The following is a 41,397-nucleotide window of genomic DNA, read 5'->3' on the forward strand; positions in this document are numbered from 1 at the left end:
AGCAGGGCCTGGACCTGCCGATGATCACGGGCGTCAAGCGCTGAGGAAACACGCCATGAATATGCAAAACCCTGCATCAAAGCCGCTCAAAGGCATTCGTGTGCTGGACCTGAGCCGTGTACTGGCCGGCCCTCATTGCACAGCAATGCTGGCTGACCTTGGCGCTGAAGTGATCAAATTCGAAGTCCCAGGGCATGGCGATGACAGCCGTCACCTGGGACCTTTCGACAAAAATGGCGAGAGCGTCTATTTCGGCCTGATCAACCGCGGCAAGCGTAGCGTCGAGCTTGATTTCAAGGCTCCGGCCGATCTTCAGCGCTTCCATGCACTGGTCGCCGACGCTGATGTCGTGGTGGAAAATTTTCGCCCTGGCGTGACCCAGCGCCTGGGCATCGACTTCGACAGCCTCAAGGCACTCAACCCTCGGCTGATATACGCCAGTATTTCCGGATTCGGTCAAAGCGGGCCATTGTCCTCCCGCCCGGCCTACGACATCGTCGCCCAGGCCATGTCTGGCCTGATGAGCGTGACCGGCTTTCCCCAGACCGGCCCAACCCGGAGCGGTGAGGCCCTTGGAGACCTCTGTGCAGGCGTCTACGCCGCCTGGGCAATCAGCTCGGCACTGTTCGCCCGTGAGTTCCAGGGTGCAGGTGCACAGTACCTGGATGTGGCGATGTTCGACGTGTTGGTCAGTCTTCAAATGACTGGACTGTCCAATCTTTTTGCCCAGGGCCGCGCGCCCGGACTGGTGGGCAACCGGCATCCGGTCTCGACCCCTTTCGACACCTACCGCGCCGCCGATGGATTGGTCGTGATCGCAGTCGCCAGCGACAAGCTGTTCCGCCGCTTGTGCCAGAGCATGGAATGCCAGGCCTTGGCGGATGACCCACGTTTCGTCGACGACAGCTCACGCACCGCGAACGAGGCGTCATTGAAGGCACAGATCGAGGCCTGGACCTGTACCCGAGGCGTTGAACAGATCTGCTCCTTGCTGCTGGACGCAGGCGTACCCGCCTCCCCCGTATGGAATCTCGCCCAGGCCACAGGCAGCGAACAAGCCCATGTGCGCCAATTGCTGGTAGAGGGCTGCGCGCAGTCACCTTTGGTACCGCAGCCAGTGTTTTTCAATGGAAGCAAGCCCCACACCGCCTCACCCGCCCCCCGCCTGGGCGAAGCCAATGCCTTGTACGGTCTGTCCCACACAGGAGAATAAAAATGAATTTCGAACTGGACGCCGCAGAACTTGCGATCATCGAATCGGCCGAACGCGTCGCTCACGACGTGCTCAAACCAAATGCCCAAGGCTTTGACGAGGCCGAAGCATTCTGTGCCGACAGCCTCAAAGCCTTGGGCGAGCTGGGGTTCATGGGGATCAATCTGCCAGAGGCCTATGGCGGGTTTGGCATCACAAGCCTGGCAATGAGCCGCGTGGTTGAGGCCGTCGCAGCCGCCTGCGCCTCCACCGCATCGGCGATGACTGCGCACTTCCTGGCCACCGACTCCATCCTCATTGGCGGGACAGAGGCGCAGCGCCAGCAATGGTTGCCTCGTGCCGCCACGGGCGAACTGCTGGGCGCCTTCGGCCTGACCGAACCGGCCGCCGGCTCCAATCCGGCTGACATGCGCACACGGGCAAGCCAGGAGAACAATGGATGGCGAATCCGTGGCAGTAAGCACTACATCACCAATGCGCGCGAAGCCGATTTCATCGTGCTGTACGCCAAGACCGACGCGGACGCGGGTCATCACGGCATCAGCGCATTCCTCATTCCCAAAGGCACAGAGGGCATCACCTTTTCCAGCCCGGAGAAGACCATGGGCCTGCGCGGCAGCACGATCTATGAGCTGTCCCTGGACTGCTGGCTTCCCGCGAGCGCCCTGCTGGGCCAGCCTGGTCAGGGCTTCAAGACCGCCATGGAAGTACTGGATCGCGGTCGGGTGGAAGTGGCGGCGATGGCCTTGGGCATCGCCCGCACGGCTATGGAATACAGCCTCAGCTGGGCCCAGCAGCGCCAGATCGGGCCCAAGCCCTTGGCGGCCTACCAGGGCACACAGTGGCGTCTTGCAGACATGCACACCCAATTGCAGGCAGCACGGCTGCTGACCCTGCAGGCTGCGGCCGCGCGCGACGCGGGTGGGCGCTTCAGCCTGGAGTCGGCCACCGCCAAGCTGTTCGCCGCCGAAGCGGCGGGCTTCATTACCGATGCCGCACTCCAACTGCATGGCGGCTATGGCTACATCCGCGACCTGCCGCTGGAGCGCCTGGTGCGCGATGCACGCATCCTGCGCATTTTTGAAGGCACTTCGGAGGTGCAGAAAATCATCATCTCGCGCGCCGTACTAGACGCCGACCGCACTTGAGGTGTCAGCCTGGAAGGCACCAGCCGACCAGGCTCACAGGGCATCCGCTACATAACAACAATAGAGGCGCCATGGGCAATGGCGCCACGGGAGAAACCCTCATGTCTGGCAAGCCCCTCATCGAAACGCGCTCCATCGACTTCATTCCTGAAAGCGAACGACACGGTCGGCTCTTCAGCCAGTTCACCTTGTGGTTCGGTGCCAACTTGCAGATCACGGCCATTGTCACCGGCGCCTTGGCAGTGGTGCTGGGTGGCGATGTGTTCTGGTCATTGATCGGCCTGTTGATCGGCCAGGTGTTCGGCGGCATCGTGATGGCATTGCACGGCGCCCAAGGTCCGCGTCTTGGCCTGCCGCAGATGATTTCCAGCCGCGTGCAGTTCGGCGTATTCGGCGCGGTGATACCGCTGGTACTCGTCTGCATCATGTACATCGGCTTCAATGCCACCGGCACGGTACTGGCCGGCCAGGCGATTGGCCGAATGGCGAACATCAGCGATACGAGCGGCATCCTGGTTTTCGCCACCGTGATCGTGGTGTTGACAGTGTGCGGCTACCGGGTGATCCATCTGCTCGGGCGGGTCGCCAGCGTGCTTGGCGTGGTGGCGTTCGCTTACCTGTTCGTACGCCTGCTGTCGATCAATGACATCGCCACCCTGCTCGAAAATCGACACTTCAGCTGGAACACCTTTCTTCTGGCCGTTTCGCTGTCGGCGTCGTGGCAGATTGCGTTCGGCCCTTATGTAGCCGACTACTCGCGCTACCTCCCCAGCGCAACTTCCCCGCTGCGCACCTTCCTCGCCGTGGGTCTGGGCTCGGTACTGGGCTCGCAAACCTCCATGGTGCTCGGCGTGTTCGCAGCGGCGCTGGCAGGCGGCGCCTTCTCCGGAAACGAGGTGAACTACATTGTTAGCCTGGGCGCCAGCGGAATGATTGCCGGCCTGCTGTTCTTCAGCATCGGCTTTGGCAAGGTGACCATCGCTACCTTGAACGCCTATGGCAGCTTCATGTGCATCGCCACCATTGTCAGTGCGTTCCAAAAACGCTTCACCGTCTCTTCCGGCCAGCGCCTGGTGTTCGTGCTCTGCATAGTCGGTATCTCCACTACCCTGGCGCTGATCGGCCAGCACTCCTTCCTCAGCGCATTCAAATCCTTCCTTCTGTTCCTGTTGGCGTTCTTCACACCCTGGAGCGCCATCAACCTGGTGGATTACTACTTCATCACTCAAGAGCGTTACGACATCGCCGCCCTGGATGACCCGGATGGCCGGTATGGCCGCTGGAACTGGGTAGGCATCGGCACCTATGGGTTCGGGGTCTTGGTGCAGATGCCCTTCATCGCCACCGGCTTCTACACAGGCCCCTTGGTGCAACACCTGGGCGATACGGACATTTCCTGGTTGGTTGGGCTGATCGTGCCAGCGCTCGTCTACTACCCGCTTGCCAAGCACGGGGCGCGACGTCAGCAGCCTCTGCCTGCGCAGGGCTATGCCCAGAAACAGTGCTAGCCCCTGAGCCGCTTGCCGCCCGATGAGGGCGGCAGGCCACCTGCCCCACCCGCCCTTACAACCCCCGAGCCCCCATGGACACCAACACACAACCTACCCAGCCGACCAGGACACAGGAACGCCTGTACCTCACGGCGGTGGACTTGTTCGCTGAACAGGGCTACCAGAATACGAGCTTGCGCGACCTGGCCGCCCGCTTGGGTATCGGCGCAGGGTCCCTCTACAACCACATTGAAAGTAAACAGGCGCTGCTCTTCGACCTCATCGAGGAATGCATGAGCGACCTGCTAAGCCTCACTCGGGTAAAGCTCAAAGCCGCCCAAGGCACGCGCGCCCGTCTGCATGCATTCGTGAGTGCCTTCATCGAACTTCAGCAGAGCGAGCAAAAAAAAGTGCAGCTCATGTTGCGGGAGGCTCGCAACCTGACGGCGGAACACGCTCGGCTGCATGCCGCGATGCGTGATGAATACACTCAGCAGCTAATGGCTATCATTGCCTCCACCTTCCCTCGAGGCATTGATCGCTCAAGGACAAAGTTCTTCACTGACAGGGTCATCGGCATGCTTGAAAGCCTTTGCCAATCATCGGATATCGACTCGGCCCTGTCACAACGGCAAATCATCGAACAACTGACCGAGATGATTCTGGGCGCGGCGTCCCGCCTGGAACTGGAACCCTCCACGGCGCAGACAGCCCGTGCTTCGTCGAGTGCCGTGTGAGCAAGGCTCGTGCTCTGCCACTCGATGGGTAACATGCCGGCCGAATCTGCAAGTGGTCAGCACGCTCAATAAAGCCCCACGGATAGTGCAAACGCAAAAAGGGCGATCCTTTCGGATCGCCCTTTTCGGTGCCCGGAAACCCGGGGCTTTATTTGGTAGGCACAATTGGACTCGAACCAACGACCCCCACCATGTCAAGGTGGTGCTCTAACCAACTGAGCTATGTGCCTGTCGATGAGGGCGCATTCTACGCGCTCCAAAATCGCTGTCAACTGTTTTTTTCACGCTAACTCACTGAATCTTAAAAATATTTACCTGACCCGAAGCGACGGGGGGAGTAAAGGATTTTCAACGGACGACTAGCGGGTGTTTATTATTATTGATAGCATCGGTACATTCGTTAAAAATATAAAACACGAGGTTCCCCGAGCATGGCCAATACCCCCTACCCCCAGTCCTACTACGCCGCCTCGGCCAACCCGGTGCCGCCACGTCCGGCGCTGCAGGGTGAGGTGGAGACTGACATCTGCATCATCGGCGCCGGTTACACCGGCCTGTCCAGCGCCCTGTTCCTGCTGGAAAACGGCTTCAAAGTGAGCATCGTCGAGGCGGCCAAAGTGGGCTTCGGCGCATCGGGCCGCAACGGCGGCCAGATCGTCAACAGCTACAGCCGTGACATCGACGTGATCGAGCGCACCGTCGGCCCCAAGCAGGCGCAACTGCTGGGTCAGATGGCCTTCGAAGGCGGACGCATCATCCGTGAGCGCGTGGCCAAGTACAACATCCAGTGCGACCTGAAGGACGGCGGCGTATTCGCTGCACTGAGCGCCAAGCAGATGGGCCACCTGGAGTCGCAAAAGCGTCTGTGGGAACGTTTCGGCCACACCCAGCTGGAGCTGATGGACCAGAAGCGCATCCGCGAAGTGGTCGCCTGCGATAACTATGTCGGCGGCATGCTGGACATGAGCGGTGGCCACATTCACCCGCTTAACCTGGCCTTGGGCGAAGCTGCCGCGGTCGAGTCGCTGGGTGGCGTGATTTATGAACAGACCCCGGCCGTGCGCATCGAGCGCGGTGCCAACCCGGTCGTGCACACCCCACAAGGCAAGGTGCGCGCCAAGTTCATCATCGTTGCCGGTAACGCCTACCTGGGTAACCTGGTACCGGAGCTGGCGGCCAAGTCCATGCCATGCGGCACCCAGGTGATCACCACCGAGCCACTGGGCGAGGAACTGGCCCGCACCCTGCTGCCGCAGGACTACTGCGTCGAGGACTGCAACTACCTGCTCGACTACTACCGCCTGACCAGCGACAAGCGCCTGATCTTCGGTGGTGGCGTGGTCTACGGTGCTCGCGACCCGGCCAACATCGAGGCAATCATCCGTCCGAAGATGCTCAAGGCCTTCCCGCAGCTCAAGGACGTGAAGATCGACTTCGCCTGGACCGGCAACTTCCTGCTGACCCTGTCGCGCCTGCCACAGGTGGGTCGTATCGGCGACAACATCTACTACTCCCAGGGCTGCTCCGGTCACGGCGTGACCTACACCCACCTGGCGGGCAAGGTACTGGCCGAAGCCCTGCGTGGCCAGGCCGAGCGCTTCGACGCCTTTGCCGGTCTGCCGCACTACCCGTTCCCGGGTGGTCAGCTGCTGCGCGTACCGTTCAGCGCCCTGGGCGCCTGGTACTACAGTCTGCGCGACCGTCTGGGCATCTAAGACGAGCCGGGGCGACGAAAGCGTCGCCCCAGGTATTGTCGGCCCTATCGCGGGCCAAGCCCGCTCCTGGCTGCAGGAGCGGGTTTGGCCCGCGATTGCATTACTGGCCCAGGCTGCGGACCGCCTGCTTCGCCGCGATTTCCTGGCCTGCCCGGGCCAGCTCGTCGGCGGCCTGCAGCCAACGCTGACGGTCCACCTGAGCCGGCAGCTGTTTCGGTGGCTGCACCAGCACAGCCCAACTTCCCGTCTTCGCCCACGCAGCCTCGAAATCATCGAACGCCATCAACAGACGACGCTGCATCCCCGAACGCAACAGTACCCGCCCTTTGTAGCTGTCATAGCCAATCAGCACCGCATAGCGTGGCTCACTCCAAAAGGCCGAGCCTTCTTCGTAACGCACTAGCACTGGGTTGCCTGCCGCCACTTGGGTCAGCAAGGCCTCAAGGCGCTTGTCCAGCGGGTAGACGACCATGCCGTATTCACGCGCTACCTTGGGAATGCCGGTGCCCAGCGCATCGGCGCCTTGTGGCAGGTTAAGGGGTTTATCAAGCAAACCCGGCGTGATGACCACGCCCTGTTGCGACAGCAGTGCCGCCAGTGCCATGGCCCCGCTGTGATTGGCCTTGCCGCGATAGAACGGCACGCTGCTGATCTCGACCCGCTGCGCCTGGCCCTTCGCCACAGGCGATGGACCACTGGCGCAACCGGCCAGGCTGGCCGCGACCAGGCACGCGGCCAGCAGCCGGCGCGATGAAGTGAAGGTTTCTTGCAACATGGGCACTCGCTTGTTCCGTCGCCAGGCAGGCAGCGCCCGGCCCTGGGCTCCGATCATAGGCTGGGTGCGTGTTTGGGTATAGCCCGTCACCGGCTTGGAACGAAACGGCCCAAGGGAATAGACCTTCGGTCAATGGAACGCACCGCCCGGCGGGCTAGACTAAAGCAGTGTCTGGAAGGCGAGCCCCGTGCGCGCCTGAGAGAAGGAGGCACACATGAGCCTGACAATGGCGATTCTGATGCTGGTGGGGATGTGGTTGAGCGTCGCCGCCGCCATGCTGTGGGGGGTGTTGCGCATCGTGCGCAGGCATTCCCACCATCACCTGCCACCGCAAACGTTGCCCAAACCACAGCCGGCGCGTCGTGCGCGGCGGCATGCAGGGGCGCACTGAGCATTCAACCCAGCCTGCCGACGCGGCCCACACACGACAGACCGCTCCCCTACCCGCCAGCCCGGGATCCTGAAAAAGCAAAGGGGGCGCAGTTCGCCCCCTCCTTTTTGCTTCGAGCGATCAGCCCTCGGCAGCTTCGCGCTTGAGCCGAGCCCGGCGCGCCATGATGTTGAGCACCTCGATCGCGGTCGAGAAGGCCATAGCGGCGTACACGTAGCCTTTCGGCACATGGGCACCGAAGCCCTCGGCGATCAGGGTCATGCCGATCATGATCAGGAAGCCCAGTGCCAGCATCACCACGGTCGGGTTGTCGTTGATGAACTTGGCCAGCGGGTCGGCAGCTACCAGCATCACGACCACGGCGCTGATCACGGCGATGATCATGATCGGCAAGTGCTCGGTCATGCCTACAGCGGTAATGATGCTATCGATCGAGAAGACGATGTCGAGCATCAGGATCTGGCCGATCGCAGCGGCAAAGCCCAGGGTTACAGTGGATCCAGCCTTGGCTTCTTCCTTGGCGCCATGGGGATCGACGTTCTCGTGGATCTCTTTGGTGGCTTTCCATAGCAGGAACAGACCACCGGCGATGAGGATCATATCCTTCCAAGAGAAGCTATGGCCGAACACATCGATCACAGGTTCGGTCAACTGGACGATCCAAGCCACGGTCGAGAGCAACGCCAAGCGCATGATCAGCGCCATGCTGATACCGATACGCCGCGCCTTGGAGCGGTAGGCCTCAGGCAGCTTGTTGGTCAGGATCGAAATGAAGATCAGGTTGTCGATGCCCAGCACGATTTCCATGGCCACCAGCGTGGCCAGGGCGACCCAGGCAGCGGGGCTTGCAGCGAGTTCCAGCAAATATTCCATGATTTAGTCCTGCATCGGGTCCGGATCAGATGTCTTGGGTGTCGCTTTTTTCTTCAGCGGCCTTGGGCTTGGCACCCTCCGAGCCGATGGCCTCGCTCAGGGCCTGTTGGGCAGCTTCGTTGGTCTTGTCGATCGCCTGCTTGGCCGACTCGGCGGCCTGGTCGAGCATCTGCTGGGCGGACTTCTCGGCCTGGTCGCAGCCAGCAAGGCTGAACAGGGCCAAGGCCAGCACCAAGGGCGTACCGATGGATTTGAGTTGCAACATGGGAATCCTCGCTTTTCCAATTTCCGGCGCTGCATGCAGCGCCTTATGGGTGGGCATTCTAGAGAACGCCATACATCAGGAAAATTCGTATTTTCAGCGGTTATACTTCGGTTTTTACGAATCGGGAAAGTGCCGGATGCTCAATTATCGCCAGCTTCACTACTTCTGGGTGGTGGCCAAGACCGGCAGCATCGCCCGCGCAAGCGAGCAACTGAACCTGACGCCTCAGACCATCAGCGGGCAGATCAGCCTGTTCGAACAAGCCTACGGCCTGGAGCTGTTCCAGCGTGTCGGGAGGCAGTTGGAGCTGACCGAGACCGGCCGCCAGACGCTGGGCTATGCCGAACAGATGTTCCAGATCGGCGGTGAACTGGAAGCCCTGCTGCGCGCAGGGCCTCAGGAGCAGATCCTGTTTCGCGTGGGTGTCGCCGACGTCGTCCCCAAATCCATCGTCTATCGCCTGCTGGCCCCGACCATGGAGTTGGACAACGTCCTACGCATCAACTGCCGCGAAGACAAACTCGAACGCCTGCTGGCCGACCTGGCTATCCAGCGCCTTGATGTAGTGATCTCCGACAGCCCGATGCCCAGCCACCTGGACATCAAGGGCTACAGCCAGAAACTGGGCGAGTGCGGCCTGAGTTTCTTCGCCACCCCGGCGCTGGCGCGCCAGCATGCCCGGCCCTTCCCGACCTGCCTGGACGACGCACCGCTGTTGATCCCGGGCCAGGAGACCGTGGTCCGCAGCCGGTTGCTGCGATGGCTGGCCGAACAGCAGCTGCATCCACGGATCATCGGCGAATTCGATGACAGCGCCCTGATGCAGGCCTTCGGGCAGTCCGGTAGCGGGATTTTCGTGGCGCCCAGCGTGATCGCCGAGGAAGTGTGCCGCCAGTATGGCGTCGAGCTGATCGGGCAGACCGAGGCGGTGAACGAGTCGTTCTATGCCATCTCGGTGGAGCGCAAGGTGACCCATCCAGGGATCGTGGCGATTACCGAGGGGGCGCGGCGAGATCTGTTTCATTGGTGATCCCACACACGGGAAATACGGATTAGCCGATAGAACGTGGAGCTCGCGGCAGTATGCGAAGCGGCCCGAACGTCCGAGCTCAGACCAGGCCTATAAAGCTCTGTGTTAAAGTTGCCGGTTTTACAAAAACGAGATTCCGCTGCACATGACCCCCGTCCTTCGTCTCATCAACCGCACCGGTCTGGTGACGCAGATCTGCATCGGCCTGGTGGCCGGCATCGCCCTGGCCCTGCTCGCCCCGACCGTGGCCCGTGACCTGGCCTTTCTAGGCAAAGTGTTCGTCAGCGCGCTGAAAGCGGTGGCACCGGTACTGGTGTTCATCCTGGTCATGGCGTCGATCGCCAATCACCGTCACGGCCAGGAAACCCACATCAGACCGATCCTCTGGCTGTACCTGCTGGGCACCTTCGCCGCCGCGGTCGTGGCCGTGGTCGCCAGCATGGCGTTCCCGTCCAACTTGGTGCTCAGCACCGGCGATGCCTCGCTCACCGCTCCCGGCGGCATCAGCGAAGTGCTGCAAGGCCTGCTGTTGAGCGCCGTCGACAACCCGGTCAATGCGCTGCTCAACGCCAACTTCATCGGCATTCTGACGTGGGCCATCGGCCTGGGCGTCGCCATCCGCCATGCTGGGCAGACCACCCGCACCGTGGTCGAGGACCTGTCTAACGGCGTGACCCTGATCGTACGCGTGGTCATCCGCTTCGCCCCCCTGGGGATCTTCGGCCTGGTCGCCTCGACGCTGGCCCAGTCCGGCCTGGACGCTCTGCTTGGTTACTTGCACCTACTGATGGTGCTGATCGGTTGCATGCTGTTCGTGGCATTGGTGGTCAACCCGCTGATCGTGTTCTGGAAGATCCGTCGCAACCCGTACCCACTGGTATTCATGTGCCTGCGCGAAAGCGGCATCACGGCGTTCTTCACCCGCAGCTCGGCGGCCAACATTCCGGTCAACTTGGCGCTGTCGGAAAAGCTCGGACTGCATGAGGACACCTATTCGGTATCGATCCCGCTGGGCGCGACCATCAACATGGCGGGCGCAGCAATCACCATCACCGTGCTGACCCTGGCCGCCGTACACACCCTGGGCATTACGGTGGACCTGCCGACCGCCGTGCTGCTCAGTGTCGTGGCGGCCGTGTGTGCCTGTGGCGCTTCGGGCGTGGCCGGTGGCTCGCTGCTGCTGATTCCGCTGGCCTGCAGTCTGTTCGGGATCCCCAGCGAGATCGCCATGCAAGTGGTGGCGGTCGGCTTCATCATCGGCGTATTGCAGGACTCGGCCGAGACCGCGCTCAACTCCTCGACCGACGTGCTGTTCACTGCAGCGGCTTGCCTGGGGCAGGAGCGCCGCACCGCCTGAGGTACCAGCCCGCTCCGGCAACCGGAGCGGGTTTTCCCCGCAGTATTGTCTGATTGATTAAGCCTGCCGCATTACCTAGGCTAGTGGCCTTTTCCTCGCAATGAGACAGGGCCATGTCAGAACACGAAACCGCAGGCGAAGGCCGTTTCAACAGCATCGAGATCCGTGTGCTCGGTTCTCTGATCGAAAAACAAGCCACCAGCCCGGAAACCTACCCGCTGACCCTCAACGCCCTGGTGCTGGCCTGTAACCAGAAGACCAGCCGTGAACCGGTGATGAACCTCTCCCCCGGCCAAGTCGGCCAGGCCCTGCGCGCCCTCGAAGGGCAAGAAATGACCCGTCTGCAGATGGGCAGCCGCGCCGATCGTTGGGAGCAACGGGTAGACAAGGCATTGGAACTGGTGCCAGCTCAACTGGTGCTGATGGGGTTGATGTTCCTGCGCGGGCCACAGACCCTCAACGAACTGCTGACCCGCAGTAATCGCCTCCATGACTTTGAAGACGTCGACCAGATCCAGCACCAGCTCGAGCGTCTCATCTCACGCGGCCTGGCGCTGCACTTGCCACGCCAGCCCGGCCAACGCGAAGACCGCTACACCCACGCCCTTGGCGACCCGGCGCAGATCGAGGAAATCCTCGCCGCACGCCAGCAAGGCGGCGAGCGCAGCAACAGCGGCACCAGTGTGTCGGATGAGCGGATCGAGGCCCTGGAAGCCCGGGTCGCAGCGCTGGAAGCGCGCCTGGCCGCACTGGAGGGGTGAGATCAGGGTTGATCGGCCTCAGGAAAGTTTCGGCAACTCTTGCGCTCGGCCAGCTCCTGATCGGTGGGACGCTGGTCGACAAAGACCGTGCGCCCGTCGGCGTAGATCTCCAGGTAGCCCCAGTGCAGATCCTGCTCCTTCTGCCCGGGCTTGGGTGGCTCTAGCCACCAGGGTTCGCGGCTGATCAGGGTCATGAGTGTGTTTCCTGAGGGTATCTGCAATAAATCATAGACACCTCCAGATTTGGCTTTGACAGAGCGCATAAGCATTCGCGGGTAAACCCGCTCCCACAAGTACGGCACTGAACCGGAGAACAGCGCTATACCTGTGAGGGCGGGTTTACCCGCGAAGAGGCTGGTGCAGGCTTACGCCGGCGCCGAGGTGCGGATCAGGTGGTCGAAGGCTGCCAGCGAAGCCTTGGCCCCTTCACCCACGGCGATGACGATCTGCTTGTACGGCACCGTGGTTACGTCACCGGCAGCGAACACGCCAGGGATGTTGGTCTGGCCCTTGGCATCGACGATGATCTCGCCACGCGGCGACAGCTCGACCGTGCCCTTGAGCCAGTCGGTGTTCGGCAGCAGACCGATCTGCACGAAGATGCCTTCGAGCGCCAGGTCGTGCAGCTCATCGCTGTTGCGGTCCTTGTAGCGCAGGCCCGTGACCTTCTCGCCATTGCCCAGCACTTCGGTGGTCAGGGCGCTGGTGATGACCTTGACGTTCTGCAGGCTGTGGAGCTTGCGTTGCAGCACGGCGTCAGCACGCAGTTGGCTATCGAACTCGATCAGGGTCACCTGGGCGACGATACCGGCCAGGTCGATGGCCGCTTCCACGCCGGAATTGCCTCCGCCGATCACCGCCACACGCTTGCCCTTGAACAGCGGGCCATCACAGTGCGGGCAGTAGGCCACGCCACGGGCGCGGTATTCCTGCTCGCCAGGGACGTTCATTTCGCGCCAACGGGCGCCGGTGGCGAGAATCACGGTCTTGGCCTTGAGCGAAGCGCCGCCGGCCAGGCGAACTTCGTGCAGCGCGCCATTGACGCCTGGGATCAACGCTTCGCCGCGTTGCAGGTTCATGATGTCCACATCGTACTGCTTGACGTGTTCTTCCAGCGCCCGGGCCAGTTTCGGTCCTTCGGTTTCCTGGACCGAAATGAAGTTCTCGATCGCCAGGGTGTCAAGTACCTGGCCACCGAAACGTTCGGCGGCAACGCCTGTACGAATGCCTTTGCGCGCGGCATAGATGGCTGCCGAAGCGCCAGCGGGACCACCGCCGACCACCAGCACATCGAAGGCATCCTTGGCGTTGATCTTCTCGGCCTCACGGGCACCGGCATTGGTGTCGATCTTGCCGAGGATTTCCTCCAGGCCCATGCGGCCCTGGCCGAAGACTTCGCCGTTGAGGTAGATGCTAGGCACCGCCATGATCTTGCGCGATTCGACCTCCTCCTGGAACAGCGCACCGTCGATAGCCACATGGCGCACATTGGGGTTGAGCACAGCCATCAAGTTCAGGGCCTGGACCACATCCGGGCAGTTCTGGCACGACAACGAGAAGTAGGTTTCAAAGGTGAATTCACCTTCCAGGGCCTGGATCTGCTCGATCACCTCGGCACTGGCCTTGGACGGGTGACCGCCTACCTGTAGCAGCGCGAGCACCAGGGACGTGAACTCGTGGCCCATGGGGATGCCGGCGAAACGCAGGCTGATGTCAGCCCCCGGACGATTGAGCGAGAACGAGGGACGACGGGCGTCAGAGCCGTCCTCGCGCAGGGTAATGAGGTTCGACAGGCCGGCGATTTCCACCAGCAGGTCATGCAATTCGCGGGATTTCGCGCCGTCGTCGAGGGAAGCAACGATCTCGATCGGCTGGGTGACCCGCTCCAGGTAGGTTTTCAGTTGCGATTTAAGCGTGGCGTCCAACATACGGGCGATTCCTTTTTCAAAACTTGGATACAAAAACGCCCAGGCGAGGTCGCCCGGGCGTTTTTACGGGGCGGTGGCTACTTCAGCTTTGGCGGCTGGCTACCGCCCGCGACTTGCACATCAGCTTAGATCTTGCCGACCAGGTCCAGCGATGGCGCCAGGGTGGCTTCGCCTTCTTTCCACTTGGCCGGGCAGACTTCACCTGGGTGGGCGGCAACGTACTGGGCAGCCTTGACCTTGCGCAGCAGCTCGCTGGCGTCGCGGCCTACACCACCGTCGTTGATTTCGACGATCTTGATCTGACCTTCCGGGTTGATCACGAAGGTACCGCGATCAGCCAGACCGGCTTCTTCGATCAGCACGTCGAAGTTGCGGGCGATGACATGGGTCGGGTCACCGATCAGCGGGTACTGGATCTTGCCGATGGTGTCCGAGGTGTCGTGCCAGGCTTTGTGAGTGAAGTGGGTGTCGGTGGACACACCGTAGATTTCCACGCCCAGCTTCTGGAACTCGGCGTAGTTGTCAGCAAGGTCACCCAGCTCGGTTGGGCAAACGAAGGTGAAGTCAGCTGGGTAGAAGAACACGACGGACCACTTGCCTTTGAGGTCGGCTTCGCTGACCTGGACGAATTCGCCCTTGTGGTAGGCAGTCGCGTTGAACGGTTTGACCTGGCTGTTGATGATAGGCATGGAGACGCTCCTTCATGGGTTGAAATCAGTTGACGGAGAGAATCCTAACCGCAGGCTCCGATAAAGGCTCATTGGCAAACCTCATGCTTGTGATTGGTTTTCGCTATAAGCCGCCAATCCCGATAGATTCTTTGATTCCTAAGACGCGTCGGCCTGTACACATGCCGATGCCTCGAGCCTCCCGCTGGGACCGGCGCTATAGTCCAGCCAGCACTGTTGATCACCCGCCTCCCCCCAAATGACCTTAAGCCGGCCTCGCTGCGCATCGCCACGCACATGCAGGCGGCTGCCCTGGCCGACCATCCCTCGCTCACTACCCGCTTCATCCAGTACCAATGCACCGAAGGGCAATGCCTGGCCGCTCACCTTGAGCGCGTGCAGCATCAGTGGATGACCACTACGAGTTGGATAGTGCAACCAACTTGCCGCGCCTGACCGCGGCACTACCGACTGGCCAGTGAGTTGCAGCTCAACATCCTTGGACATGCCTTTGGGGTCGAGCTCCACCGTGTTCAGGCCATACGGCAGCAATGCAGGCACCACCGCAAACCCACGCTCATCGAGGCGGATCTGAGGATGCTGACGAAGCCGCGCCGCGCTCGCACCCGGTGCATGAACAATCGCAAAGCTTTCCCCAAGCGGCGGGGCCATGGACAAGCCCCCCGGATGGGCAACCAGAGCCCCTTGGGCGCCCAATGAGGTTTGGCGATGAGTGTGCCGATTGGCGAACGAGGCGTTCAGCTCGCCAAACGAACCGCGGTGCAGCAGGTGGGCATCCAGACCTGCTCCGCCCCGCGTCCCTTCCTGACGCACGGCAGCCAGCCCATACCCCCATTGCCCACGCTCACCAGCCGTTGCACGCAGGCGCACATTCGAACGCCCCTGCCTCTGAGCCCCCCATGTCATCCCACTGCTCAACGAAGCACGACGCCGCTCCCCAAGCGGCAGGCTGGCCGTGAGCGTGAATGTATCGAGCGCCTGGCCAGAAGGTCGCCGTTCACGATCGAACCGCATCCCGTAGTTGAGTTTTCCCAGATGGTTGTTGTAGCCCAGGCTGTAACTGCTTTGGCGGTCTGCGCCCTGCCCCCACCCCGCCATCAGCGTCAGACGACCACCTTGCGAGCCCAACGGCTGGTTGACGGTAAGTCCGACCCGCCGCCGCGCAGGGGCCACCACATGGCCTTGGCTCGCCTGGGCAAAATCGTCGAAACGGTAATAGCCCGCGTATTGCGTCAAGGTCGCGCCAAGGTCGGTCTCCCATGCAGTGAGCCTGTGTCGCCAGCTCATCCGCCAGGCGTGCCCTTGTCGTTCCCGATCCAGCGAAACGCGGCTGTGGTAGCGCGTCAGGCCGACAGCACCGACGCCACTGTTTATCGCCACCCCCATGGCACTGGCCAGATAATCGCTGGCCAACCACGCACCTCCATGCACACTCAGATGGTTGTTCAGGCCTTGTTGCCAACTCCCCTGCAAATGGCCAGGCCCCATCTGCCCCAGCTCATCGCGCCAGACACCCGCTGCGAATTCGAACCGTTTGCTTCCTGGGCGCAAGGCAAGCGGTGCGGCCTGGCTCGGCACGAAGAAGGTTCGCACCTCGCCATCGGCCTCGCGCAGAGTGACCTCAAGGTCATCGTGCAAGCCGCTGGCATAGAGGTCGTCGATTTCGAAGGGGCCAGGGGCTACTGTCGATTCGTGCACCAGCACACCGCGCTGGCGGATGCTCAGTAACGCCGTGCTGTTGGCCACACCGCTGATCACGGGGGAAAAACCGCGCTGGGTCTGCGGGAGCATGCGCTCGTCATTGTTCAACAACACGCCACGCAACGCGCCGGTATCGAAAACGTCGCCACGGCTGTAGCTATCACCGAGTGTCATTTGCGATGACCACGCAGGAATGTCCCGCCTGACCGACAATCCACCCGCCTGATAGTGCGAGGCCCCGGCATCACGCCCTTGCCAGCGCCCCTCGTGACGCCAGTACCAGTCCCCTGTGTTCAACCCCATGCGCAGGCCCAGGTACCCTTGACGAGTGCCACTGCCCTGCTGTCTGGATCGCTGCTGATGGAGGTTGAGCCGGTAGTCGATAAAGCCCACATTCACCCCGCCGTCCCACTGGTCTGCGGGAAAGTGACCGCTGGATCGGCGGTCCAGGGCTTGTTGCGCTACCACCAGATCCAACCGCAATGCGCCAAAATCAAGCGTCTCACTAGAGGGCACTTGTAACTCGGACAAGGGCAGACACGCGTCATCTTCCTTGAGGACGCTCTGGGTCTCGCTGGCCAAGGATTGCAGATCCAGGCCCAAACGCTGCAACAAGCCCTTGCTGTAGCAAGGCGCTGCCTGGTTAGTCAGCGTTTGCTTCTTTAGCAAAACAGGCAACCGACCTTTCCACTGCTGGTTGAGCACAATGTCTAGGGTGAAGCGCCCCTCCGGGACGACCGCTTCCCTCTCGAAACGGCGCACGTCCAATGACGAGCCTTGCTTGAGCAGCCCTGCGTCAAACTCGATCGCCAGGACCGGCTCCCCCCAAAGACTGGCGAGCAGACACCCTGGCACACAGTCGACGAATGTCCTGCGGCTCATGACAAGCCTCAGCCCGCCCCGCTCGCATGTACGGCTTCTGGCCGTTCATGCACCGCGCCGTAGTCGTCGATGAATGCGTAGCGCACCTGGACGATACCGCCAGTCCTCAAGCCTGGCGCGGCGAATCGAGTGTTCGAAAAAGGCGCTATATGGCCGGGCTCGATGTCGAGCACCTGGTTACCTTGATGCACCTCCAATTTGGCGAGATTGACGAAGTACGGACTGGGGTTGTCGACCTGCAGCACCCCGCCAGCCCCATCGCGCAAAACACGCCAGCGCAGCATCTGATGCGCCTCCGCGACATTGCCCGACAACCTCATGGGACGATAGAACAGCTTGATACGGGTCCGCAGGGAAACCTGAAGCGTGTTGCCTGTGCCTTTGGGGGGGACGTCGAGCACATTGAGCCAGTACAGGCTTTCACGGTCCTGGGGCATCGTTTCGCCCGTATGGAACAGTCTAAGGCTCTGCCCCTTGCCTGGATCCAGGCGAAACAATGAGGGCACGAGGCTGAATGGGGCGTGTAGCGCCTGCGCATCCACCTGGGCAGAGCCGTCATCGACCCAGGCCTGGACCAACGATGGATTGAGCCCTTCGTTGCTGAGCTTGAGGGTGATCTCGGCCTGGTCGGCCGGATAAACGACACGCGTACTGGAGATGACCACGCTGGCGCCTGCTTCGGCGCAAGACAGCCATACAGCCAGCAGCGCCCAGCGCCTGAGGGCGTTGAGTTGAAAGAACATCGAATGCCTTGTTCTGTAAATGGCGAGGACAGGCGCTCAGGCCTGTCCGAGGAAGCTCAGAGGTAATCGAGCGAATACTGGACGCGGGTGGAGACCAGTCCTGGCGTAGCGGCCCCGGTCGCGTAGTAACGCGCGTGATAGTCGAGCGTGGCGTTACCACCGACGATCTGCACGGTCTGGGAGCGCTGGCTGCGTTTGGCGGCCGACAAGTCCATCGGTGCGAAGCTGCTATTGAGCAGTTCAATCTGGACATTGCGGCTACCGCCGGCATCCACGATAAGCCGACCCTCGGGGCTAATGGTTGGGCCAGGCTCGAAGTAGGTCGAGACCCGGCTTACGGTTGGGGCGCAGTTGGTCAAGCGCAGCTGGAAGGACGTTTGCCCGGCCACCTGCCCAGGCCGAGACAACAAGGTCGCATTGACGTCAGGCAGACTGACCGGCAAGTTGCCATTACCGCCATTGACGATGCAGGTCGGCGCAAGCACTTGACCACTGATGCTGATTTCGCCGTGATCCGCCTGCGCGGTACCAGCATAGAGAAGCGCGCTGCCGCAGGCTGCGCACAAGGCTTTATAGAGTGTGTTCATGATCACCTTCTGATTGCTGATTGACAGCCATGCAAGTGTCAGGCTGCTGTCCGGTTGCCGGACGTGGATGCAGTATCAGGAAGGTTTCAAGAACAATATGTCGGATGACTTACCAGCCAGGCAGGTGAAATTCACGGCAGGCAAGTAAGAATCATGGCCCCGTTGCAGCGAGGCCATGAAGGAGCTGACAAGGCGGGATCAACGTGTCGCGGTGCGCATGGTCACGAACTCTTCGGCAGCGGTCGGGTGCACGCCGATGGTTTCGTCGAACTGCTGCTTGGTCGCGCCAGCCTTCAGGGCCACACCCAGGCCCTGGATGATTTCCCCGGCATCCGGCCCGACCATGTGGCAGCCCAAGACCTTGTCGGTCTCAGCGTCGACGACCAGCTTCATCAAGGTCTTTTCCTGGATGTCCGTCAGGGTCAGTTTCATGGCGCGGAAGCGGCTTTCGAAGATCTGAACCTTATGCCCGGCTTCCAGCGCCTGCTCCTCGGTCAGGCCCACGGTGCCGATCGGCGGCTGGCTGAACACGGCAGTGGGGATGTTCTGATAGTCCACCGGGCGGTACTGCTCGGGTTTGAACAGACGACGAGCCACCGCCATGCCTTCGGCCAAGGCCACCGGTGTGAGCTGGACGCGACCGATCACATCACCGATGGCGATGATCGAGGGTTCGGTGGTCTGGTACTGATCGTCCACCCGGATAAAGCCGCGGTCATCGAGCTCGACACCAGTGTTTTCCAGCCCCAGATTGTCCAGCATCGGACGCCGCCCGGTGGCATAGAACACACAATCGGCGACCAGCTCGCGGCCATCTTTGAGGGTCGCCTTGAGGCTGCCATCGGCCTGCTGGTCGATACGCTGGATATCGGCGTTGAATTGAAGATCCAGACCGCGCTTTTGCAGTTCTTCCTTGAGGTGGGTACGCACCGAGCCATCGAAGCCGCGCAGGAACAGGTCACCGCGGTACAACAGCGTGGTATCGGCGCCCAGTCCCTGGAAGATGCCAGCGAACTCGACGGCGATGTAGCCGCCACCGACCACCAGTACACGACGCGGCAGTTCTTTGAGGTAGAACGCCTCGTTGGACGTGATCGCCAGCTCCTTGCCCGGAATATCCGGCACCTGTGGCCAGCCGCCAGTGGCGATGAGAATGTGTTCGACGCTGTAGCACTGGCCTTCGACTTCGACTTCGTGGGCACCGGTGATACGGGCATGCCCTTGCAGCAGGGTCACGCCGCTGTTGACCAGCAGGTTGCGGTAGATGCCGTTGAGGCGCTCGATCTCACGGTTCTTGTTGGCGATCAAGGTGCCCCAGTCGAAATGCCCTTCCTCCAGCGTCCAGCCAAAACCGGCGGCCTGCTCCAGCTCGTCGGCCACATGGGCGCCGTACACCAGCAGTTTTTTTGGCACGCAACCAACGTTGACACAGGTGCCGCCCAGGTAACGGCTCTCGGCCACCGCCACCTTGGCACCGAAGCCTGCGGCGAAACGCGCCGCGCGTACACCGCCGGAACCGGCGCCAATCACGAACAGATCAAAATCGTAGGCCATGTATTCAGTCTCCTTGGCTGGCGACCAGCATAACGCCGTTACCCGCCGGGAACAAAAAAGCCACCCCGAGGGGTGGCTTTCGTACCAACAGTGGCGAATCAGTACGCCTTGCCGGTCTTGTAGTAGTTCTCGAAGCAGAAGTTGGTCGCCTCGATGTAGCCTTCGGCGCCACCGCAGTCGAAACGCTTGCCCTTGAACTTGTAGGCCAGCACACAGCCATCCTGGGCCTGCTTCATCAGCGCGTCGGTGATCTGGATCTCGCCGCCTTTGCCTGGCTCGGTGTTCTGGATGATGTCGAAGATATCCGGAGTCAGGATATAGCGACCGATGATCGCCAGGTTCGACGGGGCATCTTCCGGCTTGGGCTTCTCGACCATGTTGGTCACCCGATAGATGTCATCGCGGATCATGTCGCCAGCGATCACGCCATACTTGTTGGTTTCCTGCGGATCGACTTCCTGGATGGCGACGATCGAGCAACGGAACTGGTTGTACAGCTTGACCATCTGGGTGAGGATGCCGTCGCCTTCCGGGTTGACGCACAGGTCGTCCGCCAGTACCACGGCGAACGGCTCGTCGCCGATCAGTGGGCGGCCCGTGAGAATGGCGTGGCCCAGGCCTTTCATCTCGGTCTGACGGGTGTAGGAGAAGGAGCACTCATCCAGCAGACGACGGATGCCAACCAGGTATTTTTCCTTGTCGGTGCCTTTGATCTGGTTTTCCAGCTCGTAGCTGATGTCGAAGTGGTCTTCCAGGGCGCGCTTGCCGCGACCGGTGACGATGGAGATCTCGCTCAGACCTGCATCCAGCGCCTCTTCGACGCCATACTGGATCAGTGGCTTGTTGACCACCGGCAGCATTTCCTTGGGCATGGCTTTGGTAGCAGGCAGGAAGCGGGTGCCGTAGCCGGCTGCCGGGAACAAGCATTTTTTGATCATATACATCCTTAAACAAAGGCTGGGCCTGTGGAGTTCGGCGCAGTCTAATCAGGCGGCGGTCACCTTACAATGCCCCGCCCCTGGCCGACCGATGCCATGATAGAGATAACCCAGTGTAGATAGTTCCGATGGATCGTAAATATTGCGGCCATCGAACAGCACCGGCATGCGCATTAACCCCCGCACACGGCGGAAATCCGGCTGGCGGAACAGCTTCCATTCAGTCACCAGCACCAACGCGTCCGCGCCTTCGACACAGACGTAAGGATCCTGCGTGAGGCGCAGCTGGCCGCTGGCCGTCGCGTGCCGGTAGCGCTCGGCGATCCCCGCCGTCGCTGCCGGGTCGCAGGCCTGGACATGCGCGCCTGCCGCCAACAGCGCCTCGAGCAGCACCAGGCTGGGCGCCTCGCGCACATCATCGGTACCAGGCTTGAAGGCCAACCCCCAGATCGCTACGGTGCGCCCCCGTACAAAACCACCGAAGTGCTGATGCAGTGCTTCGAACAACATGGTTTTCTGCACCTCGTTGCGCGCCTGAACCGCCTGCAGGATGGCAGGCTGGTATCCGGCCTGCTCGGCGCTGTGGATCAGTGCACGCACGTCCTTGGGAAAGCACGAGCCACCATAGCCGCAGCCGGCATAGATGAAGTGACTGCCGATACGCGTATCGCTGCCGATGCCGCGACGTACCTGCTCGATGTCCACGTCTAGGTGCGCGCAAAGCCCGGCCAGTTCGTTGATGAAAGAGATACGCGTGGCAAGGAAGGCATTGGCCGCATACTTGCTGAACTCGGCCGCACGCGGCGACATCAGCAACACGCGCTCGCGGTTGCGCACGAACGGCCTGTAGAGGCGCTGCAGGCACTGGCTGGCCTGTTCGCTGTCGCTACCGATGATGACACGGTCCGGTCGCATGAAGTCCTCGACGGCGCTGCCTTCCTTGAGAAATTCAGGATTGCTCGCTACCTGCACGGCAAACCGCGCACCGCGCTCGCGCAAGCCGTTGGTGATGTGTCGAGCGACCCGCTCGGCCGTGCCCACCGGGACGGTCGACTTGTTCACCACCAGACACGCGCGAGAAAGATGGCGTGCGAGGCTGTCGGCAACTGCCAATACGTGTCCAAGGTCAGCAGAGCCGTCCTCCAGACTGGGCGTACCTACCGCGATGAACACCACCTCGGCGCGCGCCAGAGCGTGGCCCCAATGGTCGCTGAAACTCAACGACCCATTCTCCAGCCCGGCCTGTAGCAGCGCTTGCAGGCCAGGTTCGTAGATCGGGCATTGGCCCTGACGCAGTTGCGCCAGGCGAATTTGGTCACGCTCCAGACACACCACGTGGTTGCCCATTTCAGCGAAACAGGCTGCCGTGACCAGCCCCACATACCCCGCCCCGATCACACAAAGTTCCATGGCCGCACCCCTTGTCGAAGAGTGCGGCCATTGCACACCAGGCACCGTTGCAGGGCAGTGACAGCGCAGGGTCACGCGTGTGACAGGAGCCGCCGTCAGCCTTCGGTGCCCTGCCCGATCAACACGCCATCGACTTTTTGCCCATAAAGGTTCACGCCATCGTTGGCATGGAACTTCAGCCGGGTTTTCTCGATGGAACCTTCCACCAGCCGCGGATCCTGTGGCCGCTCATGGCGGTTGATCCAGGCTGCCACGTCCCAGGCCTGCTGATCGCTCAGGCTGCCGGGGCGGCCTAGGGGCATGTTGTGCTTGATGAACGAAGCGGCCGTGTTGATCCGGTGCATGCCGGCCCCCCAGTTGTAGGAATCCCGCCCCCACAACGGTGGCATCACATACTCGCCTGCCACTTTCTGTCCCTGGCCCTGGTCACCGTGGCAGATCGCACATTGCTCGCCGTAAACCTGCTCGCCACGCTTGAAGTCATAGCCGCCAGCCGGTGGCGCTACTTCCGGGTAACCGCGCCCCGGTGTTTCCACACCCGTAGGCGCCTGGGTCGACAGCCAGTAGGCGTAGACGCTTAGGGCTGTCATCTGTGGGCTGTCGGCCGCCGGCGGCGTGCCGTTCATGCTGAACTGGAAGCAGCCTTGGACACGTTCGGCAAAAGTGTTGACCTTGTCGTTCTTCTTGCGATACGCCGGATACATCGGATACGCACCCCACAGCGGCGCGGAATATGCCAGGCGCCCTTGGTCGAGGTGGCAGTTGCTGCAGTTCATGCCGTTGCCGACCGCTTCAGGCATCAGCCGGCGCGTGTCGACGAACAGCGCATGGCCTTCGCGGACCATCTTGCCGAAGGCGTTGTCCGGCAGGTCACGTTCAGACGGCGGGGTGAACATCGCAGACGCCTGGCTGTCAGGGACCTTGAGCTGGGACTGGTCTTCCATGGCGATGGGAGCTGCCTGGGCGCTGCCCAAGGCCAACAGCAACAGGCTCGGGATCATCGGCTTCATGGCTTGGCCTCCTGACGGACGGGCTGGGCGAAGAACGCGGCGATGGCCTTGACCTCCTCCTCGGTCATGGCCTTGGCCACGCCGACCATCAATTGGTTGGGGTCGTTGCTGCGACTGCCGTCGCGCCAGGCGTTGAGCTGTGCGGTCAAGTAGCCTGCCGGTTGTCCGGCCAGCGGCGGGAAGTGCTCGCCGACACCAACGCCACCAGGCCCATGGCATTGCACGCAACCGGGTATCTGCCGGCTCCAATCGCCATAGAGGGCCAGGCGGGACACTGGATCATTGGCGATCTGCTGGCGGCGAAAGTCGGGGGCCGGGTCGGCCGGCAAGCTGGCCAGGTAGGTGCTGACGGCGGTGATTTCGTCTTCGTCCAACGCCTTGGCGAGCGGCTCCATGACCGCTTGCTTGCGACTACCACTGCGAAAATCCGCCAGTTGTTTGCTCAGATAACTCGCTGGCAGGCCGGCCAGGCGCGGAAAGCCTGCGGCGGCGATGCCTTTACCATCCGGTCCGTGGCAGCCCAGGCAAGCCATGGCGGCGGGGTTGTGCCCACCTTGGGTGAAGATCTTCTGGCCATCGACGGCATGCGCCGAAGGCCAGGCCAGGATCAGCAAACTGCCGATCACGACGCGACTCAACGGTGTGTTCACGGGACGCTCCATTTCCTTGTTATAAGCTTAGGCTTAAACGATATAAGCCCATGAAGAGTAGGCCTATCCCCGGATACCGACAACGATCACCGGGCAAGAAAATGGCATTGCGCCTGCTAACTGCTCATTTGCTGAGCTGGATCAAGTTCCGGAGATGCACTGGGTCGCAGCGGTGCGCACATCGCCCAGGCGCAGCGGGAAATTGTTCAGCCGCTCGTGAAGTTTGATGCTGCTGCCACTGCCACGTTTGTCGATGTCCACCAGGGCAGCAGGACCGACGCTTGTCGGCACTTTCTGTGGAACGATCAAGCGCAGGCCATCACCACGCGCCTCTTCAACCAGTGGGTCACGGCTATCTGCCAGCTTGCTCTTGACGCAATCGGCGTATTGGCGCGGCGTCTTGCCGGAGATGACATCCAAGGTTTCGCGCGATTGCTCCAGCTCCGAAACACTGACACAGCCGCCCAATGCCAACAGCATCGCGGGCACCAACCACTTCATTCGCATTACCCCTTCCTTCATCGAGAAACGCTTCGACCACTGTCGGGCTGATTTGCTCCCTGCTTTGGCAGATTTATCTTGGGCCCGACCATCTCGCGCGCAAGTCTACCCTGACATCGTGGTATCGTTCATGTTTGCAGAACCAATCCTTGCGGAGCACCTCATGAAATTCGTACACCAGCGCGAGCACCTGAACGAGGACGACGTGGTCGTCATCGAGTGCTCCCAGCGCTGCAACATCCGCCTGATGAATGACGCCAACTTCCGCAGCTTCAAGAACGGCGGCCGGCACACCTACCACGGTGGCCACTTCATCAAGTTCCCAGCCAAGATCACCGTACCCAGCACCGGCTTCTGGAATATCACCATCGACACCGTGAGCCCGCGCCCGATCTCGGTGACTCGCAAGCCGACCTTCACCCACAAGATCAAGATCATCCGCCGCTCGTCGTCCAAACTCGTCTAAGGCCCGTCATGACTCAAACCATCAAATACGTGATCAAGTACAAGCTCGACGGCGAGCGCCGTTGGGACTTTGCCCTGATGCCTGACGCCTCCCATGAGCAGGCGCTCGAAGCGCTGCGCAAGATCCACGGCGACGATGCCGAGAAGATCAGCGACATCCAAGTCAGCAAGGCCCTGTAAACCCGCCCCACCGTCATCAAGGAGTAGCGCATGAGCACCTGGCCCGACCGTCGTATCCTCGACCTACTGGGCATCCAGTTGCCCATACTCCAAGCGCCCATGGCCGGTGCCAGCGGCTCGGCCATGGCCATTGCCGTCGGCAATGCCGGCGGGCTGGGCGCCCTGCCCTGTGCCATGCTCACCGCCGAGCAGCTCCACGGCGAAGTGCAAGCCTTTCGTGCCAGTTGCCAGGGGCCACTGAATCTCAATTTCTTCTGCCATCAGCCGCCAATGCCTGACCCGGTGCGCGACGCGCGCTGGAAACAAGCGCTCAAGCCCTATTACGACGAGGTCGGGGCGGATTTCGAGGCGCCTACGCCGGTATCCAACCGGGCGCCATTCGACGAGCAGAGTTGCCAATGGGTGGAGCAATTGCGTCCTGAGGTGGTGAGCTTTCATTTCGGCCTGCCCCAGGTCGAACTGCTGCAACGAGTGAAGGCCAGCGGTGCCAAGGTGTTGTCTAGCGCCACCACGGTGGAAGAAGCCCTTTGGCTGGAGGCCAATGGCTGCGATGCGATCATCGCCATGGGCTACGAGGCCGGCGGGCATCGAGGCATGTTCCTGAGCGACGACATCACCAGCCAGATCGGTACCTTCGCGTTGGTGCCTCAAGTGGTGGATGCCGTGCGCATCCCGGTGATCGCGGCAGGCGGCATCGGTGATCATCGCGGACTGGTCGCCGCCCTGGCACTGGGCGCTTCGGCGGTGCAAATCGGCACCGCTTACCTGTTCTGCCCCGAAGCCAAGGTATCAGCGGCCCATCGCCATGCGCTGGACAACGCGCCGGCCAGCGATACGGCCCTGACCAACCTGTTCACCGGACGTCCAGCGCGAGGCATCAACAACCGTATCATGCGCGAGCTGGGGCCGATGAGCCCGCTGGCGCCGCGCTTCCCACTCGCCGGCGGCGCCTTGATGCCGCTCAGGGCGATCCGTGACCCACAGGGCAACAGCGATTTCAGCAACCTGTGGGCCGGCCAGGCACTGCGCCTGGGGCGGCACCGCTCGGCCAGCGAGCTGACCTTAGAGATCGCCAACAAAGCGCTGGAGCAGCTCGGGCGCTGAACTGCCCCCTGATTGACGCCATCGCGAGGCAAGCCCGCTCCGCATCGTGCCTCTTCCTGTCCGGCGGCCTATCGCTATATAGTCAGCACCATAACGATACCCCCAAGGAGCCCCTCTGCATGCTCATCCGCCTGTCCACTTTGGCCGCTGGCGTCCTGGCCGGCCTGATTACGCTCAATAGCGCCTGGGCTGATGAAGTCCAAGTGGCCGTCGCAGCCAACTTCACCGCGCCCCTCCAGGCCATCGCCAAGGATTTCGAGAAAGACACCGGCCACAAGCTGGTGGTCGCCTCCGGCGCCACCGGCCAGTTCTATGCACAGATCAAGAACGGCGCCCCCTTTGACGTCTTCCTCGCCGCCGACGACAGCACGCCGGCCAAGCTCGAGCAGGAAAAGGCCATTGTCCCCGGCTCGCGCTTCACCTATGCCATCGGCACCCTGGCTCTGTGGTCGGCCAAACCTGGATATGTGGATGACAAAGGCGAGATCCTCAAGCAGAACACCTTTCAGCACCTGGCTATCGCTAACCCCAAGACCGCCCCCTATGGCTTGGCCGCCACCCAAGTGCTGGACAAGCTCAATTTGACCGAAACCACCCAGGCCAAGCTGGTCGAGGGCCAGAACATCACCCAGGCCTTCCAGTTCGTCTCCACGGGCAATGCCGAGCTCGGCTTCGTCGCCCTGTCGCAGATCTACAAGGATGGCAAGTTGCAGAGCGGCTCGGCCTGGATCGTGCCGGCGCCGTTGCACGAGCCGATCCGCCAGGACGCGGTGATTCTCGAAAAGGGCAAGGACAACCCGGCCGCCAAGGCCCTGTTCGATTACCTCAAGGGCCCGAAAGCGGCTGCGGTGATCAAGTCCTACGGGTATGACCTCTGATGCCACTGGACGCCAGCGACCTGGGTGCGATCTGGCTGACCATCAAACTGGCCAGCCTGACCACCTTGATCCTGTTGGTGCTGGGCACGCCCATCGCCTGGTGGCTGGCGCGGACACGCTCATGGCTGCGTGGTCCTATCGGTGCGGTGGTGGCCCTGCCGCTGGTACTGCCGCCCACGGTGATCGGCTTCTATCTACTGATCGCCCTCGGCCCGCACGGCTGGCTAGGCCAGGCTACCCAGGCATTGGGGCTGGGCAGCGTGGTATTCAGCTTCAGCGGGTTGGTGATCGGCTCAGTGGTGTATTCCATGCCCTTCGTGGTCCAGCCGCTGCAAAATGCCTTCGCCACCATCGGCCAGCGCCCGCTGGAAGTTGCCGCGACCTTGCGCGCCAGCCCCTGGGACACCTTCGTCCATGTGGTATTGCCGCTCGCCCGGCCCGGTTTTGTCACCGCCAGTGTCCTTGGTTTCGCCCATACTGTCGGTGAGTTCGGCGTGGTCTTGATGATCGGCGGCAACATCCCCGACAAGACCCGCGTGGTCTCGGTGCAGATCTTCGATCATGTCGAGGCCATGGCCTATCCGCAGGCGCATTGGCTGGCAGGCGTCATGCTGGTGTTTTCCTTCTTGGTGCTGCTGATGCTCTATGCAGGTCGCCGTGCAAAAGCAGGCTGGAGCTGAAATGCCTTCGTCGATCCTGGCGCGCCTGGACCTGGCGCGCGGCGAGTTCAATCTGAACGTCGACCTGAATCTGCCTGGACGCGGCGTCAGTGCCCTGTTCGGCCATTCAGGCTCGGGCAAGACATCCTGCCTGCGCTGTCTGGCGGGCCTGGAGCGCGCCCGGCACGCCTACATCGAAGTCAACGGCGAAGTCTGGGAAGACAGCGCCAACGGCTATTTCCTGGCACCGCACAAACGGCCGGTGGGTTACGTGTTCCAGGAGGCCAGCTTATTCCCTCATCTGTCGGTGCGCGGCAATCTGGAGTTCGGCTGGCGACGCATCCCCAGCACCGACCGCAAGGTCAGCCTGGCTCATGCCTGCGAGCTGCTGGGCATCGCTGCTCTGCTCGAGCGCCGTCCCGCGACCCTCTCAGGCGGCGAGGCTCAACGGGTCGGCATCGCCCGCGCCCTGCTCAGCAGCCCACGCCTGCTTCTGATGGATGAGCCGCTGGCTGCCCTGGACGCTCCGCGCAAACGCGAGATCCTGCCGTACCTGGAGCGTTTGCATGATGAACTGGAGATCCCCGTGGTGTACGTCAGTCATGCCCAAGATGAAGTGGCGCGCCTGGCCGACCATCTTGTGCTACTGGAACAGGGCCAGGCACTGGCCAGCGGCCCGATCAGCGAAACCCTGGCGAGGCTCGACCTGCCCTTGGCTCAAGGCGAGGATGCCGGTGTAGTGCTCGAAGGAATGGTCGCCGGTCATGACCCGCACTATGGGCTGTTCGATCTGCGCCTGATGGGCGACTGCGCGCCCACACTGCGCATCGCCCATCCCGCCTTGGTGATCGGCAGCACCTTGAGGCTCAAGGTACAGGCACGCGATGTCAGCCTGGCGCTGGCCGCCGACAGCACCTCAAGCATTCTCAACCGCCTGCCTGTACAGGTCGTTCAATGCCGCCCTGCCGACAATCCGGCCCATGTACTGGTGAGCCTGGACGCGGCGGGCAATGCCCTGCTGGCGCGCATCACCCGCTATTCGGCGGACCAGCTTGACTTGCACCCCGGGCAGACACTGTGGGCGCAGATCAAGTCGGTGGCGCTGCTGGGCTGAGCATTGACCGGACAGCCGTTGTCCATTGTCCTATGACTGGTCGATGGACATTGCCCCATGCTCGATTGCCCACTGCCCCAAGCCCTGCACTATGTCGACGACAGCCAACCGGGGCTGACTCGGCGTCGCTGGCGCGACCGCTTTCATTACTTCGACACCGATGGCAAACGCATACACGACGCCCAGACGCTGGCCCGCATCGCCGCCCTGGCGATCCCGCCAGCCTATACCGCCGTCTGGATCTGCCCCGATCCCCAGGGCCATTTGCAAGCCACCGGGCGCGACGCCCGAGGACGCAAGCAGTATCGCTACCACGCCCAATGGCGTGAACTGCGCGACCAGCACAAGTACGATCGCATGCTGGCCTTTGCCCAAGCGTTGCCCAAGCTGCGCCGGCAACTGGATAGCCATCTGGCGCGCCCCGGCCTGGACCGAGAAAAAGTCATGGCCTTGGTGGTCAGCCTGCTCGACACCACGCTGATCCGAATCGGCAACCGCCAGTACCTGCGGGAAAACAATTCCTACGGCCTGACCACCTTGCGCAACCGGCATGTACAGGTCCAAGGCAGTACCGTGCGCTTTCAGTTCCGCGGCAAACGGGGCGTCGAACATGATGTCAGCCTGCGCGACCGACGCCTGGCGCGGCTGATCAAGCGCTGCCTGGAGCTTCCGGGACAGACCTTGTTCCAGTATCTGGACGAACAGGGCCAGCGACATGCCGTGGGTTCGAGCGAGGTCAATCAGTTCCTGCAGCAGCTCACGGGTGCTGACTTCACCGCCAAGGACTACCGCACCTGGGCTGGCAGCGCACTTGCCCTGGACCTGTTGCGCCCCCTGGCCTGGCAACCGGAAAGCGAGGCCCGCCGCCAGGTTGCCGCTATCGTCCGACAGGTGGCCACGCGCCTGGGCAATACGCCTGCGGTGTGTCGACGCTGCTATATCCACCCGGCGGTGCTGGAGCATTATCAGCTCGGCCGACTGGCCACCTTGCCCAAAGCCAGGGCGCGCCAAGGCCTGGAGGCGGAGGAAACCGCCTTACTTCGCTTCCTGCAATTACTAGGGGATTAATCGGTGATTACTCGCTTCTATTTGCGCTATCAAACAGAGAAATTTCCCATCTGGGCGTAAGCCCCCTATCCTTGCCAGCGAGCACCTTCGCTGATCGGCCGCCTTGGCCGTTTCGGCACCTGCGACTAAAGACAGATAACAGAATTTATCTGCGCGGGAATTACTCTTCGCGGAAAGCGTCTTTAATGAGAAGGAAGAGGGACAAGCTCCCGCCGCCGCGGTAAATGGCCGCGCGGATTTCATCATTACCAAGGAGAACTACATGCTGATACTCACCCGCAAGGTTGGCGAAAGCATCGTCATCGACGATGACATCAAAGTAACCATTCTGGGAGTCAAAGGGATGCAAGTGAGGATCGGCATCGATGCGCCAAAGGATGTACAGGTTCATCGTGAAGAGATCTTCAAGCGTATCCAGGCCGGCAACCCTGCTCCGGAGAAGAACGACGACCAGCACTGAACAACCTTGCTTCAAGTCGCACGGACGCGCTTGACCGTTCAGCCCGCTCACGCGGGCGGCCAGGCCTCAGGTGTCTAGCAGTTCCCGCACCTTGGCGATCATCCTGTCCATGTCGAAGGGTTTGTCGAAAACCGCAACGAACAACTCGGGGCAAATGCGTCCCTGGTTGGCCTGTGCGCCGCTCATGAGAATCACTGGCAGGTCAGGTAGCTGCAGTTCATCGCGGATCGCCTTGACCAGTTCCTCGCCATTGAGCAGCGGCATCATGTAGTCGGTGATCACCAACTCTACCCGCTTTTCCTTGAGCGCCTCCAAAGCCTTGCGGCCATTGCTCGCCTTCTCCACCAGAAAGCCTTCATCCTCCAACGCGAATCCGAGGATATCGGCTATCAGGTATTCATCGTCGACGATCAGGATTGTGTTCATCGTCCTATTCCATCAGTCGCTCCCCTGGGGCACGGGCGTGCCGCTCAACACGCCGCATGCACCTTTGAAGGCCTTGCGCAAAACAACTCCCTGAGGACCGATGCACAGCTCATGCAGCGCCGGGTCATGATGGCTATCGCGCACCTTGAGCACCGAGACCATGCGCCGCAACTGCGAATCCAGTTCGACGAAACGCATCAAGAGCAAGTTGTCGACGAGGCTCGAAAGATCTGGCGCTGGTGCAGTGATCTCCGAGCCGAAGATATCGCGCATCTCCCAGGTCAGCAGCACGCTGACGTCACGGGCACGTAACTCACCGGTCAGGGCACGGAAGAAGGCATTGAGCCGGGCAGGGTCGAACGCCAGGCGACTGAACGCGCCCAGGCTGTCGATCACCACCCGCTGGGCGCCCAGAGTCTCGACACGCTCGAGCAAGTATCCGCCAAGCTGGTCCAATAGCCCTTCGGTGGTGGTTTGCCAACAGAACGCCAGGCTACCTTCGCGTTCACGCTTGGCGAGGTCATGCCCCAGCGCAGCGGCCTTCAGGCGCAGCCGGGCCGGTGTTTCGTAGAAGCCAAAGTGCAGGCCCGGGGCCTGGGGAGTGCAGGGCCCGAGGAACGCCAGGCCTAACGATGTCTTGCCGATCCCCGAAGGCCCCATGACCAGGCTGACCGAGCCCTTGGCCACACCACCGCCGAGCATTTCGTCCAACGTGGCGATACCGGTACCGACCCGCGTCAGCGTATCGCTTCCCATCTGACTGGGGTGGCTGTATAGCGCCTCCAGGCGAGGAAACACCTGCAGACCGGCCTGGTCGATCAGGCACTCATGCAGCCCGGAAAGTGCGCCACTGCCACGCGTCTTGCGCAACTGGACCTGGCGCACCGCCCGGCTGCCTAGCAGTTGTTCGCCCAACTCGATCACCCCATCGACCATGGTGTGCTCTGGACTGCCCTCTTGCAGTCGGGCGCTGGTCAACAACAGCACGGTACATCCGGCAAAGGCGGCGTGCCCTTGCAGTTCGGAGACGAACTTCTTGGTATCGAGGCTGGTTTCCGCACGGACCCGAGCGTTGAGCAGCCCATCGACGATGAGCAGGCTGGCCTGCTGACGGGCGATCTCCTGGCGTAACAACCTGACCACCGCATCGAGCCCTTCCTGCTCCAAGGTATCGAAGGCACTGACGAACTGGATTGAGTCGCCGACCAGCGCAGGATCGAAGAAGTCCAGCGTCGACAAGTATTGAAACAACCGCTCGTGGGACTCGCTGAGCAAGGTCGCCACCAACACGCGACCGCCGCTGCGCACATGATTGCATGCCAGCTGGTTGGCCAGAATGGTTTTGCCCGCACCCGGCGGTCCCTGGACGATATAGGAGGCCCCGGCGATCAGGCCGCCTTTGAGGAGCACGTCCAGTCCATCGATGCCTGTCGCCAATCGCTTGAGTGATTCTGCCATGGTGGTTACTCATTGAGACCCAGGGTCGGTGACGTCCGGGCATGCGGGCAGGTACAGACTCATGCAGGTACCCTCGCCTAACCGGCTGTCCACGCAGATAGCACCGTTGCACTGCCTGGCAAAGCCATAGACCTGGCTCAGTCCCAGACCTGTGCCCCGGCCAAAGGGCTTGGTGGTGAAAAAAGGCTCGAAGATTCGCGGCAGCACCTTCGGATCGATGCCTTGGCCTGTGTCCTGCACATCGAACCGCACAAAACGTCCTCGCAGCCCCTCCACCTCGCCAGACACCTCGACACAGGTGACGGCAAGACGAATGCGTCCCTCGCCGTCGATGGCATCACGGGCATTGAGCAGCAGGTTGAGCAAGACCATCTGCAGTTGCCCCGCGTCCGCTTCAATCGTGGGCAGGTCCGGCTGCAGGCATTCCTCAAGCACGATGCCTTGGGTCAGTCCATGCTGCAGAAGACCACGCGTGGCCTCGATCAGTTCAGCGGGGGCGATACGCGCCGCGCTCAATTGGCGATGACGGGCGAACGTCAGCAGTTGCCGGGTTAATTGCGTGCCCCGTTCCCCGGCATCGACAATATGTTCAAGCAGCCGGCGGATACGCTGCAAATCATCGCTACTCATGGCGAGCCGGGCGGCCCCGAGAATGATAGTCAACAGGTTGTTGAAGTCATGGGCCAGGCCACCGGTGAGTTGCCCCAGGGCCTCGAGTTTCTGGGCTTGGAATAGCTGGGCGCGGATGGCATCCAATTGCAGGGCCGACTCACGTCGGTCGGTGATGTCCCGGGTAACTTTGGCCAATCCGATGACCTGCCCCGTTTCGTCCCTTACCACATCCAGTGCTGCCAGGGCCCAGAATTGCGTGCCGTCCTTGCGCACGCGCCAGCCTTCATCCTGCGCCACACCCTGCTCCAAAGCCTGGCGCAACAAATGCTCCGGACGGCCTTCGGCCCGGTCCTGGTCGGTGAAGAACAGCGAAAAATGCTGGCCGATCACTTCCTCGGCACGGTAGCCCTTGATACGTTCGGCGCCTGGGTTCCAGGACACCACCGTGCCCGACAGGTCGAGCATATAGATGGCATAGTCCACCACCGATTGAACCAGCTGCTCATAACGGTTGGGCGGCATTTGCGGCTGATCGGAACGCTCATTGGAAACCATGCAGACTCCGCAGGCACTACCAGGGCCATCCACTGAGCGTAGTCAAAAGACCGGCACCCATGTAAGCCACAGACAAGCCTGGACGCGTCATGGTTCCCGTTCGGCCAGCAAAGAGTTGCAACGCGTTGGGCCTGAGCACGGACTTGCAAGGCTAAATGACAGCACTATAGCCCTTGGCCTATATGCTCCGGCCTTTGCAAAGCCAGGAACGAAGATGCTCGTCAATTTGCGCATGCAGCGCCTGCAAGATGACTCCAAAACACCGCCACCGAATTGGAAGTTGCCTGCCGCGGGCCTTTCCGGACACGCCCGGTACCTTCGCCATCGTGTACACGGACACGATACCCAGGCGATGGATGGCCATACCCAGGGCCTGAAATCCTCTGCCTGCACGCTGCGTCAGATCGCCCACGCATTAACCCCCTGAAACGGCAGGTGCGGTTGACTTGTCTATAACGGTGGGTTATAAAGCGCGCTTGATTGTCAGGCCCTTCTGCCTTGAAGCGCGCCGGTCGTGACGACCCTTTCAAGCGTGCGAGTGTGGTGGAATTGGTATACACAGCAGACTTAAAATCTGTCGGCGTGAGCCTTGCGGGTTCGAGTCCCGCCACTCGCACCACCTCCTTCTGAAAAGGCGCCCTTGCGGCGCCTTTTTCATGCCCAGCAAAACGTGTACCGACTGCTACAGTGGAACATGTCCCCGCTCACTGGAATGCCACCATGCGCTACTCCCTCTTCGATGGTCAACGCGACATCATCATCCTGCTCGCCCGTGTATTGCTGATGATCCTTTTCATCCTGTCCGGTTGGAGCAAACTGACCGGCTTTGAAGGCACGGTCAATTACATGAGCTCCCTCGGTGCCCCTGCGCCCATGCTCGCGGCGGCCATTGCCGTGATCATGGAGTTCGCCGTTGGCATCCTGCTGATCCTGGGCTTCTATACGCGGCCGCTGGCCTTCCTGTTCGCGTTGTTCGTGCTGGGCACTGCATTGATCGGGCATCCATACTGGAACATGGTCGACCCGGAGCGCAGCGCCAACATGACCCAGTTCCTTAAAAACATGAGCATCGTCGGCGGGCTGTTGCTGCTGGCGGTGAGCGGCGCAGGACGCTTCTCCCTGGACCGTCGCTGACAGCCACAACACTGGCACGACGACTTAATCGTCGACGTCGTCGTGCCAGGCGGGATGCTCCTCGTCATCGAAGTCATCCCGAAGCTCTTCATCTTCCTCGGCTTCGTCCAGCACTCCATGAGCGTCGGCTTCCGAATCGACATCCTCCTCCAGAAACTCGTGGTCGAGCAGATGATCGTGCTCGGGTTCGTGCAGGTCGTCTTCGTCGTGCATGGCTGGGCTCCCAGGGTCAAAGCAGGCCTGTATAGGCCGATCAACAGTCGCGGTCAATTGTTGACAGCTTAACGCTGGCTTAACCGCTCAACCGCTAGTCTCCAATCTCTCCCTTCAAACGTTCTTGCCCGCCACCTTGGCGGGCTTTTTTTGCCCATTCGGTCTCCCGGCGCAATCTTTGTGGGAACCATATGCCCTGCTTCGATGCTCGCAAATATGTGGACCTGTGTTTCATCAAGGAGAACCCGCATGACTGTGAACATCGACAACTTGATCATCACCACGCCTGCCCCTAAATCAGAAACCAACCCCGTGGCCCTGGAAGTCACCGGTGCCGTCGCCCTGGCTACGTTGAGTGAGTTTGTCGCGCGATTGCCCGATGGTTCCATTCGCCTGAGCGCCCCTACCAAGGGCGCGGCCAGCAAAAGCACACACCGTACCCGTTGCGAATGGAAGGAACCTGTCTATTGGGGCTTAGGCAGCGCCGCTACCCACCGTAACCACCAAACGTTCACGCTGCAGAAGGTCAACTCGTTACAAAAAGTGGTGATTTCACAACTGCACGTAAAGGACGATGACAGCCCACCGATCAAAGTGTTCTGGACCAAAGGCAAGCTCACTTATGGCTTTCGCTCCGAATTCAACCAGGCAACCGCACCCACGACCACCCTTCTGACCGAGGTGCCGCTGGGAACACCGTTCGAGATCCTCATCGAAGTCTCATCCAGCGGCTTAGTCATCCTCAGCGCAACCTGCAACGGCCGTACAGGCCGCTCTCCAGCACTTCAGTTGGCGAGCACATGGAGCGCAAAGAACTTTAACTTCCACGGCGGCGTGTACAACCAGATTGACTTTACCGACTCAACGCCCGTTGAAGACGGCTCGGTTTGCGTGATCAGTCGCCTTGAGCTGACTCATTTTTGAGAGTCATCGACAGTCTGTGAACAGGCGCTTCACGAATTTCTGACAATCGACTGGGCACACTGAGACTGCTTCGTACGTTCTTTCAACCCGCCTTCCTGGCGGGTTTTTCTTTTTCTGATCCCATTGCGCGACCACGCCTAAAACGTGACCCGCGTCACACCCTTTCACTTCGGATGGAACTTTTCAGAAACGTTCTGCTCCTTTTCCGCAGTACACCTGCGAAGCAGGCCTATTGACAGCATTGAATGTGCTGTGCATGCGGGTAATCTACACCCCTTGTTGAATCTTCTTCGAAGAATGGACTCCATGAAGCCTCTACCTCTTTTAACTGTTTCGGCGGGCCTGCTCGCCATGCTTCCTCTGTGGACGAACGCACAGCAGAACAGCCCTGCATGGGAACTGGAGCCGACCTCGTTTCTGGGTATCGATCTTCAGGGCGACTTCCTCAACCAAGTTGCTCCCTGCCCTGCCGATGTTGCCAGGCCAGACAAACCCTGCCGGGTCGCTACCGCCGACCCGAACCGCTTCGAGGTCCGAGGCTTGCCATACCTGCCCATTTCCCCAGGCTACGAACTGGTCGCCACGTTGGCAGGTGGCCGGGTGCAGGAACTGGTCTTCAGTGGCAATGCCAATAGCTTGAATCTGGTAACGGACCTGCTGATCGAGCAATTCGGCCAACCCACAAAGCAGGATAGCCATTGGATCAAGATGACTTCCGGGGCCTCCTATTTGGCCGAAGTGCTTTCGTGGCAAGGCGAAAAAGTGTCGATCAATTTCCAGCGTCAGGAAAAAGACCTCGGCAAGTATGCGGTGACCTTCTCCACCCTGCCCACAAAGGTGGTGAGCACCGACGAGACACCAGCCGACGCGCCCACAACTGACATATCCAAACTTTGAACCCGGTGCCGTGAAATCGCTTCACTTGCTAATTTCAAAAAGCATCTGACAGACAATCCGACGAGTCGACCACATGGGTGGCGTGGGCGGTGCGCGTTAGTAACCATCAATGCATTGGTAACCACTGGAGAGTCTGTCACACCCTTGTCACGCAACGTGATCATTATCGATCGAGCCAAAGGGACTTGGCCCCGTCTACCGAAACCCCGGCGCAGTGCCGGGGTTTTGCATTGGTGCACAATGCTGTGACTTAGGGCATCAATCCAGACACTCTCGTGCCGCTGTGCGCAGCTTATCGGTCGACAAGAAACTGCCTTTGTAGAACGTTGCGCGGCTTCCCTCATGGTACTTGACGATCTCAAGCACATCATCGGAAGTCACTGCGCTGGGCGCTGTGATGCGGTAACCATTGGAGATGGATTTTTGGGTGGTGAGCGGCGCCATGGCCTGCCATTTGGGCAGAACGCATGCTGCGTATGCCTCGGGGGTTTTGCTGGTTAGCTTGGTGCCGGTTGGCTGACCTGGCGATGCGCACCCAGCCAGCGTAACCAGCACTGCGGAACAAACGAGGACAGGAAGTCGATACATTTACGATAGATCCCTAGTGGCTAACGAATTCTAGCAATCAACATCGAAAGGACACCAATCCACGAAGGTAGAACAGCACGATTAGCGGATTCCCAAGGGGAAGGTTGGACGCGCGCTTTCACGATTTCTTCACAAAGCTGACTGTAAAGTCAACTTTGTTCATGTTGGGACATTCAGCCCGCTCCGGCGGGCCTTTTTCTAGCATTCCGTCACCCACCGGCCCTACAATCCTACGCAGTTGAAGGATCAGCACCCGTCACAGAGAGCCCGCCATGGAGCGGGCTTCTTGTTGCCTTACGATCAGCTGACAGGCCTAGATCATCTGAAGGCGATACCGACCAGCCTCAGTGACCACATCCTCTCCTTCATCACTAATCAAATAACGTTCACACATCATCTCCGTAGTGGAGAATCAGACTAACCCGCACCTGGGTAGAGCTTCGCCTGCTCCGGATCCAACATCTCAATCTCTCCGATTTGGTAGCGCCGAACGCGGCCAGGGCCGCATCCAACTCTCGGGAGCGCCTTCCATTCGACGCCCCGAGAACATTACAACGCGGATGCAGCACGCAGGGAACGGCACCGTAGATAGATGAGCAAGCCACGGGCGACACACAGTAGCGGCTTTATCAGAATTGTCTGATTAAGCTGAGGGCGGACACAACATAACTTAGACGATTCATTCAACGAGCCAATATACAACGCTTAATAACCAAGCAAGCTTTGTAACCTGCTACGCCGCCTAGAGTACGCCATACAACCTAGCTCATCAGCCCAGCGCTGGAGAACGCTTTACCTTCGCTTAAAAACCGAGCACCTAGCATTTAATTGAAAACACCCTGAGAGGTTTGGCAAATAATGAAGTCCCTCAGACTCTTGGCCACTTGGGCCTTACTAATAATTGCACCACCGTCTTCATTTGCAGCCTGCATTTTTTTGAAGGGCACTCGCAAAAACAAATATCGATAAGTATTCCTTCAAGCCTATCCATCCCTAGGGACGCAGCAAACAACACCATTATCTATGAGTCCCCGCCGCAAACCTTCTATGGAAACACCTCATACACATGTTCCACTACATTCACAACAGGAATAAAAAACAATGTAGGAAGCGACTCCGCAACGACATCCTATTTCCCGATTGGTAATACAGGACTGTCCTGGCAATGGATATACCAAAGCTCACCCTATATAGGATTCGGCGGCGGAAGCACTAGGAATCCGGGCGGATATGGATTCAACACCACAACAAATGCCCTACGCATCATTAAAACAGGCCGTATATCACCAGGCGCAACCATACCGGCCGGAACCCTGGGTTTATTCAGGTCGAGTCAGCAACTGTAAGGCCACTGGCAATGATTACTGATAAAAGCTCATCCATCATACTCCAATCATGCGAGACACCGAACATTGCTGTAGATATGGGCGAACACAATATAAGCACTTTCTCGAGCAACGGAAACTCCACCCCGCCCAAAAAATTTTATATAAAACTCAATAATTGCCCAAGCGGGATCCAGAAAGTCAACTACAGCTTATCCGCCACTGCAGATTCCCCGGCGGCGAATAGCGCACTCGGCATTATAAAGCTAAATAACAGCTCTACCGCCAAAGGCATTGCCCTTCAATTACTAGACGATCACTACACCCCATACAACTAGACACAACCTATGTGTTTAACGAATATTCAAGCGACGGCGGAAGCTTTTCCTTACCTTTGAATGCAAAATATATCCGTACACTACCGAATGCTGATGCTGGTCAATATGATAAAGGGATGAGCGCCGGCTCCGCCAACAGCGAGGTCACATTCATTATGAACTACTTGTGATCACTGCTTGGGACGAAACACTATCAGCAAACATCACGCCAACGGCTGAGCAGTTGCTCGGGGCTCTACGGCTTAAGCGTCAGACTTCGGGCACATAAAGACATCCTAGTTCCCGTCCTAGTGCATCAACCAAGGGGAGCGCCATGGACTTTTGCGACCTACAAGCCGTGCTGTTAGTGCGTCGCAATCAGGAAAAGGCTCGCGACTTCTATGCGGCAGACGAAATCTGGAACAAGGCTCCCATGCGCCCGGAGTACCCGGCTGGCCAGCACACCCGTCGATACGTTAAAGCGTCGGGCCATTGCCAAACCTTCAAATGAGGAGGCTTGGGACTGATGTGATTTTTCTAGGACTTCGGTATTTTTTGCGCGCAAATAAAAACCCCGCAGACGTTAATCTGCGGGGCTTTTGAATGGTGGAGGCCGAGGTCGGAATCGAACCGGCGTAGACGGATTTGCAATCCTATACAAGAATCCCCGTATTATGCAGCGTGCACTAAAAAATCAGTTCCAAAACGAAACGGGATTCGCTCGTCTGTAACCCGCATTCTACAAGGGTCGATGCTTCAGTTTTGGAACCGATTTTCGCCACTTTTGCGAGGCTCTTTCTCATGACGCAAAGCGAATTCTTCAAGCGCCTTGGCGCTCCACTTAAGAACACGAGGTGGTCATGGGGAGCTCACCGAGCGGATGGTGCTCTAGTCCTCAGAGTTTGGAAAGATCGCACACAGCAGTTCGACGGGCGCCCCTTCGCAATGCTCACGCATCACAATAGATACGCGGATAACCAAGGAAACCTCGGATACAAGGAGCGCAATGGTCACGTCGAGGAAATACGTGCTGGTACACCCTGCTATATGGTCATGTGCCAGGTTGAGGACATTACCGCCAGTCCCCGTCAGATCCGCAGCTTTGACCAAGACAACGTGTACCTTGGAGGGGCCTTGCATGAGTCCCAAGGGGACTGGTGGATCGAGATCGTTCAGCCTATCCCTGCAGCGGATCTGTTCACGCCAGTAATGCAGCAGTAGCGTTACAATCTCCCTCAAGGCCGCGGATTCAGCGGCCTTAGCCTTCATCGCGTCTAATACTTTTCATCGCGTTTCGGAGACTTTCGCCCAGTAAAGCCGAGAAGCTTCCACGCAGTTTTAGACAGCCAAATACCCCTTCCTCCGGCGTTCTGCCGACCTTATCCCCATTAAAAAATCAAACCCGCCCCGCTCTCACAGGTCCAAATGCTCAGCAGCCTGGATTGGCCAGGCCGTCCATCTGAGGTTCTTAAAATGGCTGATGATCTGTCGAACCGAGGCCCGCAAGATCGCTCCAGAATCAACATCGAGGAAAGCTGGGAGGTCAGATACTGGTCTCAAAAATTTGGCGTCACCGAGCAACAGCTAAAGGATGCAGTCAGGGCTGTTGGTCAAAGCGCTGAGGCGGTACAAAAGCAGCTTGGAAAATGATGGGGCGGGCGCAACAGCGCCCCTTCGTCGCACGGATTGGACCACACCTGCCACATGAAATACTGTATATACAAACAGTATTCGCTGGCCGATCATGCAAACCCTGCCCATCACCAAATCACAAGCTCTGGAGAAATGGACCAAAGAGCTGCAGAACGAGCATCTACGCCTGAGCGATCCAGAAGCCTTTCTCTCCATCGCTGACTGGCACCTGAGCGAAATGGAAAAGCTCAACCTCTTCGATCCGCTAGAACTCTATGAGATGCGGGAGCAAGCGCACGCGGCTTACTCCGCCGGCCTTGAGGAGCAGTTTGCCTATGAGCAGTACTGCCAGGCCTCCGCCTACAACGTGGTCCCGGATGGGGAGAACACGCGGATTGCAACCATCAGCCATGGTGTTTTTTCGTTCACGGATGCAAGCGGCATGCGAAGCATGCTCCCCGCTTACCACGGGCGAGTCATGGTCACCGAGGGGCGCGTGCATCTGGTAATGAGCCAGCCGAATTACTGCGTTCCGATATCCGGCCTACGCTTTGTGACGGGAGACGGCATTCCGTGCCAACTGGTCGAGACGGCGCGAATGTCCAATGGCAAATGGCTGACCGGGGTACAAGATCCAGATGCCTATCGGGCTTTGGTTGACCTGGCACAGGAAGCGTTCGAGCAAAAAGACTGGGTGCGGTATCGGATGCTGCGAGATCGTGCTCGCTACTCACCCTTCACCTGCTGCCCGACATGCCATGATTCGTTCGTTCAACGTGAGGATTGCGATGGGTGCGGCGGACTTGGATTCATCCCCGATAACTTGGGAGAGCCGGTATGTGCGGGAGACTGTCGCAATATCGAGGGCTGCACGACTTTGCCGACGCCTTGAACATGGATGGGGTATGGCGCAACAACATCGGTAATCAAGCCCTGGAGCGCTACAACGTGGCGCCCAGCACGCAGGTGGCCGTGTTGCGAATGGATGACGCAGGCCCGCGGGCGGACCTGGTGAGGTGGGGATGGCGGCCGCACTGGGC

The 41,397-nt window shown here is 60.4% G+C and carries 45 protein-coding genes and 2 tRNA genes; 26 read left to right on the forward strand and 21 right to left on the reverse strand.

Annotated features, from left to right (window positions below):
* The first annotated feature begins 55 nt into the window (after nt 1-55).
* The 4 genes from HMPREF3173_RS18650 to HMPREF3173_RS18665 all read left to right on the forward strand — a co-directional run bounded on the left by HMPREF3173_RS18650 (nt 56) and on the right by HMPREF3173_RS18665 (nt 4,588).
* Entirely contained in the window at nt 56-1,213 is a 1,158-nt protein-coding gene (locus HMPREF3173_RS18650; RefSeq protein ID WP_070575482.1) for a CaiB/BaiF CoA transferase family protein, read from the forward strand.
* Between the two features lie 2 nt (nt 1,214-1,215).
* Complete coding sequence (locus HMPREF3173_RS18655; protein WP_070575485.1) at nt 1,216-2,361, forward strand: acyl-CoA dehydrogenase family protein; 1,146 nt, start codon at nt 1,216-1,218, stop codon at nt 2,359-2,361.
* 101 nt (nt 2,362-2,462) lie between these two features.
* Nucleotides 2,463-3,869, forward strand: a complete 1,407-nt coding sequence (locus HMPREF3173_RS18660; protein ID WP_070575568.1) for a purine-cytosine permease family protein — start codon at nt 2,463-2,465, stop codon at nt 3,867-3,869.
* A gap of 74 nt (nt 3,870-3,943) precedes the next feature.
* A complete protein-coding gene (locus HMPREF3173_RS18665; RefSeq protein ID WP_070575488.1) occupies nt 3,944-4,588 on the forward strand; it encodes a TetR/AcrR family transcriptional regulator in 645 nt (214 codons plus the stop codon).
* A 153-nt stretch (nt 4,589-4,741) separates the two neighbouring features.
* On the opposite strand, the gene HMPREF3173_RS18670 is transcribed toward HMPREF3173_RS18665, so the two are convergent.
* Nucleotides 4,742-4,818: transfer RNA gene (locus HMPREF3173_RS18670), tRNA-Val, on the reverse strand.
* Nucleotides 4,819-5,019: 201 nt separating this feature from the next.
* Here HMPREF3173_RS18670 and HMPREF3173_RS18675 point away from each other — a divergent pair.
* Entirely contained in the window at nt 5,020-6,303 is a 1,284-nt protein-coding gene (locus HMPREF3173_RS18675; RefSeq protein WP_043211788.1) for an NAD(P)/FAD-dependent oxidoreductase, read from the forward strand.
* A 100-nt stretch (nt 6,304-6,403) separates the two neighbouring features.
* Here HMPREF3173_RS18675 and HMPREF3173_RS18680 read toward each other — a convergent pair whose 3' ends face one another.
* Entirely contained in the window at nt 6,404-7,135 is a 732-nt protein-coding gene (locus HMPREF3173_RS18680) for a peptidase C39 family protein (RefSeq protein WP_070575490.1), read from the reverse strand.
* Nucleotides 7,136-7,292: 157 nt separating this feature from the next.
* On the opposite strand from HMPREF3173_RS18680, the gene HMPREF3173_RS24640 reads away from it, so the two are divergent.
* A complete protein-coding gene (locus HMPREF3173_RS24640; protein ID WP_168166396.1) occupies nt 7,293-7,469 on the forward strand; it encodes a hypothetical protein in 177 nt (58 codons plus the stop codon).
* A gap of 120 nt (nt 7,470-7,589) precedes the next feature.
* Here the strand turns inward: HMPREF3173_RS24640 and HMPREF3173_RS18685 are convergent, their stop codons facing one another.
* Nucleotides 7,590-8,342, reverse strand: a complete 753-nt coding sequence (locus tag HMPREF3173_RS18685) for a TerC family protein (RefSeq protein WP_043211783.1) — start codon at nt 8,340-8,342, stop codon at nt 7,590-7,592.
* A 25-nt stretch (nt 8,343-8,367) separates the two neighbouring features.
* Entirely contained in the window at nt 8,368-8,607 is a 240-nt protein-coding gene (locus HMPREF3173_RS18690) for a hypothetical protein (protein ID WP_043211781.1), read from the reverse strand.
* Nucleotides 8,608-8,743: 136 nt separating this feature from the next.
* Here HMPREF3173_RS18690 and nhaR point away from each other — a divergent pair, with 136 nt between their 5' ends.
* The 3 genes from nhaR to HMPREF3173_RS18705 all read left to right on the forward strand — a co-directional run bounded on the left by nhaR (nt 8,744) and on the right by HMPREF3173_RS18705 (nt 11,755).
* Nucleotides 8,744-9,637 (forward strand): transcriptional activator NhaR, encoded by an 894-nt coding sequence (gene nhaR / locus HMPREF3173_RS18695; protein WP_070575494.1) that lies wholly within the window; start codon nt 8,744-8,746, stop codon nt 9,635-9,637.
* A gap of 145 nt (nt 9,638-9,782) precedes the next feature.
* Nucleotides 9,783-10,994: a serine/threonine transporter SstT gene (gene sstT, locus HMPREF3173_RS18700; protein WP_070575497.1), complete on the forward strand. Its 1,212-nt coding sequence runs from the start codon at nt 9,783-9,785 to the stop codon at nt 10,992-10,994.
* Between the two features lie 113 nt (nt 10,995-11,107).
* Nucleotides 11,108-11,755 carry a YceH family protein gene (locus HMPREF3173_RS18705; protein WP_070575500.1) on the forward strand — a complete coding sequence of 216 codons (648 nt, stop codon included), beginning with the start codon at nt 11,108-11,110 and terminating at the stop codon, nt 11,753-11,755.
* A gap of 2 nt (nt 11,756-11,757) precedes the next feature.
* Here HMPREF3173_RS18705 and HMPREF3173_RS18710 read toward each other — a convergent pair whose 3' ends face one another.
* The 12 genes from HMPREF3173_RS18710 to HMPREF3173_RS18765 all read right to left on the reverse strand — a co-directional run bounded on the left by HMPREF3173_RS18710 (nt 11,758) and on the right by HMPREF3173_RS18765 (nt 24,348).
* Nucleotides 11,758-11,949: a hypothetical protein gene (locus tag HMPREF3173_RS18710; protein ID WP_070575503.1), complete on the reverse strand. Its 192-nt coding sequence runs from the start codon at nt 11,947-11,949 to the stop codon at nt 11,758-11,760.
* A gap of 171 nt (nt 11,950-12,120) precedes the next feature.
* A complete protein-coding gene (gene ahpF, locus HMPREF3173_RS18715; protein WP_070575506.1) occupies nt 12,121-13,683 on the reverse strand; it encodes an alkyl hydroperoxide reductase subunit F in 1,563 nt (520 codons plus the stop codon).
* Nucleotides 13,684-13,808: 125 nt separating this feature from the next.
* Nucleotides 13,809-14,372: an alkyl hydroperoxide reductase subunit C gene (gene ahpC, locus HMPREF3173_RS18720; RefSeq protein WP_070091596.1), complete on the reverse strand. Its 564-nt coding sequence runs from the start codon at nt 14,370-14,372 to the stop codon at nt 13,809-13,811.
* 138 nt (nt 14,373-14,510) lie between these two features.
* Nucleotides 14,511-16,955, reverse strand: coding sequence for a fimbria/pilus outer membrane usher protein (locus HMPREF3173_RS18725; RefSeq protein ID WP_070575509.1), 2,445 nt, complete (start codon nt 16,953-16,955; stop codon nt 14,511-14,513).
* A gap of 8 nt (nt 16,956-16,963) precedes the next feature.
* The gene (locus HMPREF3173_RS18730; RefSeq protein WP_070575514.1) at nt 16,964-17,698 is read right to left on the reverse strand and encodes a fimbrial biogenesis chaperone; all 735 of its coding nucleotides are present in this window, start codon (nt 17,696-17,698) and stop codon (nt 16,964-16,966) included.
* A gap of 56 nt (nt 17,699-17,754) precedes the next feature.
* Complete coding sequence (locus HMPREF3173_RS18735) at nt 17,755-18,285, reverse strand: fimbrial protein (RefSeq protein ID WP_070575517.1); 531 nt, start codon at nt 18,283-18,285, stop codon at nt 17,755-17,757.
* Between the two features lie 198 nt (nt 18,286-18,483).
* The gene (gene gorA, locus HMPREF3173_RS18740; RefSeq protein WP_070575520.1) at nt 18,484-19,839 is read right to left on the reverse strand and encodes a glutathione-disulfide reductase; all 1,356 of its coding nucleotides are present in this window, start codon (nt 19,837-19,839) and stop codon (nt 18,484-18,486) included.
* A gap of 98 nt (nt 19,840-19,937) precedes the next feature.
* Nucleotides 19,938-20,777, reverse strand: a complete 840-nt coding sequence (galU, locus tag HMPREF3173_RS18745; protein ID WP_043211760.1) for a UTP--glucose-1-phosphate uridylyltransferase GalU — start codon at nt 20,775-20,777, stop codon at nt 19,938-19,940.
* Nucleotides 20,778-20,825: 48 nt separating this feature from the next.
* Nucleotides 20,826-22,187, reverse strand: a complete 1,362-nt coding sequence (locus HMPREF3173_RS18750; RefSeq protein ID WP_070575523.1) for a UDP-glucose dehydrogenase family protein — start codon at nt 22,185-22,187, stop codon at nt 20,826-20,828.
* A gap of 95 nt (nt 22,188-22,282) precedes the next feature.
* Entirely contained in the window at nt 22,283-23,197 is a 915-nt protein-coding gene (locus HMPREF3173_RS18755; RefSeq protein WP_070575526.1) for a c-type cytochrome, read from the reverse strand.
* Nucleotides 23,194-23,847, reverse strand: coding sequence for a c-type cytochrome (locus tag HMPREF3173_RS18760; protein ID WP_232092076.1), 654 nt, complete (start codon nt 23,845-23,847; stop codon nt 23,194-23,196). The genes HMPREF3173_RS18755 and HMPREF3173_RS18760 overlap by 4 nt, the downstream gene beginning before the upstream one ends.
* 141 nt (nt 23,848-23,988) lie before the next feature.
* Nucleotides 23,989-24,348, reverse strand: a complete 360-nt coding sequence (locus tag HMPREF3173_RS18765; RefSeq protein ID WP_043211753.1) for a hypothetical protein — start codon at nt 24,346-24,348, stop codon at nt 23,989-23,991.
* 163 nt (nt 24,349-24,511) lie between these two features.
* On the opposite strand from HMPREF3173_RS18765, the gene HMPREF3173_RS18770 reads away from it, so the two are divergent.
* The 8 genes from HMPREF3173_RS18770 to csrA all read left to right on the forward strand — a co-directional run bounded on the left by HMPREF3173_RS18770 (nt 24,512) and on the right by csrA (nt 30,276).
* Nucleotides 24,512-24,814, forward strand: a complete 303-nt coding sequence (locus HMPREF3173_RS18770) for a DUF1883 domain-containing protein (RefSeq protein WP_043211751.1) — start codon at nt 24,512-24,514, stop codon at nt 24,812-24,814.
* A gap of 8 nt (nt 24,815-24,822) precedes the next feature.
* Entirely contained in the window at nt 24,823-24,993 is a 171-nt protein-coding gene (locus HMPREF3173_RS24645; RefSeq protein WP_090344575.1) for a hypothetical protein, read from the forward strand.
* Between the two features lie 30 nt (nt 24,994-25,023).
* Nucleotides 25,024-26,097: an NAD(P)H-dependent flavin oxidoreductase gene (locus HMPREF3173_RS18775; RefSeq protein ID WP_043211749.1), complete on the forward strand. Its 1,074-nt coding sequence runs from the start codon at nt 25,024-25,026 to the stop codon at nt 26,095-26,097.
* 119 nt (nt 26,098-26,216) lie between these two features.
* The gene (gene modA, locus HMPREF3173_RS18780; protein ID WP_043211745.1) at nt 26,217-26,975 is read left to right on the forward strand and encodes a molybdate ABC transporter substrate-binding protein; all 759 of its coding nucleotides are present in this window, start codon (nt 26,217-26,219) and stop codon (nt 26,973-26,975) included.
* On the forward strand, nt 26,975-27,655 hold the full coding sequence (gene modB / locus HMPREF3173_RS18785) for a molybdate ABC transporter permease subunit (protein WP_070575532.1): 681 nt from the start codon (nt 26,975-26,977) through the stop codon (nt 27,653-27,655). The genes modA and modB overlap by 1 nt, the downstream gene beginning before the upstream one ends.
* 1 nt (nt 27,656) lies before the next feature.
* A complete protein-coding gene (modC, locus tag HMPREF3173_RS18790) occupies nt 27,657-28,748 on the forward strand; it encodes a molybdenum ABC transporter ATP-binding protein (protein ID WP_070575535.1) in 1,092 nt (363 codons plus the stop codon).
* A 57-nt stretch (nt 28,749-28,805) separates the two neighbouring features.
* The gene (locus tag HMPREF3173_RS18795) at nt 28,806-29,816 is read left to right on the forward strand and encodes a DNA topoisomerase IB (RefSeq protein ID WP_070575538.1); all 1,011 of its coding nucleotides are present in this window, start codon (nt 28,806-28,808) and stop codon (nt 29,814-29,816) included.
* Between the two features lie 262 nt (nt 29,817-30,078).
* Nucleotides 30,079-30,276 (forward strand): carbon storage regulator CsrA, encoded by a 198-nt coding sequence (gene csrA, locus HMPREF3173_RS18800; RefSeq protein ID WP_043211735.1) that lies wholly within the window; start codon nt 30,079-30,081, stop codon nt 30,274-30,276.
* Between the two features lie 66 nt (nt 30,277-30,342).
* Here csrA and HMPREF3173_RS18805 read toward each other — a convergent pair whose 3' ends face one another.
* Genes HMPREF3173_RS18805 through HMPREF3173_RS18815 form a run of 3 tightly spaced genes read right to left on the reverse strand, consistent with a single transcriptional unit; the run spans nt 30,343 to nt 33,327 of the window.
* On the reverse strand, nt 30,343-30,702 hold the full coding sequence (locus HMPREF3173_RS18805; protein WP_043211733.1) for a response regulator: 360 nt from the start codon (nt 30,700-30,702) through the stop codon (nt 30,343-30,345).
* 12 nt (nt 30,703-30,714) lie between these two features.
* The gene (locus HMPREF3173_RS18810) at nt 30,715-32,160 is read right to left on the reverse strand and encodes an ATPase domain-containing protein (RefSeq protein WP_070575540.1); all 1,446 of its coding nucleotides are present in this window, start codon (nt 32,158-32,160) and stop codon (nt 30,715-30,717) included.
* A gap of 9 nt (nt 32,161-32,169) precedes the next feature.
* Nucleotides 32,170-33,327: a two-component system sensor histidine kinase NtrB gene (locus tag HMPREF3173_RS18815; protein WP_070575543.1), complete on the reverse strand. Its 1,158-nt coding sequence runs from the start codon at nt 33,325-33,327 to the stop codon at nt 32,170-32,172.
* 214 nt (nt 33,328-33,541) lie between these two features.
* Between HMPREF3173_RS18815 and HMPREF3173_RS24440 the strand changes: the two genes are divergently transcribed.
* The 3 genes from HMPREF3173_RS24440 to HMPREF3173_RS18825 all read left to right on the forward strand — a co-directional run bounded on the left by HMPREF3173_RS24440 (nt 33,542) and on the right by HMPREF3173_RS18825 (nt 34,461).
* Nucleotides 33,542-33,754 carry a hypothetical protein gene (locus HMPREF3173_RS24440; protein WP_139146872.1) on the forward strand — a complete coding sequence of 71 codons (213 nt, stop codon included), beginning with the start codon at nt 33,542-33,544 and terminating at the stop codon, nt 33,752-33,754.
* 107 nt (nt 33,755-33,861) lie between these two features.
* Nucleotides 33,862-33,946, forward strand: a tRNA-Leu gene (locus HMPREF3173_RS18820).
* 101 nt (nt 33,947-34,047) lie between these two features.
* Nucleotides 34,048-34,461: a DoxX family protein gene (locus HMPREF3173_RS18825; RefSeq protein WP_043211726.1), complete on the forward strand. Its 414-nt coding sequence runs from the start codon at nt 34,048-34,050 to the stop codon at nt 34,459-34,461.
* Between the two features lie 24 nt (nt 34,462-34,485).
* Here the strand turns inward: HMPREF3173_RS18825 and HMPREF3173_RS18830 are convergent, their stop codons facing one another.
* Complete coding sequence (locus HMPREF3173_RS18830) at nt 34,486-34,674, reverse strand: hypothetical protein (RefSeq protein ID WP_070575546.1); 189 nt, start codon at nt 34,672-34,674, stop codon at nt 34,486-34,488.
* A gap of 249 nt (nt 34,675-34,923) precedes the next feature.
* Here HMPREF3173_RS18830 and HMPREF3173_RS18835 point away from each other — a divergent pair, with 249 nt between their 5' ends.
* Together HMPREF3173_RS18835 and HMPREF3173_RS18840 are read left to right on the forward strand one after the other, a co-directional pair.
* Nucleotides 34,924-35,598, forward strand: a complete 675-nt coding sequence (locus HMPREF3173_RS18835; protein ID WP_070575550.1) for a polysaccharide lyase family 7 protein — start codon at nt 34,924-34,926, stop codon at nt 35,596-35,598.
* A 306-nt stretch (nt 35,599-35,904) separates the two neighbouring features.
* The gene (locus HMPREF3173_RS18840) at nt 35,905-36,495 is read left to right on the forward strand and encodes a hypothetical protein (RefSeq protein WP_139146873.1); all 591 of its coding nucleotides are present in this window, start codon (nt 35,905-35,907) and stop codon (nt 36,493-36,495) included.
* 258 nt (nt 36,496-36,753) lie between these two features.
* Here HMPREF3173_RS18840 and HMPREF3173_RS18845 read toward each other — a convergent pair whose 3' ends face one another.
* Nucleotides 36,754-37,083 (reverse strand): hypothetical protein, encoded by a 330-nt coding sequence (locus HMPREF3173_RS18845; RefSeq protein WP_070575557.1) that lies wholly within the window; start codon nt 37,081-37,083, stop codon nt 36,754-36,756.
* Between the two features lie 1,357 nt (nt 37,084-38,440).
* Between HMPREF3173_RS18845 and HMPREF3173_RS25370 the strand changes: the two genes are divergently transcribed.
* The 4 genes from HMPREF3173_RS25370 to HMPREF3173_RS25140 form a co-directional block, all read left to right on the forward strand.
* Complete coding sequence (locus HMPREF3173_RS25370) at nt 38,441-38,746, forward strand: fimbrial protein (RefSeq protein WP_139146874.1); 306 nt, start codon at nt 38,441-38,443, stop codon at nt 38,744-38,746.
* Nucleotides 38,747-40,198: 1,452 nt separating this feature from the next.
* A complete protein-coding gene (locus HMPREF3173_RS24115; protein ID WP_080642087.1) occupies nt 40,199-40,375 on the forward strand; it encodes a DUF3606 domain-containing protein in 177 nt (58 codons plus the stop codon).
* A gap of 94 nt (nt 40,376-40,469) precedes the next feature.
* Nucleotides 40,470-41,249 (forward strand): hypothetical protein, encoded by a 780-nt coding sequence (locus tag HMPREF3173_RS18855; protein ID WP_070575562.1) that lies wholly within the window; start codon nt 40,470-40,472, stop codon nt 41,247-41,249.
* Nucleotides 41,195-41,397 (forward strand): SOS response-associated peptidase family protein (locus tag HMPREF3173_RS25140; RefSeq protein ID WP_256544533.1); only part of this gene is annotated, 203 nt, incomplete at its 3' end. The genes HMPREF3173_RS18855 and HMPREF3173_RS25140, both read left to right, overlap by 55 nt.

The sequence above is a fragment of the Pseudomonas sp. HMSC08G10 genome (assembly GCF_001808425.1).
GTDB classification, from domain to species: Bacteria; Pseudomonadota; Gammaproteobacteria; order Pseudomonadales; family Pseudomonadaceae; genus Aquipseudomonas; species Aquipseudomonas guariconensis.

Coding starts and splice junctions, on each gene's coding strand:
- HMPREF3173_RS18650 (WP_070575482.1), top strand. CDS start 56: ATGAATATGCAAAACCCTGCATCAAAGCCGCTCAAAGGCATTCGTGTG.
- HMPREF3173_RS18655 (WP_070575485.1), top strand. CDS start 1,216: ATGAATTTCGAACTGGACGCCGCAGAACTTGCGATCATCGAATCGGCC.
- HMPREF3173_RS18660 (WP_070575568.1), top strand. CDS start 2,463: ATGTCTGGCAAGCCCCTCATCGAAACGCGCTCCATCGACTTCATTCCT.
- HMPREF3173_RS18665 (WP_070575488.1), top strand. CDS start 3,944: ATGGACACCAACACACAACCTACCCAGCCGACCAGGACACAGGAACGC.
- HMPREF3173_RS18675 (WP_043211788.1), top strand. CDS start 5,020: ATGGCCAATACCCCCTACCCCCAGTCCTACTACGCCGCCTCGGCCAAC.
- HMPREF3173_RS18680 (WP_070575490.1), bottom strand. CDS start 7,135: ATGATCGGAGCCCAGGGCCGGGCGCTGCCTGCCTGGCGACGGAACAAG.
- HMPREF3173_RS24640 (WP_168166396.1), top strand. CDS start 7,293: ATGAGCCTGACAATGGCGATTCTGATGCTGGTGGGGATGTGGTTGAGC.
- HMPREF3173_RS18685 (WP_043211783.1), bottom strand. CDS start 8,342: ATGGAATATTTGCTGGAACTCGCTGCAAGCCCCGCTGCCTGGGTCGCC.
- HMPREF3173_RS18690 (WP_043211781.1), bottom strand. CDS start 8,607: ATGTTGCAACTCAAATCCATCGGTACGCCCTTGGTGCTGGCCTTGGCC.
- nhaR (WP_070575494.1), top strand. CDS start 8,744: ATGCTCAATTATCGCCAGCTTCACTACTTCTGGGTGGTGGCCAAGACC.
- sstT (WP_070575497.1), top strand. CDS start 9,783: ATGACCCCCGTCCTTCGTCTCATCAACCGCACCGGTCTGGTGACGCAG.
- HMPREF3173_RS18705 (WP_070575500.1), top strand. CDS start 11,108: ATGTCAGAACACGAAACCGCAGGCGAAGGCCGTTTCAACAGCATCGAG.
- HMPREF3173_RS18710 (WP_070575503.1), bottom strand. CDS start 11,949: ATGACCCTGATCAGCCGCGAACCCTGGTGGCTAGAGCCACCCAAGCCC.
- ahpF (WP_070575506.1), bottom strand. CDS start 13,683: ATGTTGGACGCCACGCTTAAATCGCAACTGAAAACCTACCTGGAGCGG.
- ahpC (WP_070091596.1), bottom strand. CDS start 14,372: ATGCCTATCATCAACAGCCAGGTCAAACCGTTCAACGCGACTGCCTAC.
- HMPREF3173_RS18725 (WP_070575509.1), bottom strand. CDS start 16,955: ATGAGCCGCAGGACATTCGTCGACTGTGTGCCAGGGTGTCTGCTCGCC.
- HMPREF3173_RS18730 (WP_070575514.1), bottom strand. CDS start 17,698: ATGTTCTTTCAACTCAACGCCCTCAGGCGCTGGGCGCTGCTGGCTGTA.
- HMPREF3173_RS18735 (WP_070575517.1), bottom strand. CDS start 18,285: ATGAACACACTCTATAAAGCCTTGTGCGCAGCCTGCGGCAGCGCGCTT.
- gorA (WP_070575520.1), bottom strand. CDS start 19,839: ATGGCCTACGATTTTGATCTGTTCGTGATTGGCGCCGGTTCCGGCGGT.
- galU (WP_043211760.1), bottom strand. CDS start 20,777: ATGATCAAAAAATGCTTGTTCCCGGCAGCCGGCTACGGCACCCGCTTC.
- HMPREF3173_RS18750 (WP_070575523.1), bottom strand. CDS start 22,187: ATGGAACTTTGTGTGATCGGGGCGGGGTATGTGGGGCTGGTCACGGCA.
- HMPREF3173_RS18755 (WP_070575526.1), bottom strand. CDS start 23,197: ATGAAGCCGATGATCCCGAGCCTGTTGCTGTTGGCCTTGGGCAGCGCC.
- HMPREF3173_RS18765 (WP_043211753.1), bottom strand. CDS start 24,348: ATGAAGTGGTTGGTGCCCGCGATGCTGTTGGCATTGGGCGGCTGTGTC.
- HMPREF3173_RS18770 (WP_043211751.1), top strand. CDS start 24,512: ATGAAATTCGTACACCAGCGCGAGCACCTGAACGAGGACGACGTGGTC.
- HMPREF3173_RS24645 (WP_090344575.1), top strand. CDS start 24,823: ATGACTCAAACCATCAAATACGTGATCAAGTACAAGCTCGACGGCGAG.
- HMPREF3173_RS18775 (WP_043211749.1), top strand. CDS start 25,024: ATGAGCACCTGGCCCGACCGTCGTATCCTCGACCTACTGGGCATCCAG.
- modA (WP_043211745.1), top strand. CDS start 26,217: ATGCTCATCCGCCTGTCCACTTTGGCCGCTGGCGTCCTGGCCGGCCTG.
- modB (WP_070575532.1), top strand. CDS start 26,975: ATGCCACTGGACGCCAGCGACCTGGGTGCGATCTGGCTGACCATCAAA.
- modC (WP_070575535.1), top strand. CDS start 27,657: ATGCCTTCGTCGATCCTGGCGCGCCTGGACCTGGCGCGCGGCGAGTTC.
- HMPREF3173_RS18795 (WP_070575538.1), top strand. CDS start 28,806: ATGCTCGATTGCCCACTGCCCCAAGCCCTGCACTATGTCGACGACAGC.
- csrA (WP_043211735.1), top strand. CDS start 30,079: ATGCTGATACTCACCCGCAAGGTTGGCGAAAGCATCGTCATCGACGAT.
- HMPREF3173_RS18805 (WP_043211733.1), bottom strand. CDS start 30,702: ATGAACACAATCCTGATCGTCGACGATGAATACCTGATAGCCGATATC.
- HMPREF3173_RS18810 (WP_070575540.1), bottom strand. CDS start 32,160: ATGGCAGAATCACTCAAGCGATTGGCGACAGGCATCGATGGACTGGAC.
- HMPREF3173_RS18815 (WP_070575543.1), bottom strand. CDS start 33,327: ATGGTTTCCAATGAGCGTTCCGATCAGCCGCAAATGCCGCCCAACCGT.
- HMPREF3173_RS24440 (WP_139146872.1), top strand. CDS start 33,542: ATGCTCGTCAATTTGCGCATGCAGCGCCTGCAAGATGACTCCAAAACA.
- HMPREF3173_RS18825 (WP_043211726.1), top strand. CDS start 34,048: ATGCGCTACTCCCTCTTCGATGGTCAACGCGACATCATCATCCTGCTC.
- HMPREF3173_RS18830 (WP_070575546.1), bottom strand. CDS start 34,674: ATGCACGACGAAGACGACCTGCACGAACCCGAGCACGATCATCTGCTC.
- HMPREF3173_RS18835 (WP_070575550.1), top strand. CDS start 34,924: ATGACTGTGAACATCGACAACTTGATCATCACCACGCCTGCCCCTAAA.
- HMPREF3173_RS18840 (WP_139146873.1), top strand. CDS start 35,905: ATGAAGCCTCTACCTCTTTTAACTGTTTCGGCGGGCCTGCTCGCCATG.
- HMPREF3173_RS18845 (WP_070575557.1), bottom strand. CDS start 37,083: ATGTATCGACTTCCTGTCCTCGTTTGTTCCGCAGTGCTGGTTACGCTG.
- HMPREF3173_RS25370 (WP_139146874.1), top strand. CDS start 38,441: ATGATTACTGATAAAAGCTCATCCATCATACTCCAATCATGCGAGACA.
- HMPREF3173_RS24115 (WP_080642087.1), top strand. CDS start 40,199: ATGGCTGATGATCTGTCGAACCGAGGCCCGCAAGATCGCTCCAGAATC.
- HMPREF3173_RS18855 (WP_070575562.1), top strand. CDS start 40,470: ATGCAAACCCTGCCCATCACCAAATCACAAGCTCTGGAGAAATGGACC.